The organism is Paenibacillus sp. JDR-2, assembly GCF_000023585.1.
GTDB lineage: Bacteria > Bacillota > Bacilli > Paenibacillales > Paenibacillaceae > Pristimantibacillus.
This window is the reverse complement of the sequence record NC_012914.1, coordinates 613,698-671,368: the sequence shown is the minus strand read 5'-3', so window position 1 is coordinate 671,368 and position 57,671 is coordinate 613,698. Positions and strand designations below refer to the sequence as shown.

Sequence of the window (57,671 nt, the reverse complement as noted above, 5' to 3'; positions counted from 1 at the left end):
GCCGTCTACGCGCATACGGTATTGCAGGTTCGGGAACACCTTTGTGCTTTGCGACTGGCTGTCAGCCTTAAAGATAAGCACGCCGTCCTTCTCTTCCATGGAGTAAGGCAGCTCGTATTCGTTATTGTTCATCGACACCTGGTTCGTTACTTTAAACCGGTAGCTGCGCTCTTTCTGCGAGCGAAGCTCCAGACGGACCTCCGGCGAATCAACCATTGTGTAGTTCGTAATGACAAGCGTATCGCCTTCCGTCTTATAGAACCATTTCGCATAGTTAAAGCCCATCTCGAACATCGAAGGCATCGCGAGCAAGCGATAAACGCCGTCAACTTCAACATAAATGCGCTGACCGGAAGTCTTGAGCACATTAAGCGCGTTACGCGCATTGGTTATCATTTTATGGAAATTCGTATTGCCCGCCAGAAGCTGCGAGTTGAAAATCCCGTACATATAAGAAGTCGTAGTCATCACGTTGTCCGTCATGCGGTCATTGCCGCCGGACATTAGAATGTGTCCATGCGGACGCTCGACAAGCAGCTCCTTCTCCTTAAGCACCACATGCTCATGCGTTTCCGTGAAGAAGGATAGAAGTTGACCGTCCTGGAATTCTTCCTGCTTCCGGTTCGGGTACATCGACGTGATCTCTTCCAGATCCATAGACAATGTACGAAGCGGCGATCCGATCGCAGACGATACGACAACCTTCGGATAAGTCTCTTCCGCTCCAGCTTGCTGCGTCTTGTCGGCGGACTCTAGCTGCTTCCAAGCCTCCAGCACTTCCTCGAAGTATTCCAGCTTCTCAACCGCCGAAGGATGATCCTTCTTGAACAGTCCGTAGAATACGAAGCGTGCTTCGCCTTGAACCTGAGTCTTCGGAGTTTGAAGGGCTGCATACGTGAATTCATATTGATAAATCTCATTCGGCAGCGTAGGCTGCAGCAGTGCTTCCGGCACATCGGTCTCTTTATGGCTTAAGCCGAAAAATTGAAAGCCGTCTGTCGAATAGCCTGCTGCTCCCGTCAGCGAACCATGCTGCATGTAAGGGAAAGCGCCTCCCATCGGCTGGTTTTGCCGGAAGCAAAGCGCATAACCAAGCTGCTCATCCCGGAATGCCTTATGGTCAACGTATTGGGAGATATATGCCTCGTTCGTCCGGACAGCCCCGGTATCCCCAAGACCAAGATCTTGTCCGTAGACAACGTCAATCGTTGCATCGCTGCCTTGAACGGTTACGTCCCAGAACCAAACGCCATGCTTGGTTAAGGTAAAAGTAACCTTGTATTTCAATTCGCCGCCAAATGCTGCTCCAGCCCAGACCAGCTTATCGCCGGCTTTCGTCAAACGACTGGATGAGCGAATGCCAAGCAGCGGTTCGAAGCGGATTCCTTCCTCTGTATGCTTGCGCAGATAAATGTTGTTCATGGATCCGTCAACCGGATGCGTCATGACCTGATTCAGCATCGTTTCTCCAGACCGGGCAACGAACAGATCGCCGCTGCTCCAGAAATCGAATGCCAGTTCCCCGTTTTCCATACGGATCATGCTTTTTGCTGTCTCCATTATTTTAATTATGCCTCCCCATTTGTCCAACCTCATGTTATAGCCGAAATGGTTACGTGTAGGATTGCCTATTCGCGTTATATTCTTCACACCGATGAAGTCAAAATCAACTATAGAAACGTTTCGATAATACCTAGAACAGGATTATAATCAAATAATTTAGGGTAGTCAACCTCGTGAAAAGGATAAATAGAAACGTTTCTATTAATTCCGATGTGTAAAAAAATAATACTTGAAAGCGCTTATGCTCTGCTCTATAATGTCGTTGAAACGTTTCTACAACGAATTAACCTAGAATTAAACGCAGAGGATTGTCCTAAAGAACATCTGAGAAGGAGGGAATCGGGCGCTATCGAAACGATTCTCGAACAGAGGATTGACTCAAGAAGCGAATACATCGGCCACTCTAACCTATAGAGCAAAGCCGAATAATTGAAGCATTGCCACTGCATACTATTTTTTAACAACCGACAACATGGGGAGGTCTTGTTTTTATTATGACATTCAAAAAATCTCTTACAGCCACGCTCGCAGGCTCCGTACTGCTTATGGGCATTCTATCCGCTTGCGGCGGAAATAAAGCAGAAAACAACAGCACCGCAGATCAAGGCAGCACAGGCAAAGGCGGCAAAGTTACTCTTAATGTATGGGGCATGGGCGAAGAAGCCAAATCCCTTCCGAAAATCGCCGAGCAATTCGAAGCCGAAAATCCGGACATCAAAATCAATGTTCAGCCGCTTCCTTGGGACACGGCGCATGACAAGCTGCTGACGGCCGTTGCTTCCAAAAAAGGCCCGGACGTTGTTCAAATGGGTACAACTTGGATTCCGGAGTTCGCTAACGCCGGCGCATTGATGGACCTGTCCTCCGATATCGCCAACTATCCGGAGCTTGCGGACAGCAACTTCTATGACGGTTCCTTGAATACAACGAAATACGACGGCAAAACCGTAGGCGTACCTTGGTATATCGATACTCGCGTTCTTTACTACCGTACGGATCTGCTGAAGGAAGTCGGCTACGACCAAGCACCAAAAACTTGGGATGAGCTGAAAGACGCGGCGGACAAGCTGAAAGCACGCGGCGCTAACAAATACGGCATCAGCCTTGACGTAAAAGAACAGACTCTTATGTTCATGTTCGCCCGCCAGAACGGTTCCAAGCTGATCGACGGCAACAAGCCGTTGTTCAACGAGCCGCAATTCGTAGAAGCGGTTGATTACCTGAACAGCTTCTTCAAAGACGGCGACGCTCCGCTTGACCTTGGCATCGACATCGTAGCCGGCTTCAAAGGCGACGGCATCCTGCCAATGTTCATCAGCGGTCCTTGGATGGTTAAGCTGATTAACGATCAAGCTCCTGAACTGAAAGGCAAATGGGCAACTGCGGTTCTTCCTGCGAAGGAAAACAACATCTCGGCACTTGGCGGCTCTAACCTGTCCGTCTTCCAATATACCGATCACAAAGAAGAAGCAATGAAATTCCTTGCTTACATGAGCAAGCCGGAAACACAGCTCAAATGGCTTGAGCTTGCAAACGCATTGCCTTCCACGAAAAAAGCTTGGGAGGATCCGGCGCTGACTAGCGATCCAAACCTGAAAGTAATCGGCGAGCAAATGAAGAGCTCCGAGCCAATGCCGCTCCTGAAGCCTTGGGAGCAAGTTGCGCAAGAAGCATTGAACTCGTTCGAGAAGGTATACCGCGGCCAAACGAAGACGCAAGACGAAATGAACAGCTTTAATAAGAAAGCTACCGATATTCTTAGCAAGTAACAGCAGCATCTTGGAATGCAAGCAAGCACCGGCAGCACTTCTGAACCTAAACAGAAACGCTGCCGGTTATGTTTTGCCATTAATTTTTGCGGTAGAAGCGCAAAGGAAAGGAAGCATGGATGAAAGGATATTCTCAGAGCAAAGCGCCTTATTTCTTTATCGCTCCCGCGCTTATTTTACTGATACTGTTTTCATTGTTACCGATTGTCGTCGCTCTTGTTATCAGCTTTACGAACATGGACCTTGCCGGTCTTGCCGACTGGTCGAATATTTCATTCGTTGGACTCGACAATTATGTGGACGTATTGGCTGATCCCGTGTTCGGCAAGTCCATCTTAAATACATTATTTTATGTCGTTATCGGTGTGCCGCTTATTCTGATCGGCTCCCTTCTCATTGCTATTATCGTTAACTTCGGAGGCAACCGGATCTTTAATGCCTTCCGCGTCATTTACTACATGCCTTCCGTTACGAACGTTGTTGCGGTCGCGGTTGTATGGACATTGTTGTATAACCCTATCTTTGGTCTGCTGAACTATTTGCTTGATGCCGTTAATCTGCCAGCCGTACCATGGCTCCAGGATCCGATTATGGCGAAAATCTCGCTGATTATTATGGGCGCATGGCGTGGGATTGGTCTGAACATGATCATCTTTATCGCGGCGCTGCAAGGTATTCCGAAGTCTTATTACGAAGCGGCTCAGCTCGACGGTGCCGGCAACTTCCGGCAGCTGATGTACATTACGATTCCGATGCTTCGTTTCGCGATCTTCTTCGTGTCCATTACAACGATGATCGGCTGGCTTCAATTCTTCGAAGAGCCGTTTATTATGACGGACGGCGGTCCGCTGGACAGCACCACTTCCGTGGCTTTGTTTATCTATCACAACGGCTTCCAGCTCAGCCACTTCGGCTACTCGGCTGCAGGTTCGTTCGTACTGTTCTTCGCAATCATTCTCATCACGCTCTTGCAGTTCAAGCTGCAGGGCAAAGATACGGATCTATAATTAGGAGGTGAACAAATGAGCGCACACGCAAAATCTGGATCCAGCGCATCCAAAAACGACCTGGCGCTGAAATGGGCCCTTGGCGCGCTGCTCACCATAGGCGGAATCCTGGTCATCCTGCCTTTTATATGGATGATCCTCTCCGCCTTCAAGTCGGAATCGGAGATGCAGAATATCCCTCCCACCTTCCTGCCCGTAGATGCTACGTTTGACAACTTCAAACACCTGTTCACCAAAATGAACTTTGGCGTTTACTTGAAAAACACGCTGATCATCGTCGTTTTCTCCTTTGTTGGCCTGTTCATGAACGCTATGGCCGGTTTCGGGTTTGCGAAATATAAGTTCAAGGGCGGCAGCGTCCTTTTCTATCTCGTGCTCGCTACCATGATGATTCCAGGTCAGGTTACGATGATTCCGATTTACCTGATTCTGAACGAGATGCACCTGATCAACACGATGGCGGGTATCATCCTGCCGGGTCTCGTTGGCGCCTTCGGCATCTTCCTGTTCCGCCAGTTCATGCAGACGATTCCGGACGAGCTTCTTGAGGCTACACGCCTGGACGGTGCAAGCGAATTCCGTACCTTCATGCAGATTGTGCTTCCGATTTCGAAGCCCATTCTTGCGGTACAAGGCATCCTCGCTTTTATCGCCGGCTGGAATAGCTTTATCTGGCCGCTTATTATCGCGAATGATGAGAAGCTGTACACCTTGTCCGTTGGCCTGACCTTGCTCAAAGGACAATACGGCGGCAACTTCGCGCTTCAGATGGCCGGCTCCACCTTTATGGTCATCCCGATTATCGCGATCTTTATCATCTTCCAAAGACATATTATCGAGAACTTCTCGATCTCGGGGATGAAGTAAGCTGAGCAGTATGAGTTTAAAAATGGGTTATCCCGCTAGTCATAACATGACGAGGGATGACCCATTTTTTATTTCTATGAATGCATGCGAGCTACATTGGTTTTCATACAGCATAATGGGACATTTTTGCCCGTTAACCCGATTTACATTGGATTTGCAGCAGTATATTCAGTCCAAATTGGACAATAGCGTGCTCATCTGGAGGCTTATGTTGGAGTGAATCCATCGTAGACTCAGAATCATTCATTTTATCCTCATTTCACTGTAGGAAATCCAACGTACCTATGCGGCCCGGGACGGCAAATCGTGTTACAATTCACAGAGCATAACAGGAAGGAGATTAAAGGAATGAAAGAAACGGTGAACTGGAAAAATGGCGCCCACGGGCATAAATTCATAGCCTCTTACAGCGGAGGAAAAGACAGCACCCTAGCGCTATATAAATCCATGAAGGTTGGAGAGCCGATTGGGCTTATCGTCATGATGGAGGAAGAAGGGAAACGCTCCCGATCCCATGGCATGCCCCCGAAGCTTATCCGCGCTCAAGCCGAATCCATCGGCTTACCGGTATATGCGGCTGCCGCAAGCTGGGAGGATTACGAAAAGGAATTTATAGCCCTTCTTGAAAAAGCCAAGCATCAAGGCGCCGAAGCGTTAGTGACGGGAGACTTGGATATGCCCGTTCAAGACTGCTGGCATGACAAGGTCACCCGGATCGCCGGCCTAAAGCTTGGAATGCCATTATGGGAAATGGATCATCTAGAGGTTGTTGAAGAGTTTATTAATCTCGGATTCATTTCCGTTGTTGTCACTGTCAATTTATCGTTAGGAATGAAGGAAGAAGATTTAGGACGCGTGTTAACTCACGACTACATAAAGGAGCTGCTCGTCCGCGGAATTGACCCATGCGGAGAAGGCGGCGAATTTCATACCACCGTCATAGACGGCCCTCTCTTCAAGCATCCCATCCCTATTCGCAAAGGCAGCATTGTCAGAAACGGCGAATATGCCTTTATGCCTTTGGAGCTTATAGAGTCTTAAAGGATGGCTTGAAATGCAGCAGTTCACCTACGTTGTACAGAATACAGTAAAATCATGCAATTTAGCTCGTGAATGGAAAATATCCTGCACGGAGTGCAGGATATTAGAGAAAACGGGTCCAATTGGACCAAAATTGGCGAAATATAATGCATTTTGTGCAACCTTTTCGCAAATACCGTCCGATTTAGGCAAATATCCTGCATTTTGTGCAACGCGCCCCAGCTAGCGGCTAGCAGCTATCCTACAACCTACAACCTGCAGCCTGCAGCCTGCTAGACCTTCCTTACAACTGCAGCCGCTCCAACCCATTCGCTTCCTCACACCGTCAAATACTTCTTAATCACTTCGTCGCTTAAATCCTCCAAGCCGCCTTCCCAGGCGATTGCCCCCTTATCCAGCACGTAGAAGTAGTCGCCGACGCTCTTCACGAAATCGAGACTCTGCTCGACAAGCAGAATCGATGTCTTGCCATCCGCCTTAATGGAGCGAATGACATCGCGGATATCGTCAACGATAGACGGCTGAATGCCTTCGCAAGGTTCATCGAGCAGCAGCAGATCCGGCTTTGACGCGAGCGCCCGCGCGAACGCCAGCTGCTGCTGCTGCCCGCCGCTCAGGTCCCCGCCGCGCCTGCTATACATCGTTGGCAGCACCGGGAACTTGGCGATCGCTTCCTCCGGAATAGAGCGTGCCGCCATCTTCTCGCGCGTTGCCTCAAGGCCGACCAATATATTCTCGTAAACGGTCAGCTGCCCGAAAATCTCGCGCCCCTGCGGCACATAACCAATTCCCCTCTTTGCGCGGCGCCCCGGCGCGGCCTTCGTCAGCTCATGCCCGTTGTAAGCAACGGTTCCTTTCCGCGCCTTGAGCAGTCCCATAATGCTTTTCATCAGCGTTGTCTTCCCGACGCCGTTGCGCCCAAGCAAGCAGACGACCTGCCCCGGCTCGACCTGCAGCGTCACGTCACGTAAAATCACGCTTTCCCCGTATCCGGCTTCAAGCTGTTGAACGGCTAACATCCGCATCCCGCCTTTTCCCGAGATATACCTCCGCTACTCGGTCATCCCCCTGCACCTCTTCCATCGAGCCTTCCTTCAGCAGCTTTCCTTCATGCATAACCGTCACCTTGCTCGCGAAGTTGCGGACAAACTCCATGTCATGCTCCACAACCACAATCGAACGCTTACGGGCAATTTCAATCAGCAGTTCGCCTGTCTTATCCGTTTCCTTATCCGTCATGCCCGCAACCGGCTCATCGAGCAGCAGCACCTCCGGCTCTTGGAGCAGCATCATGCCAATCTCGAGCCATTGCTTCTCGCCATGCGATAAGCCGCCTGCCCGCCAATCCGCCTTATCCTGCAGCCCAATCATGACTAGCTGCTGCTCAATCCGCTGCCGCTCCTCCGCCTTCATCCGGGCGAACAGCACCGTAAATACGCCGCGCTTCTGGCGCATGGCGATCTCCAGATTCTCAAATACCGTCATCGACGGAAAAATCGACGGCGCCTGGAACTTGCGGCCGATGCCAAGCTCGGCGATCTGATGTTCTTTTTTCTTCGCGATATCAATGGATTGCTTGAAGGTAACCGTCCCCGCCGTCGGTTTTACTTTGCCGCAGATCACGTCCAGCATCGTTGTTTTGCCGGCACCGTTTGGTCCAATGAGGAAGCGAAGCTCCCCTTTCCGCAAATGCAAGCTCATTCCCTGAATGGCCTTGAACCCGTCAAAAGCTACCGTCACCTCATTACATTGCAGGATACTCGACTCGCTCATGCTCCGGCTCACTCCTCTCCTCTTTCTTCTTGCGGAACTTCAGCTTAGCGGCAAGGCCCGCCACCCCGTTAGGCAGAAAGACAACAACCAGAATAAACACGCCGCCGAGAAAATACGTCCAGCCCTGAGGATAGGTGGTGCTGAACTCGCTTTTTGCCCAGTTCATCAGCACCGCCCCAAGCGCTGCGCCGATCAAGGTTCCGCGGCCGCCGATCGCAACCCACAGCACCATCTCAATGGAAGGCACGATCCCCATCATGGAAGGCGAGATTATGCCGACATGCAGCACAAACAGCATTCCTGCAATACCGGCGATAGCCGCCGACATCGTAAACACAACCATCTGGTAGACCGCCGGATTATACCCGATGAATCGGACCCGGTTCTCCCCGTCCCGGATCGCGCGAAGCACTTTGCCGAACCGGCTTTTCACCACGTATCGGCATAGGATAAATACCGCCACCAGCACGGCTGCCGTCACCCAATACAGCATCCGCTTCGTATCCGGCGAAGCAATCGGCTCGCCTAATATTTTGCCGAACCCCGTAACGCCGTTAGTCCCGCCCGTATAGGCCTGCTGTCCGACAAGCAGCGTTGTCGTAATAATAACGAGAGCTTGCGTAAGAATAGTGAAGTACACGCCGCGAATCCGGTTGCGGAAGGTGAAATATCCCAGGAACAGCGCCAGCGCAGCAGGTATGAGAATTCCCATCAGCACCGCAAAGCCAAAGCTCCCGAACGGCTTCCAGAAGATCGGCAGCTCGCTTAATCCGCTCCAGCCCATAAAATCCGGCAGCTTACCGCCGCTCGCCTCAAGCTTCAGATACATCGCCATCGCATAGGCGCCTAATCCAAAGAAGATACCGTGCCCCAAGCTTAGAATGCCGGTATAGCCCCAGATCAGATCCAGACCAAGCGCAACAATGGCAAACGCCAGAAACTTTGCAAGCAAGTTTAATCGGAAGTCGCTTAAATAAAGCGGAGCCGAGAACAATGCAGCGGCAGCAGCCGCGTAACAGGCGAGCAGCCATAAACGCTGGGGAGAAAGTTTTCGCATCGTCAACATTTGCTTCTCCACCTCTCTCTATGAATCAAGCGAACGCGAACGCATGGCGACGAATCCCATCGGCCTCCATTGCAGGAAAGCAACGATGCAGATGAACACGAGCACTTTGCCAAGCGATGCATTCGTCCAATATTCGAACATCGTGTTAAAGACGCCAATTCCGAGCGCGCCAAGCACGGTGCCCACCAGCTTGCCGACTCCGCCAAGCACAACAACCATAAACGCATCCACAATATAATAAGTGCCAAGCGATGGCCCTATCGGACCAATCAGCGTCAGCGCGCAGCCGGCGATGCCGGCAATTCCCGAACCAATCGCAAAGGTCATCGCATCGACGCGGCGGGTGGATACGCCAAGGCAAGCCGCCATATCGCGGTTCTGCATAACCGCCCGCATTCGGCGCCCTTCCAGGCTGCGGTAAATATAGAAGTACATCGCAAGCAGGGTAACGATAACAAGCCCGATGATAAACAGCCTTTTATAAGGAAGGACCGCGCCAAGGAAGCTAACCCCGCCATCCAGCCAGGTCGGACTCGTCACCGCAACGTTAGGAGCGCCAAAGATCGATCTCGCAAGCTGCTGCAGCACCAGACCAACGCCCCAAGTGGCAAGCAGGCTGTCGAGCGGCCGGCCATACAGAAACCGGATCAGGCTCATCTCAAGGATTAGGCCAAATAGGAAGGCGATCAGGAAGCTGACCGGTATCGCAAGCGCGAAATACCAGTCAAACATCGACTTCGGCAAATAATCTTTAAACATATTTTGCGTCAAGTACGTGGAGTAAGCGCCAATCATAATAAGCTCGCCATGCGCCATATTGATGACCTTCATCAGCCCAAACGTAATGGCCAGGCCAAGCGCAATCAGCAGCAGGATCGAGCTGACGCTCAGCCCGTTAAACAGCTGCAGGGTAATGACCTCCATATGCCTTCAACTCCTTCGGGGTTATGCAAAAGGAGAGTATCCGAAGCCTAACTCTGTCGAATACTCTCCCTTCATCCTTGCTGTTCGGCTTACTTCCGCTTATTAATCAGTTGGCTTAATGCTTGCTGCCCAGTCGTAGCCTTTCAGGAACGGATCCGGCATTACTGCATCTCCGGAGTTCCACAGCTCTTTGAACTGTCCGTCCGCCTGCACCTCGCCGATCCGGACCGTTTTGTAAATATGCTGGTTCTCGCCGTCAATCTTTACTTTGCCTTCCGGAGCATCCCACTCGAGATCCTTCGCTGCCGCTTTGACTTTATCCACGTCGGTCGAGCCTGCCTTCTCCACGGCAGCCTTCCACAGGTATACCGCGGTGTAGCCTGCTTCAATCGGGTCAGCCGTCACGCGGTCCTCGCCGTATTTCTTCTTATAATTCTCGACAAACGTCTTGTTCGCCGGGGTATCCGTTGTTTGATAGTAGTTCCATGCCGCCAGATGCCCTTGCAGCACGTCTACGCCGATCCCGCGGATTTCTTCTTCCGCTACCGATACGGACAGCGTAGTAATATCCTTCGCCGAAATGCCCGCATCCTTCAGCTGCTTGAAGAAGGCCACGTTGCTGTCGCCGTTAAGCGTGTTAAACACAACGTCCGGCTTTGCTTCTTTGATTTTGCTTATAATCGTGCTGTAGTCGGTATGGCCAAGCGGCGTATATTCCTCTCCGACCATTTCGCCGCCTTTTGCCTTTAATTGCTCTTTGATGATCAGGTTTGCCGTACGAGGGAAGACGTAGTCCGAGCCAAGCAGGTAGAACTTCTTGCCGCGGTTCTCAAGCAGCCAGTCAACGGCCGGAACGATCTGCTGGTTCGTTGTAGCGCCTGTATAGAAGATGTTAGGGGAAGCTTCGAGACCTTCGTATTGCACCGGGTACCAGAGCAGTCCGTTAAGCTCCTCGAACACCGGCTTCATCGCTTTGCGGCTGGAGGACGTCCATCCTCCGAATACCGTTGCGACTTTATCTTCGGAGAGCAGCTTGCGCGCCTTCTCGGCAAAGGTCGGCCAGTCGGATGCGCCATCCTCCTGAATCGCTTCGATCTTCTTGCCAAGCACGCCGCCTGCTGCGTTAATTTCCTCAATCGCCATCATTTCCGCATCGCGAACGGATACTTCGCTGATCGCCATCGTACCGCTTAAGGAATGCAGGACCCCTACCTTAATCGTATCTCCTGAAGCTTCTGCCCCACTGCTCTCGGTTGTCGTGGATGCCGGTTTCTCATTGTTGTTGCCGCAGGCTGCAAGCAGCATGCTAAGCACAACCGCAACAAGCCCCGTCTGATAAAACCATTTCTTTTTCATCTCTCCACTCCCCAGTTCTTCTTTCTAATTACGAACATTTAATTGGAATGTGTTACCATTGTTCGCAACCTCATTATAGGGGCGGCCAAATCTTCGCGTCAATATACATGACATTAAAATTAGAAAATGAGGAAATTCGTCTCATTAATTGGTTTCTAAAGGACACTTTTCGATGAAATTCGGCAAATTTCTTGGATAGAACCCCCTTCATACTTGTAGTTTATATCATTAAATTAACAATATATGTTACATTTATGGATGTTCTATGCTGAAAGAAAATATAAGATGATATTCCAATCCCACGGAAGTAAAGGTAACTAATTTTCTTCCCAGTCCATAAGTGTAAAGTTAACTTGACATAAAGAATACTTTGATTTACATTGTGCATAAACTTGGTAAAAAACAACTAAGGGGGAATTTTTATGAAAGCCATCGTATGCGAGAAATACGGAACGCCGGAGGTTCTTCGATTTAAGGATGTAGAGATCCCCGATCCCAAGGAGCAAGAAATACGGGTAAAAGTATATGCGGCCGTCGTAACCCCCTCAGACTGCTCCTTCCGGAGAGCGGATCCTTTTTTCATTCGTTTTCTATATGGACTGAGAAACCCCAAGCACCCTATTCTGGGCGTCGAGTTTGCCGGCGAGGTTGATTCGGTCGGCAAGGATGTAACGCTGTTTAAGAAAGGCGATCAGGTATTCGGCATTAGCCCCCATCGCTTCGGAACTTACGCTGAATACGTCTGTTTGCCCGAGAACCAGCCGGTATTTCTTAAACCAAACAATGCGGCTTACGATGAAGCCGCCGGTCTATGCGACGGAGCCTTAACGGCCTTAATCTTTCTTCGGGATCACGCCAAAATTCAAACGGGGCAAAAGGTGCTTATTAACGGCGCATCCGGAGCGGTTGGCGCTTACGCCCTGCAGCTTGCCAAGTATTACGGGGCCGAAGTAACCGGCGTATGCAGCAGCCGCAACTTTGAATTGGCGAAGTCTTTGGGGGCAGACACGGTTATCGATTATACCAAGGAGGATTTCACTCGGGGCGACCAGACCTATGACGTTATTTTTGATGCGGTAGGCAAGCGTACTTACCCCGAGTGCAAAGGCTCCCTTACGCCGCAAGGCATCTATCTTTCTACCGTCCCCACCGGTGGAGCTATGCTGTCCATGCTTTGGACTTCGAGGTCCCGCGGCAAGAAAGCGATCTTTACCGCTGCCGGCCTCAAGCAGAAGAAAGAGAATCTGGCTTTTCTCAAAGAGCTTTTCGAAGCCGAAAAAATCAAATCGGTCATCGACCGGCGCTATCCGCTTGAACAAACGATTGAGGCACACCGGTATGTCGAGACCGGACGCAAAAAAGGCAATGTCATCCTTCATGTTTCTAGTTAAACGACAAATCGCCTATCGCCAAGCCGGACAGCTCAGACGGATAGGCGATCTTCAAGTTAATAATCAAATTCTACGAAACGGCTGTTACCGTCTCAGGCTGCCGGTACAAATAAAGAATGTAGTCGGTCATCGTGGAGGCATAACCTAGCTGGCGCAGCATCGTAGATACATTGCCCCGGTGATAGGTCCCGTGATTAGCGGTATGCAGCATAATTTCAGCTAAACTTGTCTCGCGGACTCCGGCATAGGGATTGTTAAGCGTAATAACCTGTTCCGCATCCGACCCGCTTCCGAGCCACTCTTTGAATTGACCTGCCAGCTCGGCAAAGAGCTGAATGTAGTCGTCCACCGTCCCCAGAATACGGCCGCTTAACGGCATGCATTCCTGCAGCGCCGTTCCCATATCCGTTCCCGATAGCACCAAATACCACATTTTATCTACCGCATAAATATGATTCAGAGCATGAGCAAGCGTTGGATAAGAGCTATTCACTTCCTGATGCAGCACAGCGGGCGGCAGCTCCTTGATTCTCCCCAGAATGGTTTGGTTCGCCCAAAAGTGGTAGTTCAAGATTTCCGCCGGATAATTTTTCATGATTCATCGACTCCTTTTGACTGGTTATGTACCCAGTATAAAAAAAGTAGTATGACAACAGTGTGTCATACTACTCGTAAAGGTTTAGCGTCATTTGCAGCTGCTTTTTCATGACGGCCCGAAGTTCCAAGGGCTCAAGCACTTCCGCGCCGCTGCCAAAGCCAAGCAGAATCGACCATAACCAGGCTGCCTCAGCCGGCTTATAGACGGGAATCCGCATCGTCATGCCGCCATCGGAATGAAACGTCTTCGGGACGTAGCCGAAATGATCCATCGCATCCGCCAAGGCTTCCGGCCCTACTCTAACAACGACATCCTCAACCAGACTCGAATCCCCGACAGAAGGGCCAGCTTCCTCCGGCACCTCCTTATGCGGCTCAAAGCAGCGCTCCGTCTGCAGTGCCTCCACCATGCGGGATAACCGGAACTCCCGATAATCGCAGCGCGTCAAGCAATAGCCGTAAATATACCAGCTGCCGTATTTGAAGTGAAGCCTGACCGGCTCCAGCTCGCGGGTGGTCCGTTCATTCTTCGCGTTAATGTAGTCGAACCGGATCACTTTCCGCTCTGTAATCGCCGCGCGCAATAAAGGCAGCGTCTCCGGATCCGATCTGCGCGTCTCGAAATCTACGGCTAGACTTGGAGTCCGCTGCTCGGTTCCGACAGTTTGCAGCCTCTCGATTGTCCCTTGCGCGCGCTCGTCTTCAAACACGGTCGAAAGTCCTTTAAGCACCGTCACCAGGGCATTTACGTCATAGGAGCCAAGCAGGCTTTTATCCATCTTGAAGCCTTCCAGCATGCCAAAGCCGCCCTTGTTACCCTGATAAGAGACAACCGGAAAGCCCGCCGCGCAGATGACGTCAATATCCCGGTAAATCGTTCTCTGGGATACCTGAAACTCCTCAGCCAGCGCATTGGCCGGCAGCACGTCGTTATTCAGCAGCTTATAGATAATGGAGATCAAGCGCTCCAGCTTCATGGGTATCTACCGCCCGTCCGTTCGTTTATATATTCTTAAATAATCGCTAACAGGTGTTTCCATCCGAAGAGGGAATCAATATATTACAGGATATAAGCTTTGTCAATGATCATGACCGTATTCCGACAGACAGGAGTGATTGGTATGAATGAATTCGAAGAGATGGAGTCTCCCTGCCATTACAGACGCGCCTTGGAAATTGTCTCAAGCAAATGGACGGTGCTTGTTTTTTACGAGCTGGAATCGGGCAAAAGGCGTTACAGCGATCTGAAAAGACGGGTGGAGGGCGTCACGCAAAAGATGCTCACCCAGACGCTGCGCCAGCTGGAGAGGGACGGTCTTGTCGTGCGGTATGTTCATCCGACAGTCCCGCCTACCGTAGAATACGAGCTGACGCCCCTTGGCCAAACCTTGATTGGCCCGATGCGGATTCTGCATCAATGGACGGACGCCCATTACGATTCCGTGCTAAGAGCAAGAAAAGCTTTCGACGCCATCACTTCTTAAGACCCGGCAGCAGCTCAACTAGCAATCGTTCCCTTATACAATCTTCCAAGCACCTGATTAATTAACGCATATACATCATGCCCATCCTCAAACACGTCCGTCAGGGCATAAAACAAATGGATCATACCGGCATAACGCTTATGCGTCACCTCGGCCCCGCTTGCGATAAGCCGCTGGCTGTATAACTCCCCTTCATCTCGCAAAGGATCGTATTCCGCCGTCACTACGATTGCCGGCGCCACGCCGGCGGTGTCTCCATAAAGCGGTGAAGCGAGCGGGTTCGCTCGGTCAACATCGGAGTTCAAATAATGTCCCGCGCAATATTCGAGCAGAGCCGAATCGAGGAAATATCCCTCGCCGTATATACGCTTCGAGGCATAATCACCCGCCCAGTCCGTCAACGGGCATAGCAGGATCTGAGCCGCAACGGAGAACGTTCCCCTGCTTACTGCCTGCTGTGCCACAATGGCGGCCAGGTTGCCCCCGACGCTTTCTCCGGCTACGGCAATTCTCTCCGGATCCAGCCCTAGCGATGAAGCCTGCCGATACACCCACTCCGCCGCATAGACGGCTTCTTCTACGGGTACGGGAAATTTATGCTCGGGAGCCAAGCGATAATCGACGGAGATTACGGCATGATCTGTAGCAGCGGCCAGCTTGCCGCACATCGGATCATAATGACCCATCCGGTTAAACACGAATCCTCCCCCATGGAAGAACACAATCGCCGGCAGCGCAGGACGGTTGGAAGGACGATAAATTCTTACGGGAAGCGGACCATGCGGCCCCTCCAGCGTAATATCCTCCGTCCCGGCCAACTCAACGCGATCGGAGATAGCGTTAGCCACAACAACCTTTCTGATCTCTTCGGGCGACAGCAAGTGCAGCGGCGGGAAACCCGCGATATCCTCCAAAAATCGTTTTGTCGCTTCAGGCATCTTCATGTTCCGTTCCTTCTTTCCTTGAATTTGGAAGTTCCATGAGATAACCTTATTCCATTTTCTCCGAAGCCGTAAGACGGCACTTTAAAGTGGCTTGCTTACAAAAAAAGACCAGAGCCGCAAAAGCTAGCGGCACTGATCTTTTGGACGACGGGAGTTAACGGCTCCAGCCGTTCTCCAGAACCTGTCTTGCAAACAGCTCCCCTTCAAATTCGAGGCCAAAGCCCGCCTTTTCCGGTACATAGAACTTGCCGTCTTCCACCCGGTAAGCGGACGTGTCCATTCCTTCTATTGCAATATCGTCGTATTCGACAAACTCAAAGTTGTTAATCGCAGCCGCAATATGCCCAAGCGCATAAATGCCGTATGCATTGCCGTAGCAATGCGGCGCCGACCGAAGTCCAGCTTGGTCAAGCTCCGCGCCAAGCTCCAGCCAATGCGTAAAGCCCGGATAAATAACATCGTATTGCAGCACGTCAACAAGGCCTTTTTTCGCCCAGCTTACCAGATGAGGAGACGCAAGCCCTTCTCCGTCGGCAATAAGTACATTCTGCCCGCGTTCCCGGAGCCATGCCTTCAGGTCGGCATACAAGGCATCGTCCTCGTGGAAAGCCTCTTCAATCCAATGCAGATTCACATCTTGGACGGCTGCCAGCACTTCCTTGGTCAAATTGAGATTATACGCGTTGTTGGCATCAATCATAATCTTTCCTTCAGGTCCGGCAATCTCGGCGACGCCATGAATAATGGCGATATCCCGCTTCGTTCCTTCCAGCACAGGCATATGTCTGCCGCCGCGGCCAACTTTAATCTTGAAGTTGCGGTGGCCTTTGGAGAAGCCTTGGGCAGCCTCTTCTTTTAGCAGCGCGACCGCATCCCGCTCATTTGCCAAGTGCAAGTCGTCAAAATAGAGAGAGGTATCATAGCAAGGGACGACTAGAGGAGATCCCGGAGCACGGTTAACCGCGGACACCAATTCATACACCGGGGTATTTAGTCTGCGTCCCAGCCAGTCCAGAATCGGGTATTCGAGCGGAATGCGGTAAGGCTCAAGGATTCTGCCGTTCAAATCAAACAGATCTATAAGCCTCATTCCTAGAACGGCTTCCGCGAGCTCCTCCGTCATCGATCCCGTGTGACCAAACCCCGTGTCCCCGTCAATCGTAAGGCGGGCGATACGGACCGAGCAATGCTTGCCGTGATTGCCAAGCCTGCCGTTTGAACCCGCGTTTCTCGCGCGCTCGCCCGTAAGAGTTGCAACCTCGATCTTTTCTACTTTCCATTCAGGCTGAATAAGAGATAGATTCATCGTCGTTTCACTCCTATTACTTAAGGGATAGTTCCAACTCCATCCAATATATTACGCATTAAACTAATATGTCAAAATAAAATATATTCATTATATTAAAATAGATTCATTTCATGAAGAAGCTTCTCTCTAACAAGAGGCCACTCCTCCTCCAAAATGCTATAAAACACGTTATCATGAACCGTTCCGCCATCCGTCGCATCCACTCGATGCCTTCGAAGTACGCCCTCTCTCACTGCCCCAATCTTCTCCAGCGCTCTTTGCGACCGCAGATTGCTGCCGCTGGCAGAGAATTGGACCCGAATTACGCCAAGCTCTTCGAAACTATATTGAAGAAGCAGCAGCTTGCAGGCCGGGTTTATTCCTTGTCCCCAGAAATCCGGGGCCATCCATGTCCACCCGATTTCAACGTTCCGGTTATTCGCGTCCAGATCGCCAAGCCGGGTTGTCCCGACCATGCTTCCACTAGCTTTGTCGATGATTGCAAACGGAAGCTGAGTTCCCGCGTCCCTGCTTACCAGAGCGGACTCAAGCGCCAACTCGATCGCTTGCTCCGTATTGTTCCTCCGCCAGGTCATCTCCCAGACCCTCGGATCGCTAAGCAGTCCGGCAAGTTCCTTCACGTGCTCGGCCTGCAAAGGCAGAAGAATAACCTTACGGTTTTCCAACGTCAGATTCGTACGAAATTTCATAGCGAGCCCTCCTTTTCCACTATCCTACCAATAGGGATGGGGCAGCATGAATGCAGGAAGAAACCGAATATTTGTATTATTTTTCAAGCATGTCTACAGGTTGACGGGAAGCCCGGCTTTCAGTACCATCGTTTAATAGAAAAGCCCCAGGGGCTCTATGGATTGAAGGAGGAGTAATGAATTATATTAAAGATTTGCTTGTCGATTTAGGAGTCAACACCAATCTAGCCGTCTATCTTGCCAGCATTGCCATTGTTATTATCGCGGGAATCGTAAGCATAGCCGCCAACTTTGTAACCAAAAAGGTTGTGCTTCGCATCGTCAGCCATTACATCCGGAACAACCGGTACCGCTGGGACAATTATTTGCTGGATCGCAAAGTGTTTCATAAGCTGTCCCATATCGTTCCTGCCATTATCCTTTACTATTTCTCGTTCAGCTTCTCAGCCTACCATTCTCTTATTCTGAAGGGAATTACGATCTATCTTATTATCGTGGTCCTGCTGGTGCTGGATGCTTTCCTTAACGCGGTTAACGATATTTATAGAACTTACGATATTTCCCGGAGCCGTCCCATCAAAGGATACGTTCAGGTAGTCAAAATCTTTCTGTTCATTATCGGCGGGATTCTGGCCATCTCGAACCTGATCGGCGAAAGCCCCGTTATTCTTATCAGCGGGATTGGCGCCTTGTCCGCCGTTATGCTGCTCATCTTTAAGGATTCGCTGCTTGGCCTGGTTGCGGGCATTCAATTGTCAACTAACGATATGGTCCAAGTAGGCGATTGGATTGAAATGCCCAAGTATGGAGCGGACGGAGATATCATTGATATTTCGCTGCATACCGTCAAGGTGCAGAACTTCGATAAGACGATCACCACCATCCCTTCGTATGCCCTTATTTCGGATTCGTTCAAGAACTGGAGAGGCATGCAGGATGCCGGCGGCCGGCGCATTAAACGAGCCGTGTACATCGATATGAACAGCATCGCCTTTTGCACGCCCGAAATGATTGAGAAATTCAAGAAAATTCATCTCCTGAGCGAATATATCCTTGATAAAGAAAGGGAGATCATTCATTACAACCTGGAAAACGAGATTGACCCTACCGTTTCGGTGAACGGCAGAGCCATGACGAATATCGGCGTGTTCAGGGCTTATGTTGAGCGTTATGTAGAACAGCATCCAAAAATCCATAAAGGCATGACGCGGATCGTCAGACAGCTCGCCCCAGCGGAGAATGGACTGCCTCTCGAAATATATGCCTTCACCAATGATATTAGCTGGGCCGTCTACGAAGGCGTTCAATCGGATATCTTCGATCATGTTCTGGCCGTTGCGCCGGAATTTGGATTACATGTCTTCCAGAACCCGTCCGGTCAAGACTTCAAGAGCTTGCCGAAGGTCGGGGCTTATTAACTGACTTGCAGGATGCTGACGCATCGGGCTCGTACTAAGGTTATAGAGATTATGCTGCGCCTTGATCAGAGCTACGTTGGATTTCATCCAATAGATTTGAAGCATAAGGACTTTATTTGAGGCTAGATTGGAACTCTCAAATTGATGCTCCAAACACCAAATCTGCTGATTCTAGTGGATGAATTCCAACGTAGATGCTTCTTTCGTGCTTGATTGGGCTATTATAGTGGACGAAATCCAACGTAACCGTAGACAGACAAAAAGAGACCAGCCCGTCGTCAACAAGTGTTGACTACTGGGCTGGTCTCTTTAGATTTACAGCTTATCTTTCCCCTCTATTTCACGAGGGTGCCTGCGGATCAGCTCCGGCACGGCATCTCCTCGTCCCGTCTGCTCAAGCCGCTTCAAGTAACGAGGCAGCGACCCCTTCGCATGATAAGGACCGCCCTCCTTCATGACCGTCCACAGCGGATCCGTATCATACGGCATTGAGGTCATCATCCGGTCATGCCAATCGTTCAGCCAATAGACCGCTTCCCTGCACAGATCCTGCCGCTCCGCCGCAAGATTGATCTGTTCATGCGGGTCCTCGGCAATATGGAACAGCATCTCCTTGTCAAACAGATGATAGCCGTCATGATACGTGCGGATGTAGAGCCAATCGCCGAACCGTACGCTCCGCTGGCATACATGCGCGCATTGCGACACAACCAGATATTCTCGTCCCGCTTCTTCGCCGGACTGCAGCACCTTCGCGTAGCTCGAACCGTCCCAGCTTGGCATAGGCTGCCGGCCGAGGAGCTCGGCTATCGTTGGCGGCAGATCCAAATGGTAATGGAGGCCCTTATCGACAATTCCCTTCTGCATGCCCGGCCAGCGAATAATCATCGGAATCCGGCAGGTACCCTGATCCGCCGTACCATGCTCCCCGTATATCCCAAGCTCGCCCATGTTCTCGCCATGATCGGCCGTAATAATGATGATAAGCTCCTCCATGACGCCTTTTTTCTCAAGCAAGGCAAATAATTGGCCGATGTTCTCATCCATGAAGCGGACGCCGCAATCATAACCATCCACCATGCGTCTCAGATCATCCCGGCTGCGGATATCTCCCGGATGTCTCGGATAATTCGGCGAAGTAGCATTATCGTACATGTTGATTTCGCTTGCGCTATGCGGTCCTACCTTGCGCATGTGCTTATCAAGCACTTCGCCTGTAATCCACTCCGGCAGCGGATCATCCTTAAAGGGATTGCCGAACGATTCCGGCGCCCGGTACGGGGTATGCGGATCCCAATAATTGACGTACAGCATCCAGTTATCCTGCTCCGCGTTCCGGTCAATCCAGTCCAGGACAACAGGCGTTACTTCCTCCGCGGATTCCATTCCGCCTTTGCCCGTATTGTAGATTTCGTTAAATCCGGCATAAAAGGTCCATGCGGAATGTCTCTCCCCAAACGGGCTGACAAGCGCGGTACGCATTCCCGCCTGCCGGAACAAGGCTGGGAAGCTTTCGGACGCAAGCCGGTCGCGAAAATCCCTTGATGCGCCTTCATGACGAACGTCCGCGGCAGACCCGCCATGCCCCACAACTCCGTTATGAATGCCAAACCGTCCGGTCATTAAAGCCGTTCGGGATGGGAAGCAAGGCGCGTCGGAGGTATAGTAATTATCGAACCGGACGCCCTGCGCGGCGATCCGGTCAATATTCGGAGATGTTTGGCGGGGGTAACCGTAGCACCCCAGATGATCCGGCCTTGTCGAATCCAAATCCAGCAGCAAAATCCTCATAATCATGCTCCTCTCCTTTAATCCGTTTGCCATTATGGCTGTACCCGTATTATAGGTTTGGAGCCTCGGCCGGGTCGACGTACATTCCATCCTGTCCATGTACATTTCAACGGTTCTATATGCGGATAAGGTTAAGATCTGCCATTTACCCGAACCGGTTGTTTTGCTAGTATTTGATAAGAAATCACTGCAAAGGACGGGGATCTCATGCTGCAGCTGTTAAGCGTAAATTTCGACGACCGCATTCCGAATTGGCGCACCCAAAGCGAGGTGCTCAGCTATCATGTCCTTGTTCTGGTTACGGACGGTAAAGTGAAATACACCATTAATGGGCAGGAGATTATTGCTGAACGGGGAGATTTCCTGTACATCCCGCAATCCACGCTTCGCAGCGGGGATACCATTCCCGCCATTCCTCATCAGAAATACACGGTTTTGATTACGACGGAGCCTGGAAGCAAGCTGGGTATCCCTTTTTTTGATCAAGGCGAATTTATCCGATTCCGGCTGTCCAACCTCCATTACATGCAGCGCAGATTCATGAAGCTGTTCGAAGAGATGAGGGGCGGCCGCAGCTTTCGCTCTTATATTTGCCTCGGACTAACGCAGGAGCTTGTCGGCCTGCTTGCGAGAGAACTGGAGAAGCCGGAGGTAACTCCCGCCAAGATGCTATACGCGCAGCTGGTGAAGCAGTATTTGCTGGACCATTACCGCGAGCATGTGGAGATCGAACAGCTTGGGGAGCTTATTCATCGTTCTCCGAATTACACCACCGCTCTGTTCAAAGAGGTATTCGGCCAATCACCCATCCGCTATATGCATCAGCTGCGCCTGCTTGAAGCCTGTCGTCTCCTGCTCCACTCCGACATGACCGTTGCGGACATCGCTCAATACTTGGGTTACTACGATCCTTCGTATTTTTTTCGGATGTTCAAGAAGCATGTCGGCCTATCGCCGTCCGAATTCATTACCCGCGGCAGAATGGAGGACTTGTCCCAGCTATTCCCTTAAGCAACGTCCTTCCACGCTCATCAGCTTCCCTTACGCGCCTCTTCCGTAATTATTCGGACTCCTTCTTCAATCTGCTCAGGTCCGGTCTGGGAAATGCTGATCCGCAGAAACTTCTCCTTATCCAGATAATTGGACAGGTAGAATCCCTTGCCGGACACGACGCTGACGTTCCTTTCCGCAAGGCGCTTCAATAGTTGCTCTACGTTCACCGTCTGCTTCAGCTTGAAATGCGTGTATATCCCCGAACGGATATCCGGAACCTCCATTAATCCCGGCTCGTTATGCCGCTTCACCGATTCGTTCAAGGCCAACATTCTCGCCGCGTACAAGCCCGCTATCTTATGCTTATGCCGTTCGTACATGCCGTTCTTGATATACACCTCAAGCGCCGCCTGGGAGAGCAGCGAGGTATCGGGGTATATTTTATAGGCATAAAAGGTCTTAAGCAGCCTTTCCGGCAATACGATTGCGCCTAACCGCAAGCCAGGGAAGATAATCTTGGAGAAGCTTTTTACATAAATGACATACTCGCCTCCATCGGAGGCGTAAATCGGGCCCAATTGCCGGTCTGCCCCAAGGTCGGCCATATAATCGTCCTCCAGGATGTAGACGCCGTATTTGCCGGCCAGCTTGGCCATTGTTCTCCGTTCCTCCGCGTTATACGAAGTGCCAAGCGGATTATGATACCTCGACATCGTGTAAAAGAATTTGATGCTGCCGCTCTTGAACCAATGCTCGAGCTCCTGAAGATCGATGCCCGATGCCGTTCGGGCGATGCCATGCACCGGAATATTCTCCGTCTCCAGAAACCGCAAATACCGGTCATAGCTGGGCTGCTCTAAGAGCACGGCTTCCCCGCCGTTTGGGAACGGCATCTTCGCCAATATCTCCAGCGCCTGCTGCGCGCCGGAGGTGACGAAGATTCTCTCTACTTTGGTGAACACCTGATCACTGGCCAAATGCGAAACAAGCGTGTGACGGAAGGACTCCAGCCCCAGCGGATCGCCGTAAGTAAACAGGTCGTATTTATAAATATCGATCGCTTTGTTGAGACAATGCTGAAAATCCAAATAAGGAAATGCGTCCAGGTCCGGCAGGACCGTCGCGAAGTAGATCATGCTGCTGTCCCGCTCATCGCGCCAATCGCCGGGCTTCACAACAACGTAGTACCCGCTTTGCGGCACCGAATAAATAACGTGGCGTTTTTCCAACTCCGCGTAAGCCCTCGTAATGGTGCTGATGCTGCATCCGTAGGCTTCCGCGGCAATGCGGACGGAGGGCAGCTTTTGACCGGGACGGTATTTTCCCTGCCGGATTTTCTCTTCCATATCGGATAGGATCAAATTATATTTTTTCATTCTGTCCTCCATGCGCTTCAGCCCAACTGTATCGATACAGTTAGGGTAAAACGGCGTTGTTTGGGTAACCGAAATCCCGTATCTTCAAATCAACGGTTACAGACGTTCGCGAACACGCTGCCGTAAGCTCTGAGAGGATGATGCAACATGGGTCACAAGGAAATGAGGCTTCCCTATTTCCTCGCCGTGCTTAACGCGGTCATTATCGGATTATCTTTTTTATTCGCCAAGACGGCACTGGATTACGCCAGTCCACTCGATACGCTGGCTTTTCGTTTTACCTCATCGTTTTTGGTTATGTCCATCCCCGTGTTATTCGGCTGGATTAAGCTTTCCTACCGCGGCAAGCCGCTCCGTAAAGTGCTGCTGCTGGCATCCATGTATCCGCTTGGGTTCTTTACGCTTCAAGGGTACGGGCTGCAGCATGCCAACTCGGCGGAGGGCGGCATTCTGTATGCATTCACGCCGGTCGTTACGATGATTATTGCCTCTATGTTCCTGAAAGAAACCACGACCGTTCTACAGAAGCTGTCGATCTTCCTGTCGGTGTTTGGGGTGGTCTTTATCTTTGTTATGAAAGGCAGCAGCATTGATCTGTCCAATCTGCTTGGCATTTCGCTGCTATTGCTGACCTGCTTTGCTTTTGCCGGCTATACCGTTCTGGCCCGTTCATTGTCCAGGCAGTTCAGCCCGGCGGAAATCACTTATTTGATGATGGGCATCGGCTTTGTCTTTTTTACGGTTACATCATTGACGAGCCATGCCTCAGCCGGGACCCTTTCCCATATATTCGCGCCTCTGGCGAGCGGAACCTTTATTGCGTCGCTTATCTTCCTGGGCATCGTATCCTCCCTGTTAACGGCACTAACCTCCAATTACATTTTATCCAAGATGGAGGCATCGAAAATGAGCGTATTCGCCAATCTCTCTACCATCGTGTCGATGACGGCCGGAGCCGTGTTCCTTGGGGAAGAAATTACGATTTATCATCTGATCGGCTCGGTGCTGATCATTGCCGGGGTTATCGGCACGAACAGACTTGGCCGGAAAAAGACAGCCGGACACGAGAATAGCCAGAAACTAAACGCTGTAAACCATTCAAGGAGTTGAAGATCAATGTCATCAACCATCGCAATTGGCAAAGCGGCTGTTCCGGTACGTGTATCTTCACGATTTCAGGTTGAGAAGACGATGGTTTGGAATGATTTCCATACAGATTAACAATAATTTAGTTGTTTCGAAAGAAACAGGGCCGGGAATGCGCACCAAAGCGTGAGCATTCCCGGCCCTGTTTATAGCGCTTGTTCAACATTAACGGACGCTTTGGAGCTCGGACAGCTCCAGCACTTCGGCTCGTCTTTGGTCTAGACCATAGGTCAAATTCCGCCAATGTTAGCGGATGACGTTTTGCAGTTATAAGGGAATGGCTAGGAGCGCCAATAGGACATTTTCTTAAATCTAGTAAATCCGCACAGCGCGCTTTACTAGATTCATCATAGATTACAGCAGTACTGATTAAAGGAGGATTTATATGGCGCAAAAAGTAAAAGTAAGTCCGCAATTCACAAGGCTGTGCAATCAATTCTCGAAAATTCTGGGAGGTGAATCGGAGATTGAAGCAGGTCCGGTTTGTTTTGTCACGAGGATGACGAACTTAAAAGAGACCATTTTGGGCAGAAGAACCCGTTCGCCTTTGGTTCAAATGCAAATGTTCTCGTTCGAGTCTCTAAGCGCTTCGGGCCGCGCGCTTTGTTTAGGCGAGACTGCCGTGCATCAAAATCAGGTTAATCGATTGATGTCGAATCTTCGCAAACGCGGAATCAAAGTAACTTCTCTTCATAATCACTGGCTTAACGAGAACCCGCGCTTAATGTATATGCACTGGGAAGCTAATATGGATCCTGTAGAGTTCGCCAAGAAAACCAAGGCATCTATCGCATTCCTCGGCTAATGTTTGAGCATTTTTTTATTTCTAATCATGAAAGGATGATCCGTAAATGGCGCAACCTGTAAAGGCAAGTCCTCAGTTTATAAAAATTTGCAACCGATTCTCCTCCATTTTGGGCGGGACAGAGCATGAAATTACGAAAGGACCGGTTTGTTTCGTTACAAGAAACAGAGTAATAAAAGCCTCTATTTTAGGAAAACGCACCGCGTCCCCTCTCGTTCGTTATCAATTGTTCTCGTTTGAGTCATTGGACAGTTCCGGACGAGCCCTCTGTCTGGGAGAAACAGCGCTTTTCCAAAACCAGGTCAATCGCTTGCTGTCCAATCTTCGCAGGAACGGCATTAAAGTTACGGCCGTTCATAATCACTGGTTGTTCGAGAACCCGCGGCTCATGTACGTTCACTGGGAGTCCATTGATAATCCTATTGAGTTTGCTAAAAAAGTAAAACGTTCGATCGCTTTCTTGGGTTAATGATTAGCCTCGTTTAGTTACAAACAAAGGGAATTCGCTTCTACGGCGATATCCCCTTTTTACATAGCTATAGCTGGTCACTCCGGAATCTCCCACTCATACCGAACCTTCTCGAGCCATTGGCCCGCGGCAAAATCCCGCCCTCGGACGATGATACGATCCTCGTATACTTCTACGAACAGCCCCTGGCTGCCGTCCTTATGCTCGTCTTCATCCGTCCAGAGGTAAGCAACGGATGCCGCATTAAACATGCGGGGCAATTGTTCATCGTCATACAGGGTATGAGGCGCTTCCAGCTCCCAATGCGTATGTCCGGTAAACAGAATGGCATGCCTGTGTCTGGACAATACTTCCTTAAGCTGTTCATCTTGGGTCACGCCGTACCAGTTCTGCGACTCGTAGGAGCCGGCAACCGTATCCTTAAGCGGCTGATGCAGAAACACGAAGGCGGGGCGATTAAGGCTCTTACTCTCCTCTAACTTGCCATCCAGCCAAGACAGCTGCGCTTCCGAAAGGAACGAGAATAGGTCTAACCCCTGCTCGGTTCCGAGAAAGATAAAAGAATATCCCTTCACCCAGTGATCGTGATACGGCCCGCCCATCTCCGTGGCATTCAGATAAGCGCCCAGTCGCGAAGGCCATTCTCCCCCGCCGACATCATGATTGCCGGAAGCAAAATAAGCGGCTGGCAGTCCTTCTCCATGCTCCCGCCATATTTTACGAAACTCTTCATACTCTTCCGCATGCCCATGGTCGGTAATATCGCCTACATGCATAATGCCGTCGCTGTCTGGCGCTTCCCGTTTCATATCCTCGAGTGCCCGCGCCAAATTGCCATTATGCGTATGTCCGGGATCCGTTCTCACATGCGTATCGGTAATCACCTGAAATTGAAGCTTTGCCTTCTCTTTGCCCTCTTCACTTCTCATTCTCAGACCCTCCTTAAATTCCTAATATCCCCACAAGCAGGATGCCGGCGAAAATGATGCTGGCGGAGGCTAGCCGCAAGGCGCCTTTTCCTTCCTTCAACAGCCATACGCCCATAAAGGTCCCAAAGACGGTGCCAATTTCCCGAAGCGGTGCTACATAAGTCAGCTGCGACATGCTCATGGCAAATAAGAACAACAGGTAAGAGCCCGGAGACAAAATGGATCCCGCCACAAGCAGCTTGCCGTTTTCCTTTATCTCCTTGACCCAGCCTATCTCCCGGAATCGGATAAACGGGACAAGCCCCAACATAAACCCGATATTCGATATCTCTAACAGCACAACCGGCGAAAAATGCTGCAGGTTCACTTTGTCTACCATGACATAGGCCATTGTGCAAAATCCTACGGCTACAATAGACGACAGTACTTTCCCCGAGGCTTGAAACCGCTGCTTCCTCCGATGAAACCCGCTTAACAGGAAGAACCCCAGGGCAATTAATCCGAGACCCAGCCAGCCCCACGTCGACAACCGCTCGTTCAAGAATATAACCCCGCACAGAGGCAGCAGGAAGGTCGCTATCCCTCTCATCATCGGGTACACCTGGGACAAGTCGCCTAAGGTTAAGGTTCGAGACAAGAAGTACGCATACCCTGCCTGAATGAGCAGAGATAGGACCAATAAAACATAACCGGACAACGGCACTTGAACGGAGACGATCTCCGCTATAAATTCCGGTAGAAGCAATAGAGTAGCAGGTATATAGATCATGAACAAAAACAATTGCTTATTCCCGCTCTTCTTCGTGAGCAAATTCCAGATGGCATGAGCCACGCCGGATCCTAATACAAGCAGTACGGCAAGCGAAATAATGACCCCTCCTCACAAATCCATTACCTATCCAAATAACACACACAAACACACATAAATACAACTTTACGCAAATGTTAGCATGAGCTTTTCACCCTGTCAATTGAGAAAATCTCTGTCGAGGTTAAAAAAGGAGCAACCAAGGGGAAACAAAAAAAGAACCCTCATGGAAGGCTCTTCTTGTATCTAATCTCCTATTTGGATTCAACAGTAATTCCGGCTTTCTTGTATCGCTCAAGGATATCCGGGCTTAGCCCGGAGTCCGTAATAATACGCTCAATCTTATCCAGTCCGCATACCGGCGTAAGCGATACGACATCAAACTTGCTGCTGTCCGCAAGCACGATAACCCGCCTCGTCCGCTCCAGCATCCTCTTTTTCAATTGAATCTCGCTAATCCCGTAATCCGTCAGCCCTTCGGTCAAGGAGATGCCGCTCATGCTCATGAAGAACAGGTCGGCATGGAACTGGGAAACAAACGACTCCGCATAATCTCCAACCGCGCATTGTTCCGAATTACGCACGACCCCGCCGACAAAAATAATCGTGAACTGAGGCTTAGACATAAGAATCGAAGCGATCGGAAAGGAATTGGTTAATATCGTTAACCGTTCGAAACGGGCCGCCAAGGCCTTGGCGAACTCCGTATTCGTCGTGCTCACGTCCAGGAACAAGGATTGCCCCTCTTCCACGAAACGAAGAGCCGTATGGGCCAATTCGCGTTTCTCGGGATGCCTCTTCGTCTCCCGCACGGTGAAGGGAAGCTCTTTCCGGTAGTCCGCCTGAGGCAAGGTCGCCCCTCCATGAACCCGTTTCAAGAAACCTTCCTGCTCCAGATACTCCATATCTCTTCGGATCGTCTCGAACGAAACGCCGAATCTCGCGATTAAATCGGCCGTCTTGACCGACTGAGATTCATGAAGCAGCTGTATGATTTGTTGATGCCGGTCATGTATAAGCATGGATACTCCCCCAATATTGCGGACTTCAATACACTATTCCTTCTAGAATACCACAAAAACACACATAACAAAAAAAAGGCCGGAAACCCTAAACAGGCGTCCGACCTTAGACTTTATATTTCTACCAGCATAAGAATAATAGAGGACAAGCCAAGGCATGTACCCATTAAACACAATACCATGAGCGCCTGCTTATGATTAAGCCCCGCCCGCAGCAGACGGTAATGAGCCTGGCTCGCGTCCGCCTGGTAGATGGCCTTCCCTTGCAGGAAGCGTTTCAGCATGACATACAAGTTATCGAAGATCGGAACCCCTAAAGCAAGGATTGGGATAAAAATAGAGAGCGCCGTCGCTTGCTTGAAAGCCCCGTCGAGCGAAATAACGGCAAGCATAAACCCGAGAAAAGTCGCTCCCGCATCGCCCATAAATATTTTGGCCGGAGGTTTGTTGAATCTTAGGTAAGCTAAGGTTATGCCTACTAGAATAATCGCCATATTAGCAGAGTTCGACTGCCCCATCGCCAGCGCTACGATAAACAGAGTCATCGCGGAGATCGCGGACAGCCCTCCCGCCAGCCCGTCCAGCCCATCCGAGAAATTGATGACCGTCGTCACCCCAAAGATCCACAGCGTCGTTAAAACAAATTGCAACAGGACGGGAAGCTCAACGTAATGGCCGGAGAACGGATTAACAAAGCCGGTAAACACAACACCCGAGGCGTAAACCAAGACAGCGGCGGAGAGCTGAACGATCAGCTTCGGCAGCGCGGGAAAATCCTTCCCTTTCGTCTTATACCAATCATCAACCGTACCGATCGCCAGCAGCAATAAGCCGCCTAGAAAGATCGCCCCCGTCTGCATGGAGAAATCCCGTACCACGGCTAAATAAGCGATAAAAAAACCAATAAAAATCGCATAACCGGCCGTCAGAGGGATCGGCTTCCGGTGCAGCTTACGCTCGACATCTTTCCTGGGCCTGTCTACGAAATCAATCTTAAACGCAAGCTTGCTGAACGGAGGAATCAACACGAGTACCGTTACAAAGGACAGCAAAAAAGCAGCAACGTATAAAATCGCAATCACCACCAATATGTAAATATACCTTATCTCTCATTATATATTTAGCACGAAAGGTGTCGACTGATGATTCACTGACTGTCGACTGACGCTGAATTATAACCCGCGGGATTCGACAGCCATTGTAACTCAATACGTTTACACTATGAGATGTTTATATAATCAAAGTTGAGCCGCCTGAGCCGCGGCAAGAGGTGATCCCCTAATATGGCTAAGGAGCAAGGGTATCTTAGACCTGCCGATAAATTTGAAGCTCCTCACAGCAGAGAACTTTATGGCAGGGACCGGGAAGTTCAGCTGTTTATCGAATTGCTGGAGACACCGTCTACTGTCAGGAGAATGATCAGCGTTTACGGTACCGGCGGTGTCGGAAAAACCGTGCTGCTTCGGGAATTCGACCAATTAGCGAGGCAGAGGGACATTCCGTTTGTTATGGTAGACACCAGGTTATTTGCCCATACGCCAGCGGAGTTCTGCATTTTTCTGTTGCGGACACTTCATACTCCGATACCCGGAATGATGCGCCCAAACGACACGGCAGCGTTAACTGAATTATGCCGGGAGGTTATACTCGGGGCGGGGAAGCCCTTTGTTCTGGCCTTAGATACATTCGAAGAAATCGGGGAAATGGAGCACTGGCTGCGGGACAGCTTCATAAACCGGATGCCGGAAGGCATTATTATCATCCTAAGCGGCCGATTCGCCCTGCATCCCTCCTGGCGCGCTTTTCCGGCTTGGCAGCGAACCATCTACCCGCTTCCTATCCGGGATCTTGATTATGAGGCAGCCCGGTCTTATTTGCTCAGATGCGGGATTGCGTCAGACGAGACCATCCGTTCCATCTGGTTACGAACGCGCGGCCACCCGCTTTCCCTCGCGCTCCTTGCCTCTACTTCGCTTGTAAACGTTGATAATGAGGGGCGCCCCTCTAACGAAGACGCTTGGTTTAGCCATATTGTACAAACCTGGCTGCGGGAAGTACCCGATTCGGATATGAGGGAACTGGTCGAATCCGCCGCCGTTGCCCGTCACTTCAATCAGGAGATGCTCAGCCGCATGCTGGGCAGACCCGTAACAACGGAGCAATTCAGAAGGCTAATCTCCTACTCCTTTATTCAACGCATGGATCGCGGCTGGCTGCTTCATGAGCTGTTAAGGGAAGCCATCTCCAAGGATTTGCGAATGCGCATGCCGGAACGTTACAACCGGATTTGGCAGCGCTGCCTTCAGTATTATTCCAATAAGCTCAAGCAATCGGCGAGGAATAAATCGGTCTCCTGGGAGAACGCGGAATTTCTCTATTATATCGGCAATCAGTTTGTTCATTTTCTAATGTACCGGCAATGGGTATCCTACAGCGTAGAGCCGCTTGGACCGGGCAATTGGAAGGAAGCCGAGCAATATATCGAGCGGCGCAGACGTACGGCGAAGGATTCCTATATCCCCTTCTCCGCGCAGGATGGCACGCATATTCAATTCTGCCTGTCTAGGCAAGAGAGCCTCCTGGTGCTTGACCAGATTCGTCTTCAGGAGCTGTACGAGCTGGAGCCGGGCAGCGTAAAACTAATCCGCAACGGCGAGGATGAAGTATGCGGATTAATCGAGATTATTCCTATTCACGCCGGGACAATCGATTATTTGAGGACAGCCAGGATGTCCCGCGCTTATTTCACTGCGTTGCCGGAGGAATTGCTGCTGGAGCTCGCGGTCCAGCCCCCCAGCCATTCCGGTTACTTTGTCAAAATTCTCGACGTTTATGATTTCGCTGACGACGTCATGATGCACGCGTCTTTATCGACGCTGATCAGTCATATTCTCTCAACGGGTTATATCGTCGCCGCGCCCATTGGCAATCCGATCTCCCATGCCATTTGCACAAGCCTTGGTCTCGAGCAGGCTGCCGGGACCGGCAATCTCGATTATGACAACGTTACGCCCGCTCCCTATTACATTCTGGATACGCGCGGCAATAAGGTGAACCATTACGTGGATAAAATGATTGCCGCACTTGGCATGCAGGAGGAGGGAAAAGAGGCGGAAGCCGAAGGATTTGCCGAAGAGGCCCTGCTCTCCTTACTGTCCCGCCGTGAACGGGAGGTTCTGGATCGCGTGATCCTTGGACGGTCTAATCTGGAGCTCGCCAGGGATCTTTGCTTAAGCGAAGTAACCGTCAAGAAGCACCTGGCCAATATATTCCGCAAGCTTGAAGTGAAAAGCCGAACCCAGCTTATCCATAAAGTATCGGGACGCACCTAGGCAACATCGAAAAACCGCTCCTTCGCAGGAGCGGTTTTTGCGCTGAGCGCCGAATCGGCGCTAATGGATTCCGCTGCTTGGCGCAGCCGACTTGACCGCTGTCGCGTTGCCTTCCGCTCCGTTGCTGCTTACCGCCGCAACCTTGTAGTAATAGGTCACGCCAATGGATGCGGTCGTGTCCGTGAACTTGGGCTCCGTTATTTTCGAACCGATAACCGTAAAGGTCCCGTTAGCGGCCGTCGAACGCATCACATCGTAACCTGCCGCCCCGCTGACGGCGTTCCAGGTAAGAATGACTTTTCCGCTGTTTATATCCGTGCCCGCATTAAAGTTGGCGGGAGCCGGCAATTTAATGATAATCGGTCCTATAGGGATGACAGGATCGATTGGCGTAACGGAAATATCCGGTATCGGAACGGAGACGACATTGCTTGGCGCGCTTGTTCCCCCATTATCCTCTGCCATAACCCGATAGCTGTAGGCTTTTATGAGCGAGGCGGAGGAATCCGTATAGGATGTACCGCTCACGTTAGAGGCTATCGTCGCAAAGTTCGTACCGTTGCCGTCCGCGCGCTGCACCGTGTAATGAACCAGACCTCCGACGTCCGCCCAGTGAAGAACAACGCTTGCTCCGCCTCTTTTATCCGCTGTCAGGCTTTGCGGCGCAGGGGGCGGCTGCATCGTTACCGCTACCTTAAAGGTTGAGGAAGGCTTGCTCTCGCCATGCTCGTTTACGGCCGTAATTTGATAATAGTAGGTCTTGCCGATCGTTGCGGTTGTGTCCTTGAACTGCGTGCTTGAGGTACGTCTTGACGTGAACGGTCCGCTTGACGATTCCGAGCGTTTTACGTTGTACGTCGCGGCATCCTTCACGGCGCTCCAACTTAGTTGAACATCGGTCCGGTTGATAATCGTGCTGCTATACGGACCAAGCGTAGCCCGGAAGCCGAACAACTCGGCTTTCAAATTGCCGGGAGGCTGAGGCGGCGGACAATTCAGCTCCGTCTGATAGAGCTGATACTTTGCGTTGATCAGATTCGCCCTGAAGTCATCGGAGGCTATCCAGATATCATAGCCTGCAATCACATCCAGCCGGAGAAAGGCGTCTACGTTAATCGCGTCGCATCGTCCCTGCTCATAGTTGCGGCTGTAGCCGGCTTCGATGCCGGGATACAAGTCAAAACCGGCATACGCCACATCGAGCAGCGTCAGCGTTAATTGAACGTCCGGACCGGCGGCAATACTGGCATTTGCCTTTGTATCGACGTTTAGGGTTGCCGTGTTAGTGGTGTTGTTAATGGCGCGGAGGCCATTGCTGGACGAGAGGCTGAAGCCCTGCTCCAGATGGAATTGATCGTTGAAATCAACGACGACCGAAGCCCGGAAGTCGGGATCTATCCGCAAAAACAACTGCCCCTTAACAAACACGCCGGTAAAGACCGGAACGTAGAAAGGCGTGGTAAGCGGGATAAACTTGGGCTCATTTAACGCGCTGTTCCCCGTATTGGCTGACGCATGGACTTTCGTCGTAATATCGCCGGTCAGAACAAGCTTCGAATAGAATTCCAGATCGGTATCGAACCAATCGAAGTCGACATCGAGACCGATATCCGCGTTTACACCCAAGTTGCAGGCATTTAAGCTTGCATCGAACGCTATTCCATCGAGCTTCGCATTGTTTAGGCCGATATTGAAGCATGGCAAAGCCAAGGAGGCATAGCTTTGGGGAACCTGATTCAACAGGGACATATTCATTGGCTGTGCGCTCTGCCCGCTCGTCTGAATGGTAACGGAGGAATTAATGGGCTTCAGCAGTTTGGGATCTATTAACTCGGATGTGCTTATATCAAGTTTCGAGAATACCTCTTTTAGTCTAGGGACGGAGGTTTTGACGATAAGCGTGCCGTTCTCCTTGCTTACCGATACGACCTTCTTCGCGATACCGCCGTAATACTTATCGTTCGGAGGCATAACAAACACATCGCCGGCGCTTAGTTTTAATTGAGGATCGGTAATGACCCAGGTCGAACTATCGCGCATGGAATAGTTTTTGCTAGCGCTCAGCTTCACCTCGGGTCTGTATTGGACGATTTTATGAGGGGCACCCGATTTGCCGAGCAAATAGTTAAGGGCCCGCGAGAGCATCACGGCCGCTTCCGCCCGGGTTGAATGGATCCCGCCCTGGAAGCTGCCGTCCGGCATCCCCCGAATGATTCCCGTCTCCAGCGCCGCTTCGATTAAACTCCGGCTCTGCTTGATGTTCGCTTGATCCTTCAGCTTGCTTAGCATCCGTTCGTCTTTACCAGGCGGAAGCTGCAGAGCCCGGACGATCCAAATCGCCATTTCGAATCGGGTAATGGGCTGGCTGGGCTTGAATTTGCCGTCCGGATAATCGGTGAGCAGCAAAATACCGTGCTTTAATCCCGCCGCGATATAAGGCTCGGACCAACGCGTTGGTTCGATATCTTTGAACGGAACGGAAACATTATCGCTACTATATTTATTAAGCACGACCAGCATTTTCAGGAATTGTTCCCGCGTAACTTGCCCGGATGGCCTAAACGTTCCGTCCGTGAACCCCGCCACAATATTCGCTTCGGCGAGCTCCGTAATTTCGTTGTAAGCCCAGTGCGACTGAATATCGCTGAATACGGGCCGATCGGACTTCTCCGGTTGGCTTCCCCCGTTGCTATTGTTCGCGGCAGCAGCAAGAGATGGCGGGACCATGCCAAACAGCATGAAGAATACGGTTAGCAAGATGAGTGAATGACGGCTCCCCCTGGAAATACGAACACCTCCTCATAAACGAAGTAATAGCTTCCCTCTACCCGTCTGGCCGTATCTTCCTGAAGTCATTTCAACAATAGCACCCGCCCCATCCATTGGATATTATCCGAAAGTAGTAATTCAAAACGATCCGGCGACTGGTTGTTTTGCGAATAGTCGTGTATAATCTTCCCGAACAAATTGTATGCAATTTATCTAAAAAGGAGCGTCAGATTCCTATGCTAATTGTCTCCGTCATCTTAACGGCGATTGTTGCGATCGAACATGTGTATATCCTGATCCTCGAGATGTTTCTGTGGACGGGTCCAAGAGCAAGAAAAGCCTTCGGAACCGACAAAGCGTTTGCGGAAGCAACCAAATCGCTTGCCGCCAACCAGGGACTGTACAACGGCTTCTTGGCCGCAGGCCTATTCTGGGGGCTAGTTCATCCGAATGCCTCGACAGGGCACCAGATCCAGCTGTTTTTCCTGATCTGCGTACTTGTAGCGGCGGTCTACGGAGGCTTTACGGCAAAGCGTTCGATTCTGCTCGTTCAGGGTCTGCCGGCATTAATCGCGCTGATCGCCGTGCTTTTAACCTAGCTTTCATCTAAGCAGGCGACTTTCAGCGTTTTTTCAGCGGAGCTTCAGCCAAGCCTCATTTTCGCGGAGAGAGGATCCTTTATACTTGGAAAAAAGATGAAATCAAGTAAAAGGAGCCACCCAGATGAACCCTAATCCTCCCTCCAAGCTAAAGAAAAAATTGGGCTCGGTCAGAAGCAGACTCATCCTGTCCTGCCTGCTGATCCTGCTGTTGCCAAGCCTCGCGATCGGAACGTTCGCCTACGGAACAGCCAAAAACAAGGTAAGCGAGCAACTGGCAAGCATGGCGACAACCGATATTACGCTCGTCAGCCATATGATTGACCAATTTATGCAAGCAACCATTAACGACGTTAACGGACTCTCCGGGCAAATCTCCCCTCCCTCCGCCTCGCAGCTGCTTGAAGCTTATAAGCAGAACCACTCGGAGATTGAAGCGGCTTCTTATATGCAGGGCGACGGAACGGTCTTGTACTCTACCGGAAGCGTGACAGCCGATGCGGAAAGCGATGCTTATAAGCAAGCCGTCGAGAATAAAGGAAAGGCCGTTATTATGGAGCCTTACACGTCCGAGAACTCGGGCGACACGGTTGCTATGGTGGCTGAAGCTTCGTCCGACGGCAAGTCGGTTGTTGCGGTTGTGGTGAATTTGCAGGCTTTACAGGAAGCCGTTGGCGAGGTAAAGATCGGCGAACAGGGCTTTGTTGTTATTTTCAGCGCTAACGGAGGAATGGTTGTATCTCCGCCTTGGAACATGAACGCCTCCTCTGCCGAAGGCGCGGCCGATGCAGTCCCTACCGGTGAGCCGCCAGCGGATTCCGCCGGAGAACCTCCTGCGGGTGAAGCCGGCGGCGGCGAACCAGGAGTCATGTTTACCGGCGATTCCGGGCAGATCGAGCAAGTATCCCCGGAAGGCGAAACGAGGAACTTAATTTATATCACCAACGAGCTGACCGGGTGGAAAATAGGAGGCGACCGCTCTCCGAGCGAGGTCACAAGAGCAGCCAAGCCAATCCTGTATAACACGATCCTAGTTATTGCGTTATCCACCATTCTGGGCGTATTCCTGATGTGGTTCATCGTTCGTTCGATTATGAGACCGCTCAAAGCCTTAACGGAAACGACGCAAACCATTAGGCAAGGGGATTTGAGCAAACGCGTCTCCCTCACCTCCAAGGACGAATTCGGAGAGCTGGGAACCACCTTTAATACCATGGTCGATTCGCTCCGGTCAATCGTATCCGAAGTTAGTCACTCGTCTCATCAGATGATCGCCTCTTCGGAGCAATTATCGGTAAGCGCGGACCAGACGGCAGCGGCTACGGAACACATTGCCAGCACGATTGAGGACATGGCCGACGGCGCAGAGCAGCAAGTAGACATTATCGAGGACAACGCTCGGACGATACGCGACGTGACGGGAGCGATCACCCATATCGCGGCCCGTGCGCAAACGGCGGCGGATACAACAAGCCAAGTATCGGCAAAATCGTCCGAAGGCGGACAAGCCGTACAAAACGCGGTTCGCCAGATGGGCCATATCAACCACTCGGTAAAAAGCTTGGCTGACGTAATTGCCCGTCTCGTGGATACCTCAAGGGAAGTCGGCCAGATTATCGAAGCGATCTCCGACATCTCTCAGAGAACCAATCTTCTGGCGCTGAATGCGGCGATTGAAGCAGCGAGAGCGGGAGAACAAGGACTTGGATTTGCCGTAGTGGCAGGCGAGGTACGGAAGCTCGCGGAGCAATCGTCGAAATCGACGGAAAAGGTCGCGGCGCTTATTGCGGCTATACGGGGGGAGATCGGCAACGCGGATGCTTCCATGCAAGCGGCGGCCGGCGAAGTAAGCGAAGGCGTAACCGTCATTCGGACGGCAGGCAGGCTGTTCGCCGAAATCGAGCATGCGGTTGGCGAGGTTAACAGCCAGGTCCATGAAGTGTCGACGGCGGCAGAGCAAATCGCAAGCGGAACAAAGCAGGTCGTTAAGGCGATTGAGGACATCTCCGCTGTCTCCCAATCTACGGCGGACGGAGCCCAGACGGTATCCGCGGCAACCCAGCAGCAATTAGCGTCGATGGAGGACATCTCTTCGTCCGCGGCCCATCTGACCCGCATGGCGGAGGAACTGCAGGCTAACGTGGATAAATTTAAACTGTAAGCCTTTCTCAAAAAAAGTACAGAGCAGCGGCATCCTTCTCGCCGTGCTCTGTACTTGCTGAGATTATCTCTTTTCCTCGATACGATACCATAATTCGCAATACTCATCTCCGCTTGGATGCGTACAATACATTTCAAAATTACCGCCGTCAATGATATGGTACTTGGATGTTTGCAGCCATTCCGAGAATATCCGGTTTTTTAGCGAACGCAAATCGTAGTTTCCGCTCCCGTTCCCATCATTTAAGGTGGAGAATACCGCCCAAGTAGATGCCGGAACATCAATAACCGTGTATCCCTCTATCGTGCTTCCAGCTGATTTATAACATCCAATCAAATAAGGAAATGTGGTATTGCTTGTGAACCTGTAGGAATCAAATGCAAAGACCTCTCCAAGCTCTTTACCGAAGCGGCCCTCAGCCCGCCAATCCCCAGCCAATGAATGAAACAGCCGGTCAAACTCGCCATTTTTAGAAATGTTTTGCCAGATTTCCGGGATCGTTATTCCGTCCTGATTCGCAATATTGTCCATGCCGTATATATCTTCGAGTCCAAATACTTGAAAAGCTTCCCGTTCAACAATTCGATAATTCATCTCGGCAACTCCCTTAAGAATAATTTGAAAGGAGAGACGAGGGTACGCTTTCAATGGGCTACCCGCCAGTCTGGCCGCAGTAGGCGTCAGTCCATGCAAATTCTGAAATGCCCGCGAGAATGATTCAGGCGTTTCATAACCGTATTTCAAGGCGATATCCGTTACTTTGTTCTTCCTGTCTTGCAAGTCGAAAGCTGCAAGCGTCAGCCGTCTGCGCCTTATATATTCGGATAAAGGTATCTCAAGCACAAACGAAAACATACGCTGAAATTGATAGACGGAGCATAAGGCAATTCTAGCTATCTGTTCGTAATCGATATCGTGCTCCAGGTTATCTTCAATGTATTCGACAGCCAGATTCATGCGCTGAAGCCAATCCATCTCGATCCCTCCTTTCATAAGGAGAATAACACCGCGATGTTCAAGCAGCCTGACAATTCATGCACTAAAATGTCAGATTGTCCGTTTATAATCTTATCTGATCCCTCCGCTTCACCGAGTTTACTGCAAGCTACCGCTTTCAGATTGTTCATCTTCTTTAATATAAGTATCGAACCGGCGCTCTCCCTCAACGAGGGTAATGATTCTGGCGCCGCGCTTTAAATCGCCGTAAGTGTTGTAGCCGGTAGCTCGTCCATATGCAAGCGTGATGCCATGATGTTTGCCGATATAATCATTGTTATGATCATGCCCTGCGAATACCCCCATCACATCTCCTCTTTCCAACAGGGCGGCGAACAAACCGCTGTTGACCTTTGAGCAGCACACTTGCTCTCCTTTTGTGCCTTCCGCCCCGCCTGATTGCCAGACGTCGTTGTATTCGGGGATAGGGATATGCAAGAAGGCGAGGCCAGGCAACACGGCGTTATTTTTATCGGCAAGCTGGCGGGACTGTTCTCTGTACCATTGAACCTGACCAGGCTGGATCCATGCGTATCCGCCAATGCTTTCATGCGCATACTCGCCCGAATCCATAAAATATAGAACGGCGGCATCGCTGTCCGACGAAGAGCTTTTGACCGTTGCCGTATAATTGCCTATGCCGCCAATGTCCTCCGGACCGGCATCGCTAATGCAATTGCCGAATTCGGATAAAATCTCCTGCAGCTCCGGTTTCTTAACGTTTCTTTCCGCATCGTGGTTGCCATAAATAACGGCGAACGGAATGCCGGACTGGTCGGCGATTTGAACCGTTTTCCGGAATCCCCCTCTTAGGTCGCCCGTCTCATTATCGGCAAAAATAAGGTCGCCCGTGAAAACAATCAGATCCGGCTTCTCGGATTCGATCAAGTTTTTAATTAAAGCCAGCGAGCGGACATCCGCTTCCCCTAGCCCATCATACACGTGGATATCCGTAAACTGAATAATTTTAAACGTTCCGTCCTGTCGAAATGCCAACTGTTTCCCCATCGTATAAGCCTCCTATTTTACACTTTGCGTTTGGTAGCCTTAATAACCGCCTCTGCGAATTTCAATTGCTGCTTTATCTCCGCATTGCTATTCAGCCAGTACATCAATTCTCCGTCACCTACAGGCTCAAGCCAAGTTAGATAAGGCGTCTCTTGACCTTCGCTGTGATAGACCGAGATTCCTTCAACCTCATGCATTCTTTTGGCTGAGGGATTGTTATCGAAAATGGTTACCGATGTAAATTCACCGTAATTGCCGATAAGCTTAAAAGTTAAATCTCCCTCCTGATAAGTTAGACTAAGGACGGCATCTTCCATATAAGCCTGTTCGTCGGGTTTTAACTTGTAATAGGCATAGGGAGTGCCCGATGCCGCGTCGGTTGCATCCACCCACTTATCGGACTGTACGGCATTCGGGTGACCAAGGTAAGGGAATAATTCCGCCTTTGTAAGCTTGGCATTCATCACCTGATCGCCAAGCTTCTTTAGCTCGTTCAAATGGCCAACCAAACGGGGGATATCTTGCGTTGACGAATAGCTAAAACCTCGAAATAGAGGATAATAATCCTTAGGCTCTTCGTATCTTTTTACGGCGTCGATATCCTCTTGCCCAATTACAATTTGCGCGGCCTCCCCCTGCTGTAGTTGATCCTCGACCACTTTCTCAATCCGCTCTTGCAATTCAGCCTGCTCCGCGGGGATTGGATCCGGTGATTGCACCTGCATGATTTCGCGTCCGGCATCGTCCTTTATCGTAAGCACGCCTGCCGTTATAGCATAAGTAAATCCGCATAGCAGCGTCACGGTTAGAGCAATTATTGCGATACCGATTGCCATCCGCTTAGGCTTATGAGCCGTATAATTTGAAGACCCGGCAGAATCAAGTTCAATCCTTTGCATAATCCGCTCGGAGAAGTCCACAGGTGCAGGCGCGCCTCGCTTAGCGTCCCGTTTGAATTGCTCCAGCGGTTCAAAGCCCGGGGAATAATCGCTCATCGAGTTTTTCCTCCCTCATTTGCTTTCTGAGTTTCTTTCGGATGCGTTCGTATTTCTTGCGCAAGGCTGCAGCGTTGCTTCCCGTAAGCTCCGCAATTTCGGCGAAGCTGCGTTCCTCCAGCGATCGGAAAATAACCAGCTGCCGCTCTTCCGGGGACAAACCTTTTAATAGGCAGTCGGCCGACTCGTCGGAACTAGTCGCGGGAGCCGTCAACCATTGCTGTTGAATAAGAGACAACAACCGATGCTGCCCTTTATGCTTCTTGAGCGCATTAAGGCAAAGCCGGTAACCGATTTTATATAGCCAAGCGGAGAAGGAGACGGTCGGCTGGTATTTTCCAATTTCGCGGTAGGCTCTCAGGAATACTTCCTGTACGATATCCTCTGATTCCGCCCGGTCGCCTATCATGTAGTAGCAATAAAGATGTAGCCTTCTCTGAAAATGCAGCACAATCGCGCGATACGGTTCAACTTGCCCAGCCTGCACAGCCTTGACGAGATTCTCAATTCGATCCGCGCTAAGCGGCTCCATAGATTCGTTAACGTCCATATGAACTCCTTTCCCGGTTCGGGCCCGATGCCTGTATAACAACCCCAAACCGAAGAATGTGACCGGTAACTTCAAAATATTTCTATTTATTTTGTATAGTAACACCATATCCCGCTACAGGCATAAAAAATAACTTGCTTGAAACTCTCTTAATCTCCTCGCTAGTTGACATCGTTTTAGCCTGGTGCACTTCTATTTCATCTAACAATCGAGTTTAACGTTATTTTTATGTTATATTAGGTGACTTAAATTTACGTATTTTCAATAAAATTATTAAAAATATTATCTTCTATATTAATCTATGTTACTTTACTTGACGCAATACTAACTCGATGATAGAATCTCTACCAAGTTCATTGGAAGGAGTTGTAGTAAATTGTTTAAAACTAGAAACCTTTTGTCGCTTAACAAAAGTCGGCCTGCCTCAGATTCGGCAGTTCCCCGCGTGGGGAAGCGAACTTGGAGTCAAAAGGGCGTTTTTGCGGCAGCCCTCGCGCTTTCCATGGTCTTCGCGGGAGTAATTCCGGCCAACAACGCCTTTGCGTTAACAAGACTAACGTCTGAGGGCGGAATAGCTTGGGAAATCCATGATTCGTTCGCGCCTAACTTAGACACCGGCAGTATTCGCAGTGCGAGCAGCACGCCTATACAGGGGTTTGGCAATATTTTCGTCCAAGTATCCACCTCGCCAGCCCCTCGGATGAACGGTCAACTGATGAGAGACTTCGGACTGTCGTTCGACGGCAAAGATACATTCGACACTACAAAGTCCGTCAATTTGGAAATGTACTTATTACTCGCGATATTTACCTTAACAGCGCAAGCAACACCGTTCGTTTCTTCGACACGTTTACGAATACGACAAACGCTCCCGTAACGGTTAATGTATCCTTCGGCGGATCGCTCGGCTACGGAACCGGTGCAAATTACGCCGCCGTGAAAACAACCTCCAGCGGAGACACCGCCATTGCTTCCGACGATTCATGGGCGCTGATAGCCAATTCGAGAGCAGCGGATCGACCGATTGGCGTCGTTCTTGGTTCGCCGGCTCCGTTCGAAGGCGCGATGCAAGGCACCGGCGATCAGCAGCAAAACCCCTTCACCACTCCGCTAGCCGCCTCAGGCAATGACGCAAACTTCTACGGTTTTATTCATAAGTTGACGATTGAGCCGGGCCACACCAAATCGCTCGCCAGATATGTACTGGCCGGAGAAACAGGCGAGACCGGATTAACCCAGGCCGCCGATTCGCTGAATCAACTGACGGAAACCCCCGACTTAACGCACCTGACTCCCGCAGAGATATGTACGCTTAGCAACTGGAATCTTTCCAGCCTGACCGGCTTTGATTCCGCCGCTTGCGCGGATGTTACGCGTCTCGACATTCCGGCGGCTCCGGCCGCACCGCCAATGGTTACAACCTCCAATTACGACGTGTTTAACAAGAGCATAGCGCAATTGCAAAATGATATGGAAAAGGGCGTAACGACTTCCGAAGCTATTACCAAAGCCTATCTGGACCGCATTGCGGCGTATGATTTAGGCCAATTAGGCTTTCACTCCTTTCTTCACGTCTCGGAGACTGCTCTCCAACAGGCCAGAGGGGCCGACCAGGCGCGCAGAGAAGGAAAGACCGGCCAATTGCTTGGCATCCCAATCGCGATTAAAGATATTTACGATACCAAGGACATGCCGACCACCGGCGGATCCAAGGCGCTGGAGGGCTTCCAGCCCAAAGCGGACGCTTACCAGGTTGAGAAGCTGAGAGAAGCCGGCGCCGTTATTATCGGCAAGACCAACACATCGGAATTCGCCAACAGCGGCAGCTTCAGCGAAAGCGGCTGGATGCAAACCTGGAACGCGCTTTATCCGTCTAAAACTTCGTTTGGCTCCAGCGGCGGCTCCGCAGTATCCGTTGCGGCAAGCTTCGCGGCGGCAGCCATGGGAACGCAGACCGGCGTATCCCTGTACGCGCCAACCACGGGCGCAAGCTTGACCGCCTTCCGCGGCACGGACGGCATGGCCAGTACGCGCGGCGTAATCCCTCTCACATGGGGGCAGGATTATGCGGGACCTATCGCCCGCTCCGTTACCGACCTGGCTTATTTGCTGAATGCAACGACGGGCACGGATCCGCAGGATATGCTGACTCAGGAAGCGGATGCAAGAAGACCTGAAGATTGGACGGCAGCCCTCAGTGCGGATGCTTTGAAGGGCAAGCGCATCGGCTATATTCCGTCCTCATTCAACTCCTCCTATGCCGATGACGGCACGGGCGAAGCCGTTAAGCAGCATTTTGACGATCTGGTGAAAGCCGGAGCCACCATGGTCGAAATGAGCGAGCCGCCAAGCGGCGGAACAAGACCTGCCGGAAATGCGGGATCCGAGGGCTGGGCACGCTACATCGAGCTGCACGACAATTTCCCTTTCGCCAACGGCGACGAGCTGCTCGCCTCGCCTAAAGTGCTGTTATACAACCAAAGAAGCCTGCAAGTCCGTCCGCGGATGACGGAAAGCCAGGTACAGGACTATATCAACTACAGAACGAACTATAAGCGGATCATCGCAGACTGGATGGATCAATACGACGTAGACAGCGTTGTGTATGCAGGTTTCATTAGCGACGTCTATAACAACGACAGCGCGGCCTCTCAGCTGAGCTCCGACAGAGGCACCGGCGTGTTAACCTCCAACGTCGGACTGCCAACCGTTATCGTGCCCGTAGGCACGAATCCAAACGGCTATTCGATCTCTATGCAGCTGATGGGCAAGGCTTGGGATGACGCTAATGTCCTAGCCATGGGTTACGCCCTGGAGCAGCAGGCCTCGGCCCGCACGGTAACCGCCTTTGCGCCGGCGCTGAGCTATTCGCCGCCGACTACGCCTCCGACAACACCTCCAACTACGCCTCCGGGCAATAACAACGGAGCGCCTTCGGGAGGCAATGAAACACCGGATGATCCTACTCCGGAAGAGATTTCATTCACCGATACAGAGGGGCATTGGGCCAAGTCCAGCATCGACTATCTGGTTCAGAAGGGACTCCTGTCCGGCTATCCGGATGGCACCTTCCGTCCAGACCTCGGCATCACCCGCGCCGAGGCGCTGAAAGTATTGGCACTGCAGCTTGGTCTTGCATCGCAGGCAAGCAGCTTTGCCGATGTACCTAGCACGCATTGGGCTGCCGGCTTCATCGGAGCCGCGCAGAAGTCGGGACTTATGAACGGCTACGCCGACGGTAAATTCCGGCCGGACGCCCAGCTTAACCGGGCAGAAATGGCTGCCTTGGTCGCCAGAGCGTTCCAGCTTAGCGGCAGCAGCAACGTCTCCTTCCCGGATGTCGGGACAGATTCCTGGTCACGCGACTATATCGACGCTTTGATTGCCAACAAGATCGTCACGGGGTATGCCGACGGCAAATTCCGCCCTGACAATGCGATAACCAGAGCCGAATTCGCAACCATGATCGCCAGAGTGCTTCAACGTTAAACAAAAGAAACGGGCGTGGATAAAACCAGCGCCCGTTTCTTTTATTTTATATAGGAATTAATGTACCGAGATGTATCGAGATGTACCGAGAGGTATATGCATTGCTTTCGCTTATTTGTAGTGGCCCCGCGGCTTCTTGCCGCTCCACCGTTCGTCAACCTTTTCCAAGCTTGACTGGTACCGCGTATCGACGCTGAGCCGATATTGGTTCGTCGTATTGGCTAGCGAGCAATGCATGAGGAACATGCCAAATATCAATACGTCCCCCGCGCGATACTCGGCCGTAGCCCACTTGCCTCCAAATTTCTCCGTAATGACAAGCGGATCATCCGTATAGTGCCCGATGCCGGGATCGCGGTCCGAATCTTTAGAGCCGTAAGACTTCTTCAGTTCCTCGAAATGATGGGAATCCAGGCAAATCGCCAGACCTCCCATGTCATAATTGATATCGCCAAGAGGCGACCAAACGGTGTAGAGGTTATGCGTGCCGCGCCCCATATACACAATATCGTAATGCGCACCGGTAAAATCTCCTTGTCCGACGGCGCGAAGCCACTTGTAATGGTACGTCAGCGATCGCTCCCCCAGCAGCTCGTCGAAAAAGCCCATTATATGATCGCCATTCAGCACGCTGAGCAATTCCGGCAAATCTTCGTTTGTGCCCCCCATAAAAATGGTTTTGCTGCCGTCGGCCATTACGCCTTCCTCCAGCAGCGTATCCCGGTCCAGCTTGCCCATCTTGTCCATTTTCTTCAGGATGGAATGGCGCGCCTTCAACACTTGCTCCCGATTATGGAAGTCCCGAAGCAACAAATAACCGTCCTCCGCAAGCCGCTCTCTTAATGCGTCGGCATCATGCATTAGCTCATTTGAGTCTCTTAATTCCGTTAAATACGGTCCTCCAAGCTCTAGCTCCCGGCTTCCTACTTTCAGCAGCATACACGAACCACCCCTTAATCGGTATTAGCTTCATTGTAGCGCCGGCCCACCTGGCTATACCATGGAGGCCATTTGCAAAAACATGTATAATCGTACTAAAACCCCGAAAGGAAGGCTTGCCATGTCCTTTATGAATATCCCCTACGTGCTGGAAGAACTCCCGCCGCAGCCGCCCTGCCGGTTTCAGTTAATATGGAAGGTACAAGCGGACATTGCTTATCAAGTCGCCAATCCGACCGGCTTTTCTTCCCCCGGCTTATTCGCCACCTGGGAAGGCAAAGGCGTAATCACGCTGGGAAGCGAGCAGCATGAGCTGGTTGCCGGAACCTATATAATCGTACCGCCGGATACTCCCACCGCATACCGATGTCTCAATGGGAATTGGAAGTTTTATTTTCTGGAATTTGATTCGCTGGACATGGCCTTAGGATTAAACCTTCCTGTAGGCATTCCCGTATCTACCGCCAAAATGGCGGAAGCCGCCCGAATGAACGAGCGGCTGATTAACAATCTCATTATGAAGCCTGCCGGCTATGCTTACGACTCCCATCTGGCGATGCAGGAGCTTCTGCTGCTATTCGCCAGGGAACGGCATGCCAACCGCTCCGGCAGACATCCCGAATTAGACGATATTTTGTACCGCATGCACCAAACGATTGGACAAGCCTTCCCGATCGAGAAATGGGTTCAGCAAAGCGGATTATCGCGCAACGCCTTTTTCACCCGCTTCCGCGAGAGAACGGGGATGTCCCCCAACCAATATATGCAGGAGCTGAAGCTGGCCGCGGCCAAGACATCGCTCGAGACAACCCAAGCTTCGGTGAAAGAAATTGCCGCCGCCCTGCAGTTCTATGACGAATTTCATTTCTCCAAGCTGTTCAAAAAAAGATACGGCATGTCTCCCCGGGCTTACCGGCGGGATGCACCGCTTGCGGATTAACAGATCTCCATTGCGCGTTGGTGCAGGAACTGTTTTACCGAACGGTCTTCGCAAAGGCCAATCGCGCGGCTGTAAGCTGTTCGGGCTTCCTCGAGATTTTCCATTGTTCTATGCAAATGAGCGAGCAGCGCCCAATAAGGCTGGTAGCTGTCCCTATTCGCTTGAGGTATCGCTTCTAGAAGAACCAGTCCTTCTCTCGGACCGTATGCCTCCGCAACAGCAGCCGCGCGTCCTGCCAGAATCCCGAGAGTTGGACTCAGTTGGCTTAGTCCCTCGTATAACAAGGCGATTTCCTTCCATTCCGTACGTCCGGTCCTTGCCCGCTGGGCATGAACGGACTGAATGGCAGCCATCAGCTGAAATCGTCCGATTCGGCCGAATCGCGCTGCTTTATGCAGACATTTTTCTGCCTCCGTTATCAACGGGACGGACCAGCGCGATGTATCCTGCCCGCTAAGCGGAATGTAGCTCCCCGTATCGTCGCGGCGGGCACTTTGCCGTGCTTCGCAATGCAGCATAAGCGCAAGAAGCCCCTGCGCTTCGGGTTCATCAGGCATATACGCGGCAAGGAGTCTTCCCAAATAAATGGCCTCATCCACTAACCCTCTGCGCCTCGAATCTACTCCCGCAAGATCATCCCAACCGCTGCCATACGCCGCATAGATAGAATCCAGCACGGCATCCAAGCGTTTAGGCAATTCTTCAATGTCAGGCATGGTGAAGGTCAGACGGTCGCTTCGAATTTTTGCTTTGGCGCGCGTAAGCCGCTGTCCCATCGTGGAGGGTTTCACTACGAATGCGGACGCGATGCGGGATGCATCGATGCCAAGCACGAGCTGCAGCATTAACGGCGTATGAATCAACGGATCGATCTCGGGATGCGAGCACAAGAACAGCATTTTCAGCCGATCATCAGGAAAAGCTGCGGAATCCATATGCTCCGCTTCCTCCGACATGGCGATCAGAGCCGAATAGGCTTTTTCGGAAACGCGCTTACGACGGAGGCGGTCCATGAGACGCCGCTTGGCTACCATAAGCAGCCAGGCCTCCGGTTTGTCCGGAATCCCCTTCTTCGGCCACGATTCCAAAGCGGTGACGAGGGCATCCGCAAGCGCGTCTTCAACCGCCTCCAGATCACGCCAGTTAGCGGCTAGATAGGAAAGGATTCGGCCATAGGAGTCGCGAACGGTATTTTCGATCGTCCGATAAATATCCATCACGGTCCTGCTACATAGCCGGGAGATTTTGTCTTACTTCGACTGCGTTTACGGGAGCGCGGGCCGCCCACTCCAGCGCAGCATCCAAGTCAGGCACGTCTATAACGAATAATCCGCCAAGCTGTTCTTTCGTTTCGGTAAAGGGGCCGTCCTGTACAAAGATGGTTCCGTCATTTCGTTTTAATGTCGCTGCCGTCTCTGGCGCATGTAGGCCAAACCCGGTAACCACAACCCCGGAATCACGCAGGGCATGAACATAATGCGACCATCCCGCCAGATACTCCTGCTGTTTTTCAAGGTCCTTGCGAGCGGCGAAATCCTCCGTACTTTCAAAAAACATCAGCGTAAAATGCATGCTTCAAGCTCCTCTCATCGATCACTAATTTGACTTGCATACTTATGTCGATTTCGGAATGCGGATTTCTACAAGGCCTATAAAATAATTTCGCCTCAGTGATTAGCCCAGTTTCACCAGGTTATCCGCCGTGCGGAAAGCTAATGCCATAATCGTCAGAACCGGATTTACTCCGCCGTTCGTCACGTGAACGGATCCGTCGCTCACCCACAGATTGTCGTATCCGTGCACGCGGCCAGACGGATCGGTGACGGATGTCTCGGGATCATTCCCCATACGAAGTGTACCCGCCTGATGCTGTCCTGCGCTTAAGCCCCCGCCCGGCTTGGTCTGCCAGACTTCAAGCGCACCGGCTGCCCACAGCCACTTCTCCGCCTGCCCGCCCAGCACAGCCGCAGCTCGAAGGGACTCGGGATGAACGCTGCCTGATAGGGAAGCGACCGGTATGCCAAAACGGTCCCTAACCGACTTTGACAACCGCACCCTGGATTCGGCGTTGGGAATCTCCTGAATTGGCCCTTGAATTTGGCTCGTGCGCAGGAAGGTATCCCGCATCGTTTCCTTGCCCTTCATCCCCCATCTCGCCGCATTCGGCGAAAGCGCACGATACCAATGGATAAGAGGCAGCCGGGTGAACTCGTTTGCGAGCAGCCCCCCGCCGATAATTCCCAAATTGCTATGTTCCGTATTGAAAGTCGCGATGCTGACCCCTGGACCAAGGCCGTCTTGAACCACCTCGTCAAAAATCCCGTAAGCGCCGGAATATACATGGCCCTGCAGATTTCTGCCGACTTGGCCATTCCGGTTGCCGATTCCGTCCGGCTCTGAATCGCTTGCGGAGTTAAGCAGAAGCCGCGCGCTTTCAATCGCTCCCGCAGCAACGACCACATGTCCTGCCTGAATTGGCCGACGCTGAACCGAACCCTTCACTTCCTGCACTAGACGGACTCCGGTCGCATGCTTTCCTCCATCGCTATCTATGTACTCGGCAAAGGTATCGCAGATCAGATCGCAATTGCCCGTCGCTATCGCCCTTACCAGCATCGTATTATGCCCGCCGTTCTTGCTGTTCGTTGGACAGGCGAATCCCACGCATTGACCGCATCTGCCGCAAGCCTGCCGGCCGTCCCTTTCAACGGAATTGATAAGAAGCGGTACGGCACCGGAATGCCAGCCCAGCTTTTGCGCAGCCCGGGCTAACCGTCCGGCTTCCAACGTCATAGGCATAGCTGGCATAGGATAAGGACCGTAACGCTTGCCCCTCCCGGGATGGGCACCCCCGTCGCCGGATACGCCAACTTCCCATTCCGCGCGCTGGTAATAAGGCTCAAGATCTTCATAAGAGATCGGCCAGTCGGCGAGCGAGCTGCCTTCCGGTATTCCGTAACGGCTTGCCATACGGAAATCTTCCGTATGAAAACGCCACGCCTGCGCGCCGTAAACCCTCGTGCCTCCACCAACCGTCATCGCATTATTATGGTAATCGCCATCAATAGGCAGCGTTATTCGTTCGCTTCCGTCCGCCATAGCAAACGTGCGGGGATTGCCTTCCGCATCCGGACCCGTGTTATGCCCGTATTTGCTAATCCGGTGATTCCGCAGGTGATCCCTGCCAATCTGATCGTATTTCAGCCAGCTTCCGCGCTCGACTACAAGCACTTGCATGCCGGACTCGGCCAGGACGGCCGCAGCTACCGATCCCCCTGCTCCGGCCCCGATCACAACCGCATCGTATCTGTCTCGCAGCTGCTCAAGCGTTTTATGCGGAAAATCGGCCTCCGGAGCTGGCGCAATCGCCTCTGCCACGGGGCCCGGACGAAAGCCTATCATCTCCCACGACTTTCCTTCTCTATTCCCTCCAGCTTCCGGAGTTCCGTAGTAACCTTCAACTGTTAGATTCAATAGTGTATCAAAAAATAGCTTCGACGAAACAGGCCAATCCCGGTAGGCATCAGACTCCGCCTCTTGCAGCAGTTGATCCTGCTCATCGGCAGGCAATTCGGAAAACGGCTTCCCATGAAGCCTTATTGCTTCCTCTTGCAAAGAGCGGATTCCGGGTTCAATTATTTTCGCCCAGACAGCAGCATCTTGTGCGGCATAACGCTCCAAATAGGTTAAGACTCCCGCATCGCTTGCCGACTGCCAATCATCCCCTGGAATCAACCGATCCGTAACCGCTTTCAAAAGAGCATCCACATGTAATTGATCTTGACTCATTCCCCTGATCCCTCCCCGTTTCTAGCTACCTTCATCATAATCTGTTTTTCTAGTGATTTGCAAAGTAGTTTCTCGCATTTGCTCGTTGACTCATCCCCTACCTCGCATCCGCTCCTCTTCAGGTTAAGGACCCCTTGTATCAAAAAACTTGACACAGATAATGGCGAAGAGTACATTGAAAGATAAGTTCTGGATGAGGGGAATGTGCGGTTGTGGCTAAGTACACCGTTATAAAGGAAGATATTAAGCGACGGCTGAATAGTGGAGAATGGACGGAAGGCTATAGATTACCATCCAGCCGCGAGTTCGCCCAATATTACGAGTCTAGCGTGAATACGATTGAGAAGGCGATTAAGGAGCTGGCGGAGGAAGGCTGGCTGATCCGGGATACCCGGAGAGGAACATTCATGGATAAAGGGAAGGAACCTCTGCCGGGCGGCTCTCGTCTGGTAGCCGCTTTTGTATTCGGAATTGATAATCCGATTTGGGCGACTGCATTAAGAGGCGTGGAAGACGTGTTGTTTTTGAGGGGATATCAGCTGTTAAGCTCAAGTGACGATCGGAACATGGCAAAGCTGGAATCTCTCGTGCGAGGAGCGGTGGAAAGAAAGGTTGAAGGGGTTATTCTAAGTCCCATAATGAACCAAGGGCATGAAGAGATCAATAACCGGATCTTCTCTATGCTGGAGAGCAACGGTATTAAGCATGTAAATTTGGATCGTGCTGTCCACAACACCAGTATTCCGTATGTTACCAGCGATAATCTTACAGGCGCTTACAATCTAACCAAGCTTCTCATTGCACAAGGTCATCGACGAATATTATTTATTAAAAATTCAAATATAAGTACGATAAATGAGCGGCTCTGCGGCTTTAAACAAGCATTTATCGACTCGGATTTAGAGTATTCCGATGAATTTGAAGTTTTCATTTCAACGAAAAACGAGGATTTCATCGATGAATTCGATGCGTATTGTGAAGTTCTAGAGAAAAAAATGAAGGAGATGCAGTTCACGGCTGTTTTTACTGCAAACGATCAAATTGCCGAAGCCGCTATCCGTTCGTTCGAGAACCTGAATTATCGCATCCCTGAGGATGTATCGCTTGTCACGTATGACGCCGAGAATTTAAATCGCAGAAGTAAATTAAATGTCACCGGTGTCACGCAGCCCTTTTATGAAATGGGGCAATGCGCTGCAAAATTATTGCTGAACATGATTGACGACCATGAAAACCAATCTTTTTACGGACAAGTATGCAATTCGAAAATGTATATCGGCAAGTCCGTGAAATCGATTGTCACCTAACGAAAAATTTATACTATCCCAATTAACGGCTTTGTTGAATTTCCTTTATGGATATTCAACAAAGCCGTTTTTTCGATTTAAGCTTTGATCAGGTCGCCCCTTCTGTATCATTTTTATATCAATTTTTAGATACAATAAATTAATATATTGACACAGATGTTCATCGGCTGTATTGTTCTTTGTAAGCGGAAACAATCTATTAATTGATCCAGAGAATCTGGAAATACCATGTTGTCTGAGGGGTGAAAAAAGATGGTAAGCGCACACAAGCTTTTCAAGGCATGTTGGAAGCAGCGGTATTTATTTTTAATGGTCCTGCCCGGTTTTTTGGTTGTATTGGTATTCAGTTACTTTCCGATGTACGGAATCCAGATCGCATTTAAAAAGTATAGCGCGGTACGCGGGATGTGGGGCAGCGATTGGGTAGGGTTTAAGTATTTCGTTTTATTTTTTCAAGATCCGATGGCCATGAGGGTGCTCAAGAACACCTTATTGTTAGGCTTCTACTCCTTGCTGTGGGGATTTCCCGCCCCGATTATACTGGCTTTGCTATTCAATGAATTAAAACGTCCCATATTCAAAAAAGCGGTACAGACGATCTCCTATTTGCCGCACTTCATTTCCACGGTCATTATTATCGGCATTCTTCGAACCTTCACCGAAAGAGACGGCTTGTTTAACCAAATTGCGGCTTGGTTCGGCAGCGACCCGATTGTGTTTCTGTCAGAACCCGAATGGTTCAGGACCATATTTATCAGCTCAAGCATATGGCAAGGAATCGGCTTTGGCACAATCTTGTATCTGGCGGCATTAAGCAGCGTTGATCCTACGCTCTATGACGTTGCGAATATAGACGGTGCAAACCGTTGGAAGAAAGTGCTGAATATTAACTGGCCGCACATCAAACCAACAACAATCATTTTGCTTATTTTGTCCCTTAGCGGCATTTTGGGAACGGATTTTCAGAAGATTCTCCTGCTCTATAACCCGGACACCTATGAGGTTGCGGATGTTATCGGGACCTATCTTTATCGCGAAGGCATCATGGGGTCCAGATTCGAGTATACAACGGCCATAGGGCTCTTCCAGTCATTTGTTGCGTTCATCTTGCTCATAGGGGCAAATATGCTTAGCCGCAAAGTATCAAACACGAGTATTTGGTAGGAGGTGAACAAGTTTGGTAGGTAAAGAGAGTATTGGATCGAGGATATTTGATTTGTTGAACATGGTGTTGATGCTGCTTCTATGCGTGGCCATGTTATATCCATTCTTGAACGTTATTGCAACTTCTTTAAGCAATTCCGAGCATATCCTTAGGGGCGATATTACGATTTTTCCGAAGGGCTTTAATCTTGGCGGTTACAGGTACATATTGAAGGATCCTTTCCTCTATTCGGGTTACGCTCATTCCATCATTTACGCTGTCGGATCCACCCTGTTTATGCTAACCTTCACTTCCCTGATGGCCTACCCGCTGACAATCCCGGAATTCGTGGCCAAAAAATTTCTTTCGATTTTTCTGGTCATTACGATGTTCTTTAGCGGCGGCTTGATCCCTTCGTATTTGCTTGCACGCAGCCTTCATTTGCTTGATACCTACTGGATTATCATTATTCCAGGCTGTGTGTCCGCGTTTAATGTCTTTTTGTTCAGATCCTTCTATCAAACGATACCGGCCGATTTGCGAGAATCCGCCGTAATCGACGGCGCTAACGATATTCAAATATTAATAAAAATCATTTTGCCGTTATCCAAACCGCTCTTGGCCACCTTTGCACTATTCGGCATTGTCGGAAGCTGGAATAGCTGGTTTGAAGCCCTCGTCTATCTGCAGGACGAGAGCAAGTATCCTTTACAGCTCATTTTAAGAAAATATCTGTTTTCCATTTCCTTTGATTCCGGAACCGGAACGGAAGTCATGCAGGCGATGCTGTCGCAAATGAATATTAGTCCCAAAAACATTCAAATGGCGATCGTCGTCATTGCGATGTTTCCCATCATGGTGATTTATCCGTTTCTCCAGAAGTATTTCGTGAAAGGCGTCATGATTGGTGCGGTTAAAGGCTGATTTTCCAAGGCTGCCGAGAGGAGTGGTGCCTATTCGAAAAGAGACCTGAGTCTAGCAACATTCGCGCGTAGATGACAATGATTCCAGGAGGGGTAAAGATGAGACAACGCATCAAATTAACTTCTTTATTGCTTGCAGGCGTATTAAGCACGGGAACCGTTCTGGCAGGTTGCAGCTCTGACTCTACTACCGCAACCTCAGGAAACACCAAAGCTGCGGAGCAAGCTGGAGGAACGCTAAGCTTTTCCGTAACGCTGCCCTCCTTCGGCGCCAAAATCGAGGATTCTATGGTGCAGAAGGAATGGGTTAAACAGATGGAAGCCCTTATGGGCAAGAAGCTCGACATAAAATTTAATTACATCCCGATTGGCGAGTACGATGAGAAATCCAAACTTCTGCTTGCCAGCGGAGATACGACGGATCTATTCATGGTCATGAGTAAAGACCTCTATAAGCAATACGAAACGGAAGGCACGTTCCTTGATTTAAGCAAGTATACGGATCTGCTGCCGAACTACTTGGGCCTGGTCGACCAAGCGACGGACGGTAAAATCAAAGCGATCCGATCCGACGGTCAGTTCTATGGATTATGGAATATAGACCTTCCTCGGCAGGCGAAGGATAAAGGAATGGGCGTATACACGCCGGCAACTTACCGCTATGATATTTTTCAAAAGGAAGGCCTCCCTATTCCAACTACGTTGGACGAGCTGTACGCGGCTGCCAAAACGTTAAAAGAAAAATATCCGAATTCCTATCCGGTCAATACGCAAGGCGGCTCTTTCGATTCGCTCTTTTACGCTAATCATAACGGCGGCTCCTCCATCTATTGGAATGGGAAAAATTATGTATACGGGCCGTTCGAAGACTCCTATAAGGAAGCGCTGCAGTTTGCAAATAAGCTGTACGCGGAGAAGCTGCTAGACCCTGAGTCGTTCTCGGATAAATCCGACGCAGTAAAGAAAAAAGCAATGAACGGCACGAACTTCATCTTGCTGTCTAACTGGTTTACCTTCGCCGGGGACTGGAACCGCGCTTCAACCGGAGGAGAGAAATTCGTCATTTCCTTGTTCCCCGACAACCCTAAATACGGGAAAGCATGGCAAAGCGTGAACGACTTCAGCTCCGTAAGCGTTAGCTCGGGCGCAGTGATGGTTGTCAGTCCGAAGGCTAAGAATGTGAAGGATTTAGTTAAGCTGATGGATTTGCAATACAAGCCGGACATTGTAACCCTGATTACTTGGGGAATCGAAGGTACGACCTATACGAAAGACGCCAGCGGCAAACCAACCTTCGTGGATTCGATTAAACATGCGGACAACCCGTGGATGGAAGGCGATAAATACGGAATGCGTTCAAGCAGCTCCTACCGTCCCGGCCTGCAGATGGCGATTGATACAAGAGCATTCGTTGATTTTGCGCCTAAAGATTCCGGTATCATCAATGGCAAGCCGGTTGATCAACCATGGGAGACCGCGTTCCAAGACATCCCGTTCCCTAACGACTACGTCCCTCCTATGATTTTCGAGCCTAGTCTTGAATTTACCGATACGGAACGCGAGCAAATTACTTCGGTGATGTCGCCGGTAAATACGTTTGTAGCGGAAATGCAAAATAAATTCGTGAATGGCAAAGAAAGCTTCGATAACTGGGCGGCTTTCCAAGCTAAAATTAAAAAAACGGGCGATCTCGACAAAGTGCTCAACATCTATGAGGATGCGCTGAAAAGATACGAAGAAAGACGTGCAGCAAATAAATAGTTAGCGATTATGCCCGTTATCCCCTTCCCAGGAGACGGGCATTGCGTATGAACATTCAAAACTGGTGGTGGATACTAGCGTGGAAGCAACGGAATGGAAGCAGAGAGTGAAGCAGTATAAGGGAATCTTTACGGAACCGCCGAAGACTGTACCTTCGGACAAAGTCGTTGATAGCCCGGTAATCGGCAATGGCGATCTCGGCGTCACCATTAGCGGAAGACCTGAACAACAGCGTGTATGGATATCGAAAACGGATTTCTGGAAAGCGCAGCTGATGTACCCAAATGGCAGCCCGTGCCTGCTCGGCGGAATCGATATTCATATACCTGATCTGGTAAACGCTTCGTATTATTGCGAGCAGCAATTGGATGAAGCCAAAATCGTATCGACATTTCGTGGCTCGGCCGCGACGGTATACATGACCTCTTGGATTTCAGCCATGGAAAATGCGTTAATCGTTGAACTGAGCTGCGAAGGGCAAGCGGTTTCCGTTACCACGGATCTGTGGGTGCAGCCGGGTAATGAATCGGAAACGGACTATGGGCAGGATGGCGATACGGTTTGGGCGGCACGCAAATTTTCAGGCGACGACATCGAATGGCCAACGGAAGGCGTTATCGCTATGCGCAGCTCGGCGGGTAGTCATTCCTTTAAGCTGCAGCCTGGAACAAAACAATATTTGATTGCCTACGTAATGACGAACCATGACGAGGAACATTATTTGCAGGAATCGATTCGCAAAGTCGGTCTTATCGATGAGGATTTGATTGCTTCGCTGCGCTGTGACCATGAGGACTGGTGGAGCACGTTCTGGTCCAAGTCTGCCATTGACATCGGGGATGAATTACTGGAAAAGTTCTGGTACGGCTCCCATTACATTATGGCCTGCTGCAGCCGCAACAAGAAGTTCGCGCCTGGCTTGTTCGGCAATTGGATTACGACGGATACCCCGGAATGGTCGGGCGATTACCACTTGAATTACAATTACCAGGCCCCTTGGTGGGGCGTATATTCATCCAACCACATTGAACTAAGCGAACCGTATGATACGCCGCTGCTGGAGTATATGTCGAACGGCCGCCGGTACGCGAAGGAATACTTGGGATGCCGAGGACTCTACTACGATGTCGGTATTGGCCCGAAAGGTTTACCCACCGCATTGTGCAATACCCCCTATGAGAACGGGCATATGTTTTTGGGACAAAAGAGTAATTCGGCGCTAAGCACGGTCAACATGCTGATGCGGTTTTACCATACCTATGATTTGGACTACGCTGGATTCGTATACCCCTTCCTTACTGAGGTTGCGAATTTCTGGGAGGATTACCTGACCTTCGAGAATGGCCGTTACGTGATTTACCGCGATGCTATTCATGAAGTCGGAACCTATACAGAGTCGCACGACGATGATCATTGGGACCGCGGCTTGGAGGATATGAATCCCATCCTTTCATTAGCGCTCATCCGACTGTTATTTAAAGGACTGCTCGATATTTCCCGGCAATTGCAGCTCGATGCAGACCGTCACGTGAAGTGGACTCATATTGTGGAGCATATTAGCGAGTATCCAACGTATCAGCGCGAAGGGAAAACGATATTCCGCTTAACGGAGCAAGGTTACGATTGGTGGCCGGACAATACGCTGGCCATTCAGCATATTTGGCCTGCCGGCGGAATAGGCCTTGATTCGGATCCTAGGCTTTTGGAGATTGCCAAGGATACGATTACGGTGCTCAATCGATGGACCGACTATAACGGTTTTCCGACGATATTTACCGCCGCGGCGCGTGTCGGTTATGATCCCGAGACGATTTTGCGCGAGCTTCGCCGCCAATGCTCGGAGCACAGCTTCGCGAATCTCTTTATTTTCTTCGGTGGAGGTGGCATCGAATGCTGCAGCGGAGTACCTTCGGCTATCAACGAGATGCTGCTGCAAAGCCATGAACATGTGATCAGGCTGTTCCCGGTCTGGCCCCGGGACAAAGCTGCCCGTTTCCACAATCTGCGTGCTGTTGGAGCATTTGTTATCTCCAGCGAGCTGTCGGGAGGCACGGTAACGCGCATTGAGCTTACAAGCGAGAAAGGCCAAGCTTGCCGCATCTTTAATCCATGGCCAAACAAAGCATTCTCTTTAATGGAAGTTGACGGTAATCAGCAAAAAGAAGTAGCATGGCAGCTATCTGCCGATATCATCTCTTTCCATACGGAAACGGGTAAATCCTACACCTTGCGCCTTCATGAGAGCAATTGAGTATATAGCTTATTAACCATTAAGCTAGGATTAATCGTTTATAATAAATAAGCAGCCCGCCCTCGTAATGAGGCGGGCTGCTTCTCTCGTTACTTTCCTTTTACCGCTTTTTGCAGTTTCGATAGTACCGCATTGATCTGATCCTCAGTAAGCCGTGCCCACGGAGAGCTATCCGGATCCG

At 50.8% G+C, this 57,671-nt stretch carries 48 protein-coding genes (2 of these 48 cut by a window edge); 21 read left to right on the top strand and 27 right to left on the bottom strand.

Translation table 11 applies throughout. The features are described 5' to 3' along the window. Positions 1 to 1,560: the beginning of a GH36-type glycosyl hydrolase domain-containing protein gene (locus PJDR2_RS02985; RefSeq protein ID WP_012772567.1), read on the bottom strand. It extends 1,803 nt beyond the left edge of the window; the window shows 1,560 of its 3,363 coding nt (coding positions 1-1,560); it begins with the start codon at positions 1,558 to 1,560; its stop codon lies off the left edge, out of view. A gap of 497 nt (positions 1,561 to 2,057) precedes the next feature. On the opposite strand from PJDR2_RS02985, the gene PJDR2_RS02980 reads away from it, so the two are divergent. The 4 genes from PJDR2_RS02980 (at position 2,058) to PJDR2_RS02965 (ending at position 6,247) form a co-directional block, all read left to right on the top strand. Next, positions 2,058 to 3,332, top strand: a complete 1,275-nt coding sequence (locus PJDR2_RS02980) for a sugar ABC transporter substrate-binding protein (RefSeq protein WP_012772566.1) — start codon at positions 2,058 to 2,060, stop codon at positions 3,330 to 3,332. 119 nt (positions 3,333 to 3,451) lie between these two features. Then, positions 3,452 to 4,339, top strand: coding sequence for a carbohydrate ABC transporter permease (locus PJDR2_RS02975; RefSeq protein ID WP_012772565.1), 888 nt, complete (start codon positions 3,452 to 3,454; stop codon positions 4,337 to 4,339). 15 nt (positions 4,340 to 4,354) lie between these two features. After that, positions 4,355 to 5,206: a carbohydrate ABC transporter permease gene (locus tag PJDR2_RS02970; protein ID WP_012772564.1), complete on the top strand. Its 852-nt coding sequence runs from the start codon at positions 4,355 to 4,357 to the stop codon at positions 5,204 to 5,206. 348 nt (positions 5,207 to 5,554) lie between these two features. Next, complete coding sequence (locus tag PJDR2_RS02965; protein ID WP_012772563.1) at positions 5,555 to 6,247, top strand: diphthine--ammonia ligase; 693 nt, start codon at positions 5,555 to 5,557, stop codon at positions 6,245 to 6,247. Positions 6,248 to 6,564: 317 nt separating this feature from the next. Here PJDR2_RS02965 and urtE read toward each other — a convergent pair whose 3' ends face one another. The 5 genes from urtE to urtA all read right to left on the bottom strand — a co-directional run bounded on the left by urtE (position 6,565) and on the right by urtA (position 11,366). After that, on the bottom strand, positions 6,565 to 7,266 hold the full coding sequence (urtE, locus tag PJDR2_RS02960; RefSeq protein WP_012772562.1) for an urea ABC transporter ATP-binding subunit UrtE: 702 nt from the start codon (positions 7,264 to 7,266) through the stop codon (positions 6,565 to 6,567). Continuing rightward, positions 7,244 to 8,020 carry an urea ABC transporter ATP-binding protein UrtD gene (urtD, locus tag PJDR2_RS02955; protein WP_012772561.1) on the bottom strand — a complete coding sequence of 259 codons (777 nt, stop codon included), beginning with the start codon at positions 8,018 to 8,020 and terminating at the stop codon, positions 7,244 to 7,246. The genes urtE and urtD overlap by 23 nt, the downstream gene beginning before the upstream one ends. Further along, complete coding sequence (urtC, locus tag PJDR2_RS02950) at positions 7,992 to 9,086, bottom strand: urea ABC transporter permease subunit UrtC (protein WP_012772560.1); 1,095 nt, start codon at positions 9,084 to 9,086, stop codon at positions 7,992 to 7,994. The genes urtD and urtC overlap by 29 nt, the downstream gene beginning before the upstream one ends. A gap of 18 nt (positions 9,087 to 9,104) precedes the next feature. After that, entirely contained in the window at positions 9,105 to 10,010 is a 906-nt protein-coding gene (urtB, locus tag PJDR2_RS02945; protein WP_012772559.1) for an urea ABC transporter permease subunit UrtB, read from the bottom strand. Positions 10,011 to 10,112: 102 nt separating this feature from the next. Beyond that, positions 10,113 to 11,366: an urea ABC transporter substrate-binding protein gene (gene urtA / locus PJDR2_RS02940; protein ID WP_012772558.1), complete on the bottom strand. Its 1,254-nt coding sequence runs from the start codon at positions 11,364 to 11,366 to the stop codon at positions 10,113 to 10,115. 422 nt (positions 11,367 to 11,788) lie between these two features. Between urtA and PJDR2_RS02935 the strand changes: the two genes are divergently transcribed. Further along, positions 11,789 to 12,757 (top strand): NAD(P)-dependent alcohol dehydrogenase, encoded by a 969-nt coding sequence (locus tag PJDR2_RS02935; protein WP_012772557.1) that lies wholly within the window; start codon positions 11,789 to 11,791, stop codon positions 12,755 to 12,757. A 70-nt stretch (positions 12,758 to 12,827) separates the two neighbouring features. Here the strand turns inward: PJDR2_RS02935 and PJDR2_RS02930 are convergent, their stop codons facing one another. Together PJDR2_RS02930 and PJDR2_RS02925 are read right to left on the bottom strand one after the other, a co-directional pair. Continuing rightward, positions 12,828 to 13,352, bottom strand: a complete 525-nt coding sequence (locus PJDR2_RS02930; protein WP_012772556.1) for a DinB family protein — start codon at positions 13,350 to 13,352, stop codon at positions 12,828 to 12,830. A gap of 70 nt (positions 13,353 to 13,422) precedes the next feature. Next, positions 13,423 to 14,331 (bottom strand): helix-turn-helix transcriptional regulator, encoded by a 909-nt coding sequence (locus PJDR2_RS02925; protein WP_012772555.1) that lies wholly within the window; start codon positions 14,329 to 14,331, stop codon positions 13,423 to 13,425. Between the two features lie 144 nt (positions 14,332 to 14,475). Between PJDR2_RS02925 and PJDR2_RS02920 the strand changes: the two genes are divergently transcribed. After that, positions 14,476 to 14,838 (top strand): winged helix-turn-helix transcriptional regulator, encoded by a 363-nt coding sequence (locus tag PJDR2_RS02920; RefSeq protein WP_012772554.1) that lies wholly within the window; start codon positions 14,476 to 14,478, stop codon positions 14,836 to 14,838. A gap of 14 nt (positions 14,839 to 14,852) precedes the next feature. Here PJDR2_RS02920 and PJDR2_RS02915 read toward each other — a convergent pair whose 3' ends face one another. The 3 genes from PJDR2_RS02915 to PJDR2_RS02905 form a co-directional block, all read right to left on the bottom strand. Then, positions 14,853 to 15,782, bottom strand: a complete 930-nt coding sequence (locus PJDR2_RS02915; RefSeq protein WP_012772553.1) for an alpha/beta hydrolase — start codon at positions 15,780 to 15,782, stop codon at positions 14,853 to 14,855. Positions 15,783 to 15,936: 154 nt separating this feature from the next. Then, complete coding sequence (locus tag PJDR2_RS02910; protein ID WP_012772552.1) at positions 15,937 to 17,088, bottom strand: enolase C-terminal domain-like protein; 1,152 nt, start codon at positions 17,086 to 17,088, stop codon at positions 15,937 to 15,939. Between the two features lie 95 nt (positions 17,089 to 17,183). Then, entirely contained in the window at positions 17,184 to 17,780 is a 597-nt protein-coding gene (locus PJDR2_RS02905; RefSeq protein ID WP_012772551.1) for a GNAT family N-acetyltransferase, read from the bottom strand. Positions 17,781 to 17,956: 176 nt separating this feature from the next. Here PJDR2_RS02905 and PJDR2_RS02900 point away from each other — a divergent pair, with 176 nt between their 5' ends. Beyond that, positions 17,957 to 19,198 carry a mechanosensitive ion channel family protein gene (locus PJDR2_RS02900; protein ID WP_012772550.1) on the top strand — a complete coding sequence of 414 codons (1,242 nt, stop codon included), beginning with the start codon at positions 17,957 to 17,959 and terminating at the stop codon, positions 19,196 to 19,198. A 315-nt stretch (positions 19,199 to 19,513) separates the two neighbouring features. Here the strand turns inward: PJDR2_RS02900 and PJDR2_RS02895 are convergent, their stop codons facing one another. After that, positions 19,514 to 20,989 (bottom strand): sulfatase, encoded by a 1,476-nt coding sequence (locus PJDR2_RS02895; RefSeq protein ID WP_041613858.1) that lies wholly within the window; start codon positions 20,987 to 20,989, stop codon positions 19,514 to 19,516. A gap of 207 nt (positions 20,990 to 21,196) precedes the next feature. On the opposite strand from PJDR2_RS02895, the gene PJDR2_RS02890 reads away from it, so the two are divergent. Beyond that, positions 21,197 to 22,000: a helix-turn-helix domain-containing protein gene (locus PJDR2_RS02890; RefSeq protein ID WP_012772548.1), complete on the top strand. Its 804-nt coding sequence runs from the start codon at positions 21,197 to 21,199 to the stop codon at positions 21,998 to 22,000. 20 nt (positions 22,001 to 22,020) lie between these two features. On the opposite strand, the gene PJDR2_RS02885 is transcribed toward PJDR2_RS02890, so the two are convergent. After that, on the bottom strand, positions 22,021 to 23,358 hold the full coding sequence (locus tag PJDR2_RS02885; RefSeq protein WP_012772547.1) for a PLP-dependent aminotransferase family protein: 1,338 nt from the start codon (positions 23,356 to 23,358) through the stop codon (positions 22,021 to 22,023). A 147-nt stretch (positions 23,359 to 23,505) separates the two neighbouring features. On the opposite strand from PJDR2_RS02885, the gene PJDR2_RS02880 reads away from it, so the two are divergent. The 3 genes from PJDR2_RS02880 to PJDR2_RS02870 all read left to right on the top strand — a co-directional run bounded on the left by PJDR2_RS02880 (position 23,506) and on the right by PJDR2_RS02870 (position 25,778). Further along, positions 23,506 to 24,468, top strand: a complete 963-nt coding sequence (locus PJDR2_RS02880; protein WP_012772546.1) for a DMT family transporter — start codon at positions 23,506 to 23,508, stop codon at positions 24,466 to 24,468. 421 nt (positions 24,469 to 24,889) lie between these two features. Further along, positions 24,890 to 25,309, top strand: a complete 420-nt coding sequence (locus PJDR2_RS02875) for a DUF1259 domain-containing protein (RefSeq protein WP_012772545.1) — start codon at positions 24,890 to 24,892, stop codon at positions 25,307 to 25,309. Between the two features lie 46 nt (positions 25,310 to 25,355). Further along, positions 25,356 to 25,778 (top strand): DUF1259 domain-containing protein, encoded by a 423-nt coding sequence (locus PJDR2_RS02870; protein WP_012772544.1) that lies wholly within the window; start codon positions 25,356 to 25,358, stop codon positions 25,776 to 25,778. Positions 25,779 to 25,855: 77 nt separating this feature from the next. Here the strand turns inward: PJDR2_RS02870 and PJDR2_RS02865 are convergent, their stop codons facing one another. The 4 genes from PJDR2_RS02865 to PJDR2_RS02850 form a co-directional block, all read right to left on the bottom strand. After that, positions 25,856 to 26,707, bottom strand: a complete 852-nt coding sequence (locus PJDR2_RS02865) for a metallophosphoesterase family protein (protein WP_012772543.1) — start codon at positions 26,705 to 26,707, stop codon at positions 25,856 to 25,858. 13 nt (positions 26,708 to 26,720) lie between these two features. Continuing rightward, complete coding sequence (locus tag PJDR2_RS02860) at positions 26,721 to 27,539, bottom strand: DMT family transporter (protein ID WP_012772542.1); 819 nt, start codon at positions 27,537 to 27,539, stop codon at positions 26,721 to 26,723. 230 nt (positions 27,540 to 27,769) lie between these two features. Continuing rightward, complete coding sequence (locus PJDR2_RS02855) at positions 27,770 to 28,537, bottom strand: DeoR/GlpR family DNA-binding transcription regulator (protein ID WP_012772541.1); 768 nt, start codon at positions 28,535 to 28,537, stop codon at positions 27,770 to 27,772. A gap of 113 nt (positions 28,538 to 28,650) precedes the next feature. Next, on the bottom strand, positions 28,651 to 29,619 hold the full coding sequence (locus PJDR2_RS02850; protein WP_041613856.1) for an MraY family glycosyltransferase: 969 nt from the start codon (positions 29,617 to 29,619) through the stop codon (positions 28,651 to 28,653). A 201-nt stretch (positions 29,620 to 29,820) separates the two neighbouring features. Here PJDR2_RS02850 and PJDR2_RS02845 point away from each other — a divergent pair, with 201 nt between their 5' ends. Then, on the top strand, positions 29,821 to 31,869 hold the full coding sequence (locus PJDR2_RS02845; protein ID WP_012772539.1) for a LuxR C-terminal-related transcriptional regulator: 2,049 nt from the start codon (positions 29,821 to 29,823) through the stop codon (positions 31,867 to 31,869). Positions 31,870 to 31,929: 60 nt separating this feature from the next. Here the strand turns inward: PJDR2_RS02845 and PJDR2_RS02840 are convergent, their stop codons facing one another. Next, positions 31,930 to 34,626 (bottom strand): S-layer homology domain-containing protein, encoded by a 2,697-nt coding sequence (locus PJDR2_RS02840; RefSeq protein ID WP_041613267.1) that lies wholly within the window; start codon positions 34,624 to 34,626, stop codon positions 31,930 to 31,932. Positions 34,627 to 34,874: 248 nt separating this feature from the next. Between PJDR2_RS02840 and PJDR2_RS02835 the strand changes: the two genes are divergently transcribed. After that, the gene (locus PJDR2_RS02835) at positions 34,875 to 35,237 is read left to right on the top strand and encodes a DUF1304 domain-containing protein (protein ID WP_012772537.1); all 363 of its coding nucleotides are present in this window, start codon (positions 34,875 to 34,877) and stop codon (positions 35,235 to 35,237) included. A gap of 124 nt (positions 35,238 to 35,361) precedes the next feature. Then, complete coding sequence (locus PJDR2_RS02830) at positions 35,362 to 37,398, top strand: methyl-accepting chemotaxis protein (protein WP_012772536.1); 2,037 nt, start codon at positions 35,362 to 35,364, stop codon at positions 37,396 to 37,398. 63 nt (positions 37,399 to 37,461) lie between these two features. On the opposite strand, the gene PJDR2_RS02825 is transcribed toward PJDR2_RS02830, so the two are convergent. From PJDR2_RS02825 to PJDR2_RS02810, 4 genes are all read right to left on the bottom strand, one after another. Next, on the bottom strand, positions 37,462 to 38,373 hold the full coding sequence (locus PJDR2_RS02825; protein WP_012772535.1) for an AraC family transcriptional regulator: 912 nt from the start codon (positions 38,371 to 38,373) through the stop codon (positions 37,462 to 37,464). A gap of 120 nt (positions 38,374 to 38,493) precedes the next feature. Further along, entirely contained in the window at positions 38,494 to 39,402 is a 909-nt protein-coding gene (locus PJDR2_RS02820) for a metallophosphoesterase family protein (RefSeq protein WP_012772534.1), read from the bottom strand. Between the two features lie 17 nt (positions 39,403 to 39,419). Then, positions 39,420 to 40,397, bottom strand: a complete 978-nt coding sequence (locus PJDR2_RS02815) for a hypothetical protein (protein ID WP_012772533.1) — start codon at positions 40,395 to 40,397, stop codon at positions 39,420 to 39,422. Beyond that, positions 40,372 to 40,947, bottom strand: coding sequence for an RNA polymerase sigma factor (locus PJDR2_RS02810; protein WP_012772532.1), 576 nt, complete (start codon positions 40,945 to 40,947; stop codon positions 40,372 to 40,374). Before PJDR2_RS02810 ends, PJDR2_RS02815 begins: the two co-directional genes overlap by 26 nt. Before the next feature lie 936 nt (positions 40,948 to 41,883). Between PJDR2_RS02810 and PJDR2_RS02805 the strand changes: the two genes are divergently transcribed. Further along, positions 41,884 to 44,436, top strand: coding sequence for an amidase family protein (locus PJDR2_RS02805; protein ID WP_049789997.1), 2,553 nt, complete (start codon positions 41,884 to 41,886; stop codon positions 44,434 to 44,436). A 111-nt stretch (positions 44,437 to 44,547) separates the two neighbouring features. Here PJDR2_RS02805 and PJDR2_RS02800 read toward each other — a convergent pair whose 3' ends face one another. Further along, positions 44,548 to 45,375: a phytanoyl-CoA dioxygenase family protein gene (locus PJDR2_RS02800; RefSeq protein WP_012772529.1), complete on the bottom strand. Its 828-nt coding sequence runs from the start codon at positions 45,373 to 45,375 to the stop codon at positions 44,548 to 44,550. A gap of 121 nt (positions 45,376 to 45,496) precedes the next feature. Here PJDR2_RS02800 and PJDR2_RS02795 point away from each other — a divergent pair, with 121 nt between their 5' ends. After that, positions 45,497 to 46,315, top strand: a complete 819-nt coding sequence (locus tag PJDR2_RS02795) for a helix-turn-helix domain-containing protein (RefSeq protein ID WP_041613266.1) — start codon at positions 45,497 to 45,499, stop codon at positions 46,313 to 46,315. Here PJDR2_RS02795 and PJDR2_RS02790 read toward each other — a convergent pair. The 3 genes from PJDR2_RS02790 to PJDR2_RS02780 form a co-directional block, all read right to left on the bottom strand. Further along, positions 46,312 to 47,532, bottom strand: coding sequence for an RNA polymerase sigma factor (locus tag PJDR2_RS02790; RefSeq protein ID WP_012772527.1), 1,221 nt, complete (start codon positions 47,530 to 47,532; stop codon positions 46,312 to 46,314). The genes PJDR2_RS02795 and PJDR2_RS02790 overlap by 4 nt on opposite strands. Before the next feature lie 10 nt (positions 47,533 to 47,542). After that, on the bottom strand, positions 47,543 to 47,887 hold the full coding sequence (locus tag PJDR2_RS02785) for a YciI family protein (RefSeq protein ID WP_012772526.1): 345 nt from the start codon (positions 47,885 to 47,887) through the stop codon (positions 47,543 to 47,545). Between the two features lie 102 nt (positions 47,888 to 47,989). Next, entirely contained in the window at positions 47,990 to 50,104 is a 2,115-nt protein-coding gene (locus tag PJDR2_RS02780; RefSeq protein WP_012772525.1) for a GMC family oxidoreductase, read from the bottom strand. A gap of 212 nt (positions 50,105 to 50,316) precedes the next feature. On the opposite strand from PJDR2_RS02780, the gene PJDR2_RS02775 reads away from it, so the two are divergent. The 5 genes from PJDR2_RS02775 (at position 50,317) to PJDR2_RS02755 (ending at position 57,490) form a co-directional block, all read left to right on the top strand. Beyond that, positions 50,317 to 51,411, top strand: coding sequence for a GntR family transcriptional regulator (locus tag PJDR2_RS02775; RefSeq protein WP_012772524.1), 1,095 nt, complete (start codon positions 50,317 to 50,319; stop codon positions 51,409 to 51,411). A 252-nt stretch (positions 51,412 to 51,663) separates the two neighbouring features. Beyond that, positions 51,664 to 52,575, top strand: coding sequence for an ABC transporter permease (locus tag PJDR2_RS02770; RefSeq protein WP_012772523.1), 912 nt, complete (start codon positions 51,664 to 51,666; stop codon positions 52,573 to 52,575). 61 nt (positions 52,576 to 52,636) lie between these two features. Next, on the top strand, positions 52,637 to 53,479 hold the full coding sequence (locus PJDR2_RS02765) for a carbohydrate ABC transporter permease (protein ID WP_049790111.1): 843 nt from the start codon (positions 52,637 to 52,639) through the stop codon (positions 53,477 to 53,479). A 98-nt stretch (positions 53,480 to 53,577) separates the two neighbouring features. Beyond that, positions 53,578 to 55,239, top strand: a complete 1,662-nt coding sequence (locus tag PJDR2_RS02760) for an extracellular solute-binding protein (RefSeq protein ID WP_012772521.1) — start codon at positions 53,578 to 53,580, stop codon at positions 55,237 to 55,239. A 79-nt stretch (positions 55,240 to 55,318) separates the two neighbouring features. Then, positions 55,319 to 57,490 carry a glycosyl hydrolase family 95 catalytic domain-containing protein gene (locus PJDR2_RS02755; protein ID WP_012772520.1) on the top strand — a complete coding sequence of 724 codons (2,172 nt, stop codon included), beginning with the start codon at positions 55,319 to 55,321 and terminating at the stop codon, positions 57,488 to 57,490. A gap of 89 nt (positions 57,491 to 57,579) precedes the next feature. Here PJDR2_RS02755 and PJDR2_RS02750 read toward each other — a convergent pair whose 3' ends face one another. Continuing rightward, positions 57,580 to 57,671, bottom strand: the end of a protein-coding gene (locus PJDR2_RS02750; protein WP_012772519.1) for a chitinase. The gene runs 1,507 nt beyond the window's last position; 92 of the gene's 1,599 nt are visible here — the last part of the coding sequence; its start codon lies beyond the right edge, outside the window — the gene reads right to left on this strand; its stop codon occupies positions 57,580 to 57,582.

Excerpts from the sequence above, each read along its gene's own strand:
- PJDR2_RS02855 (WP_012772541.1), bottom strand. The coding sequence starts at position 28,537 with ATGCTTATACATGACCGGCATCAACAAATCATACAGCTGCTTCATGAA.
- PJDR2_RS02905 (WP_012772551.1), bottom strand. The coding sequence starts at position 17,780 with ATGAAATTTCGTACGAATCTGACGTTGGAAAACCGTAAGGTTATTCTT.
- PJDR2_RS02765 (WP_049790111.1), top strand. The coding sequence starts at position 52,637 with ATGGTGTTGATGCTGCTTCTATGCGTGGCCATGTTATATCCATTCTTG.
- PJDR2_RS02910 (WP_012772552.1), bottom strand. The coding sequence starts at position 17,088 with ATGAATCTATCTCTTATTCAGCCTGAATGGAAAGTAGAAAAGATCGAG.
- PJDR2_RS02925 (WP_012772555.1), bottom strand. The coding sequence starts at position 14,331 with ATGAAGCTGGAGCGCTTGATCTCCATTATCTATAAGCTGCTGAATAAC.
- urtE (WP_012772562.1), bottom strand. The coding sequence starts at position 7,266 with ATGTTAGCCGTTCAACAGCTTGAAGCCGGATACGGGGAAAGCGTGATT.
- PJDR2_RS02820 (WP_012772534.1), bottom strand. The coding sequence starts at position 39,402 with ATGGGGAAACAGTTGGCATTTCGACAGGACGGAACGTTTAAAATTATT.
- PJDR2_RS02980 (WP_012772566.1), top strand. The coding sequence starts at position 2,058 with ATGACATTCAAAAAATCTCTTACAGCCACGCTCGCAGGCTCCGTACTG.
- PJDR2_RS02975 (WP_012772565.1), top strand. The coding sequence starts at position 3,452 with ATGAAAGGATATTCTCAGAGCAAAGCGCCTTATTTCTTTATCGCTCCC.
- PJDR2_RS02835 (WP_012772537.1), top strand. The coding sequence starts at position 34,875 with ATGCTAATTGTCTCCGTCATCTTAACGGCGATTGTTGCGATCGAACAT.
- PJDR2_RS02965 (WP_012772563.1), top strand. The coding sequence starts at position 5,555 with ATGAAAGAAACGGTGAACTGGAAAAATGGCGCCCACGGGCATAAATTC.
- PJDR2_RS02780 (WP_012772525.1), bottom strand. The coding sequence starts at position 50,104 with ATGAGTCAAGATCAATTACATGTGGATGCTCTTTTGAAAGCGGTTACG.
- PJDR2_RS02920 (WP_012772554.1), top strand. The coding sequence starts at position 14,476 with ATGAATGAATTCGAAGAGATGGAGTCTCCCTGCCATTACAGACGCGCC.
- PJDR2_RS02865 (WP_012772543.1), bottom strand. The coding sequence starts at position 26,707 with ATGAGAAGTGAAGAGGGCAAAGAGAAGGCAAAGCTTCAATTTCAGGTG.
- urtB (WP_012772559.1), bottom strand. The coding sequence starts at position 10,010 with ATGGAGGTCATTACCCTGCAGCTGTTTAACGGGCTGAGCGTCAGCTCG.
- PJDR2_RS02800 (WP_012772529.1), bottom strand. The coding sequence starts at position 45,375 with ATGCTGCTGAAAGTAGGAAGCCGGGAGCTAGAGCTTGGAGGACCGTAT.
- PJDR2_RS02895 (WP_041613858.1), bottom strand. The coding sequence starts at position 20,989 with ATGAGGATTTTGCTGCTGGATTTGGATTCGACAAGGCCGGATCATCTG.
- PJDR2_RS02885 (WP_012772547.1), bottom strand. The coding sequence starts at position 23,358 with ATGAAAAAATATAATTTGATCCTATCCGATATGGAAGAGAAAATCCGG.
- PJDR2_RS02770 (WP_012772523.1), top strand. The coding sequence starts at position 51,664 with ATGGTAAGCGCACACAAGCTTTTCAAGGCATGTTGGAAGCAGCGGTAT.
- PJDR2_RS02875 (WP_012772545.1), top strand. The coding sequence starts at position 24,890 with ATGGCGCAAAAAGTAAAAGTAAGTCCGCAATTCACAAGGCTGTGCAAT.
- PJDR2_RS02790 (WP_012772527.1), bottom strand. The coding sequence starts at position 47,532 with ATGGATATTTATCGGACGATCGAAAATACCGTTCGCGACTCCTATGGC.
- PJDR2_RS02810 (WP_012772532.1), bottom strand. The coding sequence starts at position 40,947 with ATGGACGTTAACGAATCTATGGAGCCGCTTAGCGCGGATCGAATTGAG.
- PJDR2_RS02900 (WP_012772550.1), top strand. The coding sequence starts at position 17,957 with ATGAATTATATTAAAGATTTGCTTGTCGATTTAGGAGTCAACACCAAT.
- PJDR2_RS02870 (WP_012772544.1), top strand. The coding sequence starts at position 25,356 with ATGGCGCAACCTGTAAAGGCAAGTCCTCAGTTTATAAAAATTTGCAAC.
- urtC (WP_012772560.1), bottom strand. The coding sequence starts at position 9,086 with ATGTTGACGATGCGAAAACTTTCTCCCCAGCGTTTATGGCTGCTCGCC.
- PJDR2_RS02845 (WP_012772539.1), top strand. The coding sequence starts at position 29,821 with ATGGCTAAGGAGCAAGGGTATCTTAGACCTGCCGATAAATTTGAAGCT.
- PJDR2_RS02970 (WP_012772564.1), top strand. The coding sequence starts at position 4,355 with ATGAGCGCACACGCAAAATCTGGATCCAGCGCATCCAAAAACGACCTG.
- PJDR2_RS02915 (WP_012772553.1), bottom strand. The coding sequence starts at position 15,782 with ATGAAGATGCCTGAAGCGACAAAACGATTTTTGGAGGATATCGCGGGT.
- PJDR2_RS02890 (WP_012772548.1), top strand. The coding sequence starts at position 21,197 with ATGCTGCAGCTGTTAAGCGTAAATTTCGACGACCGCATTCCGAATTGG.
- PJDR2_RS02935 (WP_012772557.1), top strand. The coding sequence starts at position 11,789 with ATGAAAGCCATCGTATGCGAGAAATACGGAACGCCGGAGGTTCTTCGA.
- PJDR2_RS02815 (WP_012772533.1), bottom strand. The coding sequence starts at position 40,397 with ATGAGCGATTATTCCCCGGGCTTTGAACCGCTGGAGCAATTCAAACGG.
- PJDR2_RS02930 (WP_012772556.1), bottom strand. The coding sequence starts at position 13,352 with ATGAAAAATTATCCGGCGGAAATCTTGAACTACCACTTTTGGGCGAAC.
- PJDR2_RS02830 (WP_012772536.1), top strand. The coding sequence starts at position 35,362 with ATGAACCCTAATCCTCCCTCCAAGCTAAAGAAAAAATTGGGCTCGGTC.
- PJDR2_RS02880 (WP_012772546.1), top strand. The coding sequence starts at position 23,506 with ATGGGTCACAAGGAAATGAGGCTTCCCTATTTCCTCGCCGTGCTTAAC.
- PJDR2_RS02760 (WP_012772521.1), top strand. The coding sequence starts at position 53,578 with ATGAGACAACGCATCAAATTAACTTCTTTATTGCTTGCAGGCGTATTA.
- urtD (WP_012772561.1), bottom strand. The coding sequence starts at position 8,020 with ATGAGCGAGTCGAGTATCCTGCAATGTAATGAGGTGACGGTAGCTTTT.
- PJDR2_RS02795 (WP_041613266.1), top strand. The coding sequence starts at position 45,497 with ATGTCCTTTATGAATATCCCCTACGTGCTGGAAGAACTCCCGCCGCAG.
- PJDR2_RS02825 (WP_012772535.1), bottom strand. The coding sequence starts at position 38,373 with ATGGATTGGCTTCAGCGCATGAATCTGGCTGTCGAATACATTGAAGAT.
- urtA (WP_012772558.1), bottom strand. The coding sequence starts at position 11,366 with ATGAAAAAGAAATGGTTTTATCAGACGGGGCTTGTTGCGGTTGTGCTT.
- PJDR2_RS02785 (WP_012772526.1), bottom strand. The coding sequence starts at position 47,887 with ATGCATTTTACGCTGATGTTTTTTGAAAGTACGGAGGATTTCGCCGCT.